This is a genomic window from Massilia sp. Root418, from assembly GCF_001425265.1.
In the GTDB taxonomy this organism is placed as follows: domain Bacteria; phylum Pseudomonadota; class Gammaproteobacteria; order Burkholderiales; family Burkholderiaceae_D; genus Rugamonas.
In genome coordinates, this window is the sequence record NZ_LMEC01000025.1 from 171,234 (window position 1) to 227,884 (window position 56,651).

At 67.7% G+C, this 56,651-nt stretch carries 48 protein-coding genes (2 of these 48 cut by a window edge); 17 read left to right on the plus strand and 31 right to left on the minus strand.

The genetic code is table 11. The annotated features are described in order from the left end of the window. Positions 1 to 246, minus strand: partial view of a CHASE domain-containing protein gene (locus ASC94_RS27545; RefSeq protein ID WP_056403946.1) — the beginning only. It extends 2,820 nt beyond the left edge of the window; 246 of the gene's 3,066 nt are visible here — the first part of the coding sequence; it begins with the start codon at positions 244 to 246; its stop codon lies off the left edge, out of view. A gap of 247 nt (positions 247 to 493) precedes the next feature. On the opposite strand from ASC94_RS27545, the gene ASC94_RS27550 reads away from it, so the two are divergent. Next, positions 494 to 1,102 (plus strand): PEP-CTERM sorting domain-containing protein, encoded by a 609-nt coding sequence (locus ASC94_RS27550; RefSeq protein WP_056403948.1) that lies wholly within the window; start codon positions 494 to 496, stop codon positions 1,100 to 1,102. Positions 1,103 to 1,133: 31 nt separating this feature from the next. On the opposite strand, the gene queC is transcribed toward ASC94_RS27550, so the two are convergent. Further along, entirely contained in the window at positions 1,134 to 1,862 is a 729-nt protein-coding gene (queC, locus tag ASC94_RS27555) for a 7-cyano-7-deazaguanine synthase QueC (protein WP_056403950.1), read from the minus strand. 126 nt (positions 1,863 to 1,988) lie between these two features. Between queC and ASC94_RS27560 the strand changes: the two genes are divergently transcribed. Continuing rightward, positions 1,989 to 3,776, plus strand: a complete 1,788-nt coding sequence (locus ASC94_RS27560) for an autotransporter assembly complex family protein (protein ID WP_056403953.1) — start codon at positions 1,989 to 1,991, stop codon at positions 3,774 to 3,776. Beyond that, positions 3,776 to 8,341: a translocation/assembly module TamB domain-containing protein gene (locus ASC94_RS27565; RefSeq protein ID WP_056403956.1), complete on the plus strand. Its 4,566-nt coding sequence runs from the start codon at positions 3,776 to 3,778 to the stop codon at positions 8,339 to 8,341. Before ASC94_RS27560 ends, ASC94_RS27565 begins: the two co-directional genes overlap by 1 nt. Positions 8,342 to 8,358: 17 nt before the next feature. On the opposite strand, the gene ASC94_RS33325 is transcribed toward ASC94_RS27565, so the two are convergent. Continuing rightward, complete coding sequence (locus ASC94_RS33325) at positions 8,359 to 8,505, minus strand: hypothetical protein (RefSeq protein WP_200955838.1); 147 nt, start codon at positions 8,503 to 8,505, stop codon at positions 8,359 to 8,361. Positions 8,506 to 8,566: 61 nt separating this feature from the next. Continuing rightward, a complete protein-coding gene (locus tag ASC94_RS27570; protein ID WP_056403960.1) occupies positions 8,567 to 11,050 on the minus strand; it encodes a S9 family peptidase in 2,484 nt (827 codons plus the stop codon). Between the two features lie 155 nt (positions 11,051 to 11,205). Here ASC94_RS27570 and ASC94_RS27575 point away from each other — a divergent pair, with 155 nt between their 5' ends. Next, positions 11,206 to 11,733: a hypothetical protein gene (locus ASC94_RS27575; protein WP_229417432.1), complete on the plus strand. Its 528-nt coding sequence runs from the start codon at positions 11,206 to 11,208 to the stop codon at positions 11,731 to 11,733. A 1-nt stretch (position 11,734) separates the two neighbouring features. On the opposite strand, the gene ASC94_RS27580 is transcribed toward ASC94_RS27575, so the two are convergent. From ASC94_RS27580 to ASC94_RS27615, 8 genes are all read right to left on the minus strand, one after another. Then, positions 11,735 to 13,219 carry a TIGR01777 family oxidoreductase gene (locus tag ASC94_RS27580; protein ID WP_056403968.1) on the minus strand — a complete coding sequence of 495 codons (1,485 nt, stop codon included), beginning with the start codon at positions 13,217 to 13,219 and terminating at the stop codon, positions 11,735 to 11,737. Continuing rightward, complete coding sequence (locus ASC94_RS27585) at positions 13,216 to 13,854, minus strand: DUF4166 domain-containing protein (RefSeq protein ID WP_056403970.1); 639 nt, start codon at positions 13,852 to 13,854, stop codon at positions 13,216 to 13,218. Before ASC94_RS27585 ends, ASC94_RS27580 begins: the two co-directional genes overlap by 4 nt. Before the next feature lie 2 nt (positions 13,855 to 13,856). After that, positions 13,857 to 14,396 (minus strand): GbsR/MarR family transcriptional regulator, encoded by a 540-nt coding sequence (locus ASC94_RS27590; RefSeq protein ID WP_056403972.1) that lies wholly within the window; start codon positions 14,394 to 14,396, stop codon positions 13,857 to 13,859. 136 nt (positions 14,397 to 14,532) lie between these two features. After that, the gene (locus ASC94_RS27595; RefSeq protein ID WP_056403974.1) at positions 14,533 to 17,358 is read right to left on the minus strand and encodes an ATP-binding protein; all 2,826 of its coding nucleotides are present in this window, start codon (positions 17,356 to 17,358) and stop codon (positions 14,533 to 14,535) included. Between the two features lie 3 nt (positions 17,359 to 17,361). Next, complete coding sequence (locus ASC94_RS27600) at positions 17,362 to 18,141, minus strand: hypothetical protein (protein ID WP_056403976.1); 780 nt, start codon at positions 18,139 to 18,141, stop codon at positions 17,362 to 17,364. Beyond that, entirely contained in the window at positions 18,134 to 19,504 is a 1,371-nt protein-coding gene (locus ASC94_RS27605; protein WP_157201617.1) for a hypothetical protein, read from the minus strand. The genes ASC94_RS27600 and ASC94_RS27605 overlap by 8 nt, the downstream gene beginning before the upstream one ends. A gap of 98 nt (positions 19,505 to 19,602) precedes the next feature. Then, positions 19,603 to 20,394, minus strand: coding sequence for a DUF3108 domain-containing protein (locus ASC94_RS27610; RefSeq protein WP_056403980.1), 792 nt, complete (start codon positions 20,392 to 20,394; stop codon positions 19,603 to 19,605). Between the two features lie 2 nt (positions 20,395 to 20,396). Continuing rightward, a complete protein-coding gene (locus tag ASC94_RS27615; protein ID WP_056403982.1) occupies positions 20,397 to 21,608 on the minus strand; it encodes a DUF3108 domain-containing protein in 1,212 nt (403 codons plus the stop codon). Between the two features lie 90 nt (positions 21,609 to 21,698). Here ASC94_RS27615 and ASC94_RS27620 point away from each other — a divergent pair, with 90 nt between their 5' ends. After that, on the plus strand, positions 21,699 to 22,517 hold the full coding sequence (locus ASC94_RS27620; protein ID WP_082616890.1) for a PhaM family polyhydroxyalkanoate granule multifunctional regulatory protein: 819 nt from the start codon (positions 21,699 to 21,701) through the stop codon (positions 22,515 to 22,517). Between the two features lie 49 nt (positions 22,518 to 22,566). Here the strand turns inward: ASC94_RS27620 and ASC94_RS27625 are convergent, their stop codons facing one another. The 6 genes from ASC94_RS27625 to ASC94_RS27650 all read right to left on the minus strand — a co-directional run bounded on the left by ASC94_RS27625 (position 22,567) and on the right by ASC94_RS27650 (position 30,106). Further along, positions 22,567 to 24,513, minus strand: a complete 1,947-nt coding sequence (locus tag ASC94_RS27625; RefSeq protein ID WP_056403986.1) for a S9 family peptidase — start codon at positions 24,511 to 24,513, stop codon at positions 22,567 to 22,569. Between the two features lie 88 nt (positions 24,514 to 24,601). Next, positions 24,602 to 24,817: a hypothetical protein gene (locus ASC94_RS27630; RefSeq protein ID WP_056403987.1), complete on the minus strand. Its 216-nt coding sequence runs from the start codon at positions 24,815 to 24,817 to the stop codon at positions 24,602 to 24,604. 71 nt (positions 24,818 to 24,888) lie between these two features. Continuing rightward, entirely contained in the window at positions 24,889 to 26,640 is a 1,752-nt protein-coding gene (locus ASC94_RS27635) for a tetratricopeptide repeat-containing response regulator (protein WP_056403989.1), read from the minus strand. A gap of 11 nt (positions 26,641 to 26,651) precedes the next feature. Then, the gene (locus ASC94_RS27640) at positions 26,652 to 27,410 is read right to left on the minus strand and encodes a sensor histidine kinase KdpD (protein ID WP_056403991.1); all 759 of its coding nucleotides are present in this window, start codon (positions 27,408 to 27,410) and stop codon (positions 26,652 to 26,654) included. 39 nt (positions 27,411 to 27,449) lie between these two features. Next, complete coding sequence (gene mnmC / locus ASC94_RS27645; protein ID WP_082616891.1) at positions 27,450 to 29,546, minus strand: FAD-dependent 5-carboxymethylaminomethyl-2-thiouridine(34) oxidoreductase MnmC; 2,097 nt, start codon at positions 29,544 to 29,546, stop codon at positions 27,450 to 27,452. Further along, complete coding sequence (locus ASC94_RS27650) at positions 29,531 to 30,106, minus strand: DNA-3-methyladenine glycosylase I (RefSeq protein ID WP_056403993.1); 576 nt, start codon at positions 30,104 to 30,106, stop codon at positions 29,531 to 29,533. Before ASC94_RS27650 ends, mnmC begins: the two co-directional genes overlap by 16 nt. Positions 30,107 to 30,158: 52 nt before the next feature. Here ASC94_RS27650 and ASC94_RS27655 point away from each other — a divergent pair, with 52 nt between their 5' ends. Continuing rightward, a complete protein-coding gene (locus tag ASC94_RS27655; RefSeq protein WP_056403996.1) occupies positions 30,159 to 30,620 on the plus strand; it encodes an OsmC family protein in 462 nt (153 codons plus the stop codon). Between the two features lie 220 nt (positions 30,621 to 30,840). Here ASC94_RS27655 and ASC94_RS27660 read toward each other — a convergent pair whose 3' ends face one another. The 3 genes from ASC94_RS27660 to ASC94_RS27670 all read right to left on the minus strand — a co-directional run bounded on the left by ASC94_RS27660 (position 30,841) and on the right by ASC94_RS27670 (position 35,524). After that, a complete protein-coding gene (locus ASC94_RS27660) occupies positions 30,841 to 33,660 on the minus strand; it encodes a diguanylate cyclase (RefSeq protein ID WP_056403998.1) in 2,820 nt (939 codons plus the stop codon). A 72-nt stretch (positions 33,661 to 33,732) separates the two neighbouring features. Continuing rightward, positions 33,733 to 34,704 (minus strand): AEC family transporter, encoded by a 972-nt coding sequence (locus ASC94_RS27665; protein ID WP_056403999.1) that lies wholly within the window; start codon positions 34,702 to 34,704, stop codon positions 33,733 to 33,735. Between the two features lie 136 nt (positions 34,705 to 34,840). Beyond that, positions 34,841 to 35,524: a DUF4142 domain-containing protein gene (locus ASC94_RS27670; protein ID WP_082616892.1), complete on the minus strand. Its 684-nt coding sequence runs from the start codon at positions 35,522 to 35,524 to the stop codon at positions 34,841 to 34,843. A gap of 116 nt (positions 35,525 to 35,640) precedes the next feature. Between ASC94_RS27670 and ASC94_RS27675 the strand changes: the two genes are divergently transcribed. Genes ASC94_RS27675 through ASC94_RS27685 form a run of 3 tightly spaced genes read left to right on the plus strand, consistent with a single transcriptional unit; the run spans position 35,641 to position 37,399 of the window. After that, complete coding sequence (locus ASC94_RS27675; RefSeq protein WP_056404001.1) at positions 35,641 to 35,997, plus strand: hypothetical protein; 357 nt, start codon at positions 35,641 to 35,643, stop codon at positions 35,995 to 35,997. Between the two features lie 12 nt (positions 35,998 to 36,009). After that, the gene (locus ASC94_RS27680; protein WP_056404003.1) at positions 36,010 to 36,516 is read left to right on the plus strand and encodes an RNA polymerase sigma factor; all 507 of its coding nucleotides are present in this window, start codon (positions 36,010 to 36,012) and stop codon (positions 36,514 to 36,516) included. A 22-nt stretch (positions 36,517 to 36,538) separates the two neighbouring features. Then, a complete protein-coding gene (locus ASC94_RS27685; protein WP_056404005.1) occupies positions 36,539 to 37,399 on the plus strand; it encodes an anti-sigma factor in 861 nt (286 codons plus the stop codon). A gap of 44 nt (positions 37,400 to 37,443) precedes the next feature. Here ASC94_RS27685 and ASC94_RS27690 read toward each other — a convergent pair whose 3' ends face one another. Then, on the minus strand, positions 37,444 to 37,941 hold the full coding sequence (locus tag ASC94_RS27690; RefSeq protein ID WP_056404007.1) for a helix-turn-helix domain-containing protein: 498 nt from the start codon (positions 37,939 to 37,941) through the stop codon (positions 37,444 to 37,446). Between the two features lie 326 nt (positions 37,942 to 38,267). Between ASC94_RS27690 and ASC94_RS27695 the strand changes: the two genes are divergently transcribed. Beyond that, complete coding sequence (locus ASC94_RS27695; protein ID WP_056404010.1) at positions 38,268 to 39,089, plus strand: response regulator; 822 nt, start codon at positions 38,268 to 38,270, stop codon at positions 39,087 to 39,089. On the opposite strand, the gene ASC94_RS27700 is transcribed toward ASC94_RS27695, so the two are convergent. The 3 genes from ASC94_RS27700 to ASC94_RS27710 form a co-directional block, all read right to left on the minus strand. Beyond that, a complete protein-coding gene (locus ASC94_RS27700; RefSeq protein WP_056404013.1) occupies positions 39,077 to 41,665 on the minus strand; it encodes a TonB-dependent siderophore receptor in 2,589 nt (862 codons plus the stop codon). The genes ASC94_RS27695 and ASC94_RS27700 overlap by 13 nt on opposite strands. A gap of 305 nt (positions 41,666 to 41,970) precedes the next feature. Then, positions 41,971 to 42,828, minus strand: coding sequence for an oxidoreductase (locus tag ASC94_RS27705; protein ID WP_056404350.1), 858 nt, complete (start codon positions 42,826 to 42,828; stop codon positions 41,971 to 41,973). Positions 42,829 to 42,901: 73 nt separating this feature from the next. Continuing rightward, complete coding sequence (locus tag ASC94_RS27710; protein WP_056404014.1) at positions 42,902 to 43,531, minus strand: TetR/AcrR family transcriptional regulator; 630 nt, start codon at positions 43,529 to 43,531, stop codon at positions 42,902 to 42,904. Between the two features lie 125 nt (positions 43,532 to 43,656). Here ASC94_RS27710 and ASC94_RS27715 point away from each other — a divergent pair, with 125 nt between their 5' ends. Then, complete coding sequence (locus ASC94_RS27715; RefSeq protein WP_056404016.1) at positions 43,657 to 43,875, plus strand: hypothetical protein; 219 nt, start codon at positions 43,657 to 43,659, stop codon at positions 43,873 to 43,875. Positions 43,876 to 43,911: 36 nt separating this feature from the next. Here the strand turns inward: ASC94_RS27715 and pnuC are convergent, their stop codons facing one another. Together pnuC and ASC94_RS27725 are read right to left on the minus strand one after the other, a co-directional pair. Continuing rightward, positions 43,912 to 44,481 carry a nicotinamide riboside transporter PnuC gene (gene pnuC, locus ASC94_RS27720; RefSeq protein WP_082616893.1) on the minus strand — a complete coding sequence of 190 codons (570 nt, stop codon included), beginning with the start codon at positions 44,479 to 44,481 and terminating at the stop codon, positions 43,912 to 43,914. An 8-nt stretch (positions 44,482 to 44,489) separates the two neighbouring features. Then, a complete protein-coding gene (locus ASC94_RS27725; RefSeq protein ID WP_056404018.1) occupies positions 44,490 to 45,722 on the minus strand; it encodes a M48 family metallopeptidase in 1,233 nt (410 codons plus the stop codon). Between the two features lie 185 nt (positions 45,723 to 45,907). Here ASC94_RS27725 and ASC94_RS27730 point away from each other — a divergent pair, with 185 nt between their 5' ends. The 4 genes from ASC94_RS27730 (at position 45,908) to ASC94_RS27745 (ending at position 52,191) form a co-directional block, all read left to right on the plus strand. After that, the gene (locus ASC94_RS27730; protein ID WP_056404020.1) at positions 45,908 to 46,954 is read left to right on the plus strand and encodes a hypothetical protein; all 1,047 of its coding nucleotides are present in this window, start codon (positions 45,908 to 45,910) and stop codon (positions 46,952 to 46,954) included. Between the two features lie 67 nt (positions 46,955 to 47,021). Next, positions 47,022 to 50,426 (plus strand): AAA family ATPase, encoded by a 3,405-nt coding sequence (locus ASC94_RS27735; protein ID WP_082616894.1) that lies wholly within the window; start codon positions 47,022 to 47,024, stop codon positions 50,424 to 50,426. A gap of 116 nt (positions 50,427 to 50,542) precedes the next feature. Further along, on the plus strand, positions 50,543 to 50,920 hold the full coding sequence (locus ASC94_RS27740) for a BlaI/MecI/CopY family transcriptional regulator (protein WP_056404030.1): 378 nt from the start codon (positions 50,543 to 50,545) through the stop codon (positions 50,918 to 50,920). Then, on the plus strand, positions 50,917 to 52,191 hold the full coding sequence (locus tag ASC94_RS27745; RefSeq protein ID WP_056404032.1) for a M56 family metallopeptidase: 1,275 nt from the start codon (positions 50,917 to 50,919) through the stop codon (positions 52,189 to 52,191). The genes ASC94_RS27740 and ASC94_RS27745 overlap by 4 nt, the downstream gene beginning before the upstream one ends. Here ASC94_RS27745 and ASC94_RS32135 read toward each other — a convergent pair. The 3 genes from ASC94_RS32135 to ASC94_RS27750 all read right to left on the minus strand — a co-directional run bounded on the left by ASC94_RS32135 (position 52,188) and on the right by ASC94_RS27750 (position 54,316). After that, complete coding sequence (locus ASC94_RS32135) at positions 52,188 to 52,475, minus strand: HigA family addiction module antitoxin (protein WP_082616895.1); 288 nt, start codon at positions 52,473 to 52,475, stop codon at positions 52,188 to 52,190. The two genes, ASC94_RS27745 and ASC94_RS32135, sit on opposite strands and share 4 nt — an antisense overlap. A gap of 13 nt (positions 52,476 to 52,488) precedes the next feature. Further along, positions 52,489 to 52,767, minus strand: a complete 279-nt coding sequence (locus ASC94_RS32140; protein WP_082616896.1) for a type II toxin-antitoxin system RelE/ParE family toxin — start codon at positions 52,765 to 52,767, stop codon at positions 52,489 to 52,491. Between the two features lie 85 nt (positions 52,768 to 52,852). Then, the gene (locus ASC94_RS27750) at positions 52,853 to 54,316 is read right to left on the minus strand and encodes a tetratricopeptide repeat protein (RefSeq protein WP_162251461.1); all 1,464 of its coding nucleotides are present in this window, start codon (positions 54,314 to 54,316) and stop codon (positions 52,853 to 52,855) included. Positions 54,317 to 54,469: 153 nt separating this feature from the next. Between ASC94_RS27750 and ASC94_RS27755 the strand changes: the two genes are divergently transcribed. After that, positions 54,470 to 55,876, plus strand: a complete 1,407-nt coding sequence (locus tag ASC94_RS27755; RefSeq protein ID WP_056404038.1) for an SDR family oxidoreductase — start codon at positions 54,470 to 54,472, stop codon at positions 55,874 to 55,876. A gap of 12 nt (positions 55,877 to 55,888) precedes the next feature. Continuing rightward, positions 55,889 to 56,353, plus strand: a complete 465-nt coding sequence (locus ASC94_RS27760; RefSeq protein WP_056404040.1) for a DUF2269 domain-containing protein — start codon at positions 55,889 to 55,891, stop codon at positions 56,351 to 56,353. 7 nt (positions 56,354 to 56,360) lie between these two features. Here ASC94_RS27760 and ASC94_RS27765 read toward each other — a convergent pair whose 3' ends face one another. Further along, positions 56,361 to 56,651, minus strand: the 3' portion of a protein-coding gene (locus ASC94_RS27765) for a hypothetical protein (protein WP_200955846.1). Its footprint extends 1,353 nt past the window's final position; the window shows 291 of its 1,644 coding nt (coding positions 1,354–1,644); its start codon lies off the right edge, out of view; the stop codon is at positions 56,361 to 56,363.

Below are 56,651 nucleotides of genomic sequence, written 5' to 3' on the forward strand. Positions count from 1 at the left end.
CAGGCCCTGCACGCCGTACAGCACCTGCTCGTAGGTTTGCATGCGCTGCGCGATGCTGTTGACCAGTTCACGCACGCGGAAGTCGAAATCGGCCTGCAGGTCCTGGGCCGCGTCGGCGCTGGCGTTGCGCCACAGCCACCAGGTCGAGCCCAGGCACACGCCCAGCACCACGCCGGCCACAATGGCCGGGCTCAGCAAGTCCTGCAGCATCCGGCGGGGATGGGGCCGGGAGTCGGTCAGGTCCATGGTTTTCCGGGGAAAACAGCGGTGGGACGGGAATGGCTATGCTCAGATAGTACGTTACCGGCACCGGCCCGCGCAACGGCATGTGGTGGATTTGAGGCAACAGACCTGTCGAAATTCTTTACACTTGCTGCGGGGCGCCGGGTGCTCGTGTCGCTAAGTCATTGATAGTCATCACTATTTCCCAACAGGCACGAAGATTGCTTATAAATAATTATAGTTTCTTATAATCACTTACTAGGTCGCCCACATGTCCCTGCTCAAATCCGCTGTTGCCGCCGCCGTCCTGGCCATTTCCGCCCAGGCCGGCGCCACCGTCATCGATTTCAACGGCCAGGCCCAGGGCTACTACACGGGCGCCTACGGCGCCGTGCTGGCCAATACCCTGACGCTCAGCACCGATGGCGGCGCACTCTTCATGGGACCCGGCTACGGCGGCGGCGATTCCAGTTCCTATGCCTACAACGGTACCGACTTTTTGATGGGATACAGCAACCTGACGTTCACGCGCGTCGGCAGCGCCACGTTTTCCCTGCAAAGCCTGGACCTGAAGGACTGGGGCGGCGGCATTACCTCGACCACCGTGACGGGCTATTTCGCCAACGGCGGCAGCATCGTGCGCCAGATCAGCCTGGACAGCACCGCCAACTACAGCAAACAAGTCGGCAACGACTTCACCAAGTATGCGCTGAGCGGCTTCACCGGCCTGAGTTCCTTCAGCATCCTCAGCAACGGCTACTGGCTGGCGGTGGACAACATCACCATCAACGCCGCCGCCGTGCCGGAACCGGGCACGCTGGCCGTGTTCGGCCTGGGCCTGGCCGGCCTGGCGGCCATGCGCCGCCGCAAGCAGAAGTAATGCGTGCCCGCGCTGCTGCCGCGCCGCAGCGCTACGCCACGGCGCCGCCGCTGCCGCCGGCGCCCTCTGCATACTGCCGGTAGCCGCGCGCGCGCAGCGCGCAGGCCGGGCAGGTGCCGCAGCCGTAGCCCCAGTCGTGCAGCGCGCCGCGCTCGCCCAGGTAGCAGGTGTGCGTGGCCGAGCGGATCAGGTCCACCAGCGCCGCGCCGCCCAGCTGCTCGGCCAGGGTCCAGGTCTGCGCCTTGTCCAGCCACATGAGCGGCGTTTCCAGCTTGACGCGGGTATCCATGCCCAGGTTCAGCGCAACTTGCAGCGCCTTCATGGTGTCGTCGCGGCAGTCCGGGTAGCCCGAGAAATCCGTCTCGCACATGCCGCCCACCAGCACGTTCAGGCCGCGCCGGTATGCCAGCGTGGCGGCCACCGTCATGAACATCAGGTTGCGGCCCGGCACAAAGGTGTTGGGCAAGCCGTTCTCCTGCATCACAATCTCGATATCCTCCGTCATGGCCGTCTGCGACAGCGCCGAGATCAGCGACAGGTCGACCATGTGGTCCTCGCCCAGGCGCTGCGCCCACTCCGGCTTGTGCGCGCGCAGCGCCGCCAGCACCTGCGGACGCACCGTCAGCTCGATGGCGTGGCGCTGGCCGTAGTCAAAGCCGATGGTTTCCACCCTGCCGTAGCGTTCCAGCGCCCAGGCCAGGCACGTGGTGGAATCCTGGCCGCCGCTGAACAGCACCAGCGCCGCATCTGTCTTGATCATTTTGTTGCCTTCAATAAATCTTAGTAGTACGCCATCTTTCGGGACTATCCGGTAACATGCGGGGTAGCTTCCCTATTAAAAAAACCGGCGGGACCTCGAATTTTGGCACAACTCATCACAAAAGCAATGGGCAAGCGTGCCTGGGCCGCCTTGTTATTGGCTTGCGCCCTGCCTTGCGCGGCACTGGCGCAAGGCCTGCAGTACAACGTCCGGGTAAATGCGCCGGACCAGCTGGAGGACCTGCTGACCGACAACCTGGACCTGCTGCGCTTTCGCGGCAATCCGCGCATCGACCGCGAACAGCTGCAGCGCATGGCGCGCAGCGCGCCCGAACAGGCAAAAACCCTGCTGGCCACGGCCGGCTACTACTCGCCGCTGGTGAGCACCCGCATCGAGGGCCTGCGCGACGGCGAAGGCGGCACGCCCACCGTGGTGGTGGACGTGCAGCCCGGCGAGCCGGTGCGCGTGGGCAGCGTGGAGATCGTGCTGCAGGGCTTTGCCGGCAGCGGCGAGACGCCGTTCGACAAGGCCGCGCTGCAGGCGGCCTGGCCGCTGTCCGAGGGCGAGATCTTCCGCCAGGATGCCTGGGAACAGGCCAAGCGCGCCCTGCTGCGCCAGGTGGTGCAGACCCGCTACCCGCGCGCCCAGCTGGCCGACAGCCTGGCCACCGTCGATCCGGACCAGCATACCGCCGCGCTGCGCGTGGTGCTCGACAGCGGTCCCGAACTGCGTTTCGGCGCGCTGCGCGTCGAAGGCTTGCGGCGCTACCCGGCCTCCATCGTGGCCAACCTGAACCAGATAAAGCCGGGCGACTACTACAGCGAGGCGGCGCTGCAGGCCTACCAGTCGCGCCTGCAGGACACCGGCTACTTCGCCAGCGTGGAAGTGACCGCCGACCTGAGCGCCGTCCTTGACGAGCAGCTCGACGCGGCGGCCGGCAAGCGCGCCGACGCCATGGCGCCGCTGCCGCTGCTGGTGCGCGTGGTGGAGAACAAGCGCCGCAACGTCAGCGCCGGCCTGGGTTATAGCACCAACACCGGCAACCGGGCCCAGCTCAACTACGACGACCTGGCCATCTTCGGCCTGAAGATGAAGAGCGCGCTGACCCTGGAAACCAAGAAGCAGACCGCACGCGGCGACTTCTACTTCCCGGTGACGCCGGACGGCTACAGCGACAGCTTCGGCGGCGCCTACGAGCGCAGCGACATCGAAGGCGAGGAAACCACAGTGTTCACGGTATCGGCCAAGCGTGCCTGGGGCACGCCGCTGCTGGAGCGCAGCCTGGGCGTGGAACTGCTGACCGAACAGAAAACCGTGGCCGGCCAACCCAATGTGCGCAGCACCAGCCTGCCACTGACCTATTCCGTCACGCGCAGGAAGCTGGACAACCTGCTGTTCCCCACCAAGGGCCATGTGCTGAACTGGCAGATCGGCGGCGCGCTGCTGCCGCTGCTCACCGACGAACCCTTCATCCGCGCCAGCACCAAGGCCATGTGGTACATCCCCTTCGGGGCCAAGAGCACGGTGATACTGCGCGGCGAACTGGGCGCGCTGGCGTCCAAGCAGAAGGACGGCGTGCCGGCCATCTACCAGTTCCGCGCCGGCGGCGACCAGTCCGTGCGCGGCTACGCCTACCAGGAGCTGGGCGTGCGCAAGGGCGATGCCACCGTGGGCGGACGCTACCTCGCCACCGGCAGCGCCGAGTACCAGTACTGGTTCAAGCCATCCTGGGGCGCCGCCGTGTTCTACGACGCGGGCAACGCCTCCGACTCCTTCTCAGGGCTGCATCCGAAGTCCGGCTACGGCGTGGGCGCACGCTGGAAAAGCCCGGTCGGCCCGATCAACGTCGATGTCGCCTACGGCCACGCCGTGAAAAAGGCGCGTCTGCACTTCTCACTGGGGTTCACGTTCTGATGGCTGAAATAACTGCTCCCGATTCCGGTCCCGGCGGCGCTGACGGTGCGGGCACCCCGCCCGGGGGCGCCAGGCCGCCGCGCCGCTGGCTGCGCCGCACGCTGATCGGCCTGGGCGCGCTGTTCGTGCTGCTGGCCGGCCTGGTCTGGCTGCTGGGCCGCGAGTCCACCCTGCAGCAGATCGTGCAGCGGGTGGCCAGCGCCAGCGGCGGGCAGATCACCGCAACCGGCGTCACCGGTTCGCTGTATGGCCGCATGCATATCGACCGCATCGTGCACCGCACGCCGGAAAGCGTGCTGACGGCGGACGACATCACCATCGACTGGTCGCCGCTGCAGTACTTCAGCGAAGGCATCGCCATCAGCGAGCTGCACGTCGCCAGCGCCGTGTCGCAAACGCTGAAACAGGGCGAGCCGGCCAAGCTGCCCGAAACGCTGGCGCCGCCCTTCCGCCTCAGCGTGGCCGACGCCCGGCTCGACAAACTCACGCTGCTGGGCGCCGCCGGCACCGGGGCCGGCACCGTCATCAGCGCCATCCGCCTCAAGCTGGAAGGCGACAGCAAGGCCTGGCGCGTGCGCGGCGCCAGCGCCATGACGCCCATCGGCCGCGCGGCGCTGGACGGCAGCATCGGCGCGCAGCGCCCCTTCGCGCTGGACGCCAAGGCCAGCCTGACCCAGACCACCGGCATCCCGGCCGGCGCCAAACCGGCCCAGCTTGCACTGGCGGCCGGCGGCAGCCTGGCGCTGGTGGAACTGGCCGCGCAAGGCACGTCGAGCAACGCCAATGGCGACGCGAAATTAACCCTGGCCCCATTTGATCCCATCATCCTGCGCACGGCCGACATCAACGGGCGCGGCATCAATCCGGCGCTGTTCAATCCGGCCTGGCCGCAGGCCGACCTGAGCATGCAGGTGCAGGCCAGGATCGCGCCCAACCAGGCGGTGAGCGGCAAGCTGTCGGTGCTGAACCAGGGCGCATCCGGGCCGCTCGACCAGCACCGCATTCCGCTGCATGCCGTCAGCGGCCTGCTGGGCGGCACGCTCACCGCCACCACCATCGACCAGGTGCTGGTGGACCTCGGCGCGGCCGGCAAGTTCACCGGCGGCGGCCGCGTGCAGCGGCTGGACATCGATGGCGGCGTGGATGCCGCCACCTTCCAGCTGCATACCGACCGCCTGGACCTGCGCGCCATCCACGGCGCCATCAACAGTACAAAAATCGCCGGCGACATCGCCCTGGGCAGCACCGGCAAAACGCAAACGCTGACCGTCAGCCTGGCGCAAGCCGGCCTGCACCTGGAAGCACAGGCCACGCTGGCCGACGCCCTGCTGCGCCTCAAGCAGGCCCGCCTCAGCGTGGGTAAGGGCAGCATCAACGTCAACGGTGAAGCCAGCCTGAAAGACCAGCAAGCGTTCAAGGCCGGCGCCACCCTGGCGCGCTTCGATCCGTCCGCGCTGGGCGCGCTGCCGGCGGCGGACCTGAACGGCGAGATCAACGCGGCCGGCAAGCTGGCGCCGGCATGGCAGGTGGCGGCGGACTTCAAGCTGGCCGGCAGCCGTTTGCTGGGCCAGCCGCTGTCCGGCGCCGGCAAGCTGCAGGCGGATGCGGCGCGCCTGAGCGGCGTGGACGCCAGGCTGGCGCTGGGCCAGAACACGCTGGACGTCAAGGGCGGCTTCGGCGCGCCGGGCGAGCGCCTGGCGTGGCGCGTGGATGCGCGCCAGCTGTCCGCGGTGGACAGCAGCCTGCTGGGCGCCCTGGCCGCCAGCGGCGTGGCCACCGGTACCTATGCCGCGCCGCGCAGCAGCTTCGACGCGGACGCCAAAGGCCTCGGCCTGGTGCAGGGCCAGGGCCAGGGCGGCGCCAGGCGCCCCGCGCCGGACAGCGCGCTGCACGCGGCCGGCGAAGTCTGGCTGGCCGGGAAGAACGCCGAGCTGAAAGTGTCGGGCAGCGCGCAGCGCTTCAACCCGGCCGCGTTCGGCCCCTACACGGCCGGCAGCATCAATGCGGATTTCAGCGGCAGCGGCAGGCTGGCCGCCGACTGGCGCGCCGCGCTGGACCTGAAGCTGCAGCCGTCCACGCTGTCCGGCGCGGCGCTGTCGGGCTACGCCAGATTGGCGGCCGACCGCAGCCGCATCGACAATGCCGACATCGATTTGCACCTCGGCGCCAACAGCCTGCAAGCGAAGGGCGGCTTCGGCAACGCGCGCGACCGGCTGGACTGGAAGCTGGACGCGCCGCAGCTCAACACCCTGGGCGCGGGCTTCGGTGGCGTGCTGCGCGGCAGCGGCACGCTGACCGGCACCATGGCGCAGCCCGCGCTGAGCTTCAGCATGGATGGCGCCAGCCTGCGCCTGTTCACGGCGCACCAGATCAAGAGCATCAAGGCCAGCGCCAGCATCGGCACCGGCGCGGGCGGCGCCGATCCACTCACCAGCGAGGTGGAACTGGCGGGCTATGTGTCGCCCGGCCTCACCATCGACAAGGCGCGCTTCCAGTCCAGCGGCACCCGCGCCGCGCACACCCTGCAGCTCAGCGCCAGCAATCCGCAATTCGACGCGCTGGTCAAGGTCCACGGCGGCAGCAGCGGCGCCGGCTCCGGCGGCAGCATTGCCGACGACAGCGTCTGGACCGGCACCATCGACACGCTGCAGAACAAGGGCCGCTACGCCCTCGCCCTGCAGGCGCCAGCAACGCTACGCATCGCCGGCGCGGCGGGCGGCGGCGCGGCCAGCCTGGCCAGGCCCGAGCAGCTGTCGCTGTCGAGCGCCGTGATCAAGCTCCCGGACGGCAGCATCCGCATCGACTCGCTGGAGAAGAACGGGCCGCGCTGGCGCAGCAAGGGATCCGCTGCCGGCGTGCCGGCCAGCTACCTGGCGCAGCTGTCGGAGCTGTGGCGAGACAACGTGGTGAGCGATCTCACGCTGGGCGCCGCGTGGGCGCTGGACCTGCAAGCGGCACCCGCAGCGGCGCTGCCCGCTGCCGCAGCGAGCAGGCCCGCCCCGGCCGCCGGCACGGCTCCAGCGCCGGCCGCGGCGCCGGGCATCGCCAGCATTGAAGGCATGCTGCGCGTCTACCGCGAAGCCGGCGACATCACCGTCACCAGCGGCGACAAGCCCATCGCCCTCGGCCTGCGCCAGTTCGAATTGCGCGCCGACGTGGCCGGCGGCGCCCTGCGCACCCAGCTCAATCTGGACGGCACGCGCGCCGGCCAGGCCCGCATCGACGCCACCGCCCAGCTGCAGAACGGCCACGTCGCCAACAGCAGCCCGCTGGCCATGACCGGCAGCGTCAACATGCCCTCCATCGCCTGGCTGGCGCCGCTGTCCGGCGTGTTCGGGCTGGAGCTGGACGGCGCCCTGAAAGTGTCCGCCACCGGCAGCGGCACCATTGCCGACCCCGTGCTGAACGGCGACATCAACGGCGACAAGCTGGTGGTCAACTGGGCCGAGCAGGGCATCAAGCTGCGCAACGGCCAGCTGCAAGCACGGCTGGCGGGCGACCAGCTCAACCTGCAGAAGCTATCCTTCGACGGCGAACAAGGCCGCGCCCAGGCCGACGGCTGGGTCAAGCTGGCCAACGCGGAGGCCACCATGCAGCTCAAGCTGGTGGCCGACAAGCTGCTGGTGCTGGCCCGCCCCGACCGCACCCTGGCCGTGACCGGCCAGGCCACGCTGGTGCGCGACCAGAAGCACTTCCAGCTGGACGGCAAAGTGCAAGCCGACCGCGCCCGCATCGAGCTCGGTTCGGAAAACAGCCCCACCATCAGCGACGACGTGGTGGTGCTGGGACGCGGCAAGCCGCCCGGCAAGGTGGCGGCGGTGCAGTCCATGCCGCTCAACGTGGACCTGGAAGCGGACCTCGGCAAGGACTTCCACCTGAAAGGCAAGGGCCTGGACGCCGACCTGGCCGGCACCGTCCGCCTGCGCATTGCAGACCGCCGCCCACCGCGCGTGACCGGCAGCATCCGCGTGGACAACGGCACCTACCGCGCCTACGGCCAGAATCTCAGCATTGAACGCGGCGTGCTCAATTTCACCGGCGCCTACGACAACCCCGGCCTCAACATCCTGGCAGTACGCAAGCGTCCCGAAGGCGAGCAGCTGAGCGAGACCAACGTGGAAGCCGGCGTGGAAGTGCGCGGCACCGCGCTGGCGCCGCAGGCCAAACTGGTGTCCACGCCCTCGGTGCCGGACAGCGACAAGCTGTCCTGGCTGGTGCTCGGCCACGGCATCGCGGACGCCGGCGGCAATGAAATGGCGCTGCTGGGCACCGCGGCCGGGGCGCTCTTCGGCGGCAGCGGCGGCGGCATCGCCAGCAAGCTGGGACTGGACGAACTGGGCGTGGGCCAGGCGGCCGGCAGCTCGCAGGCCAAGGGGCTGGAGAATACGGTGGTCACGGTCGGCAAGCGGCTGTCGTCGCGCGCCTACCTCAGCTTCGAGCAGGGCGCGGGCACGGCCACCAGCCTGGTCAAGCTGCGCTACAAGCTCAATCCGCGCATCACGCTGCAGTTCCAGACCGGCACCAACAACGCGCTCGACGTGCTGTACACCTGGGCCTTCGACTAGCGGCTCAGGGCTGAGGATTAGCTGGGATTGTGGTCCGGCACCGGATCGTCCTGCGGCACGGGCGGATTCGGGTGGTGGGGATGGAACGGCACGGGTTCCGGCATCGGGTCATCCACCGGAGCCGGGTCGGGTGCGCGGTGGGCTTGGATGAAATCTGGGGCCATGGTTCACTCCGAGGTAAACAATGGCCCCATTCTACGCCCCCTCGCGGGGGCGCTCCGTTCCTTACGGCTTGGCTGACTTCACATATTTGTCCAGCCAGCTGTTGGTTTCATACAGCATGTGCATGATGGACTCGCGCGCGCGGTAGGCGTGCGATTCGTTCGGCAGCATCACCAGGCGCGCCGTACCGCCCAGGCCCTTCACCGCCTGGAACATGCGCTCGCTCTGGATCGGGAAAGTGCCGGGATTGTTGTCGTCGGCGCCGTGTATCATCAGCAGCGCGTCCTTGATCTTGTCCGCGTTGTTAAACGGCGACATGGCCTGGTACACATCCTGCGCCTTCCAGAACGGCCGGTCTTCGGACTGGAAGCCGAACGGCGTGAGCGTGCGGTTGTAGGCACCGCTGCGCGCGATGCCGGCCTTGAACAGGCGCGTGTGCGCCAGCAGGTTGCCGGTCATGAAGGCGCCGTAGGAATGGCCGCCGATGGCGATGCGGTGGCGCTCGGCCACGCCGCGCCGCACCACCTCGTCCACCGCCGCTTCCGCGTCCGCCACCAGCTGCGGCAGATAGGTGTCGTTCGGTTCCTGCTCGCCCTGGCCCACGATGGGGAAGGAAGGATTGTCCAGCACCGCGTAGCCCATGGCCAGGAAGGCCGCCGGGCCCCAGTAGCTCACGGCGTTGAACTTGTACGGCGAACCGGTGGTCTGGCTGGCCGCTTCGGCCGACTTGAACTCCTGCGGGTAGGCCCACATCAGCATCGGCAGCGGGCCGTCGCGCTTGGCGTCGTACTTGGGCGGCAGCAGCAGCGTCGCGGTCAGGTCCACGCCATCCTTGCGCTTGTAGCGGATCTGCTCTTTCTGCACGTCCTTCAACTGCGGCAGCGGATGCGGGAAATGCGTCAGCGCGGTCAGCTGGGCGTCGCCCTGCTGCGCCAGGTTGCGCACGTAGTAGTTCGGGCGCTCGGTCGGCGATTCGCGCGTGGACAGCAGCTTGCTGCCGTCTTCGTCCAGCACCGCCACCACGTTCTCGTAGTATGGCGCGGCGCTCTGGAACAGGCGCTCCTTCTTCTTGGTCGACAGGTTCAGGCGGTCGATGAAGGGGCGGTCGCCTTCCGGCGAGGCGCCCGGGCCGTCCAGCAGGATGGCGTTGTCGGCGCTGATCAGCAGGCGCGGCAAGCCGGCCGCGTCGGCGCGCATCACCGGCGAGCCGGGCGCGTTGTAGCGGTCCTCTGCGGAGCCGGCGTAGATCAGCTCAGGCGCGGCGTCCGGCTGGTCCGGCGCGATCTTCCACTGCTTCACGGCGCGCGTCTTGTACCAGCGCTCGTTGAGCAGGGCCACGTCGCCGCGGCCCCAGGCGATGCCCGCGTAGCGCGAACCCAGCTTGGCCAGCACAGTGGGCTGGGCCGTGAACGGCGCCGCTTGCGTGTAGACGATGTCGCGGACCTCGGCCGCCCTGGCCGGGTCGCCGCCGTCCTGGGCTTCGGCCCACACCAGCGTGGCCGGTGCATCGACGCGCCAGTTGATGTTGCGCTGGCCCGGCGGCACGGCGTCGTTCCCCGGCGGCAGGCCTTCGCGCAGCGGCAGCGTGGCCACGGTGTGCAGCAGCTTGCCGTCCAGCTCACGCACTTCCACGTGCTCGCCGAAACTCGACACCGGCACGATGTAGGAGTACGGGCGGGCGATGCTGGACGTGAGCAGGTATTTGCCGCCCGGCGCCAGCGCGGCGCGCGAATACTGGCCCGGCTTGCCGATCAGGCGCGTCTTGCCCGACAGGTCCACCAGCGCCAGCTGGGAGGTGATGTAGTGTTCGAAAAGCTTGGCGTCATCCTCGTTCTTCAGCAGGTCCGGGTAGGTGCGGATCAGGCGCGTGCCGGCGCCGGGCTGGCTGTCCTGGGTGGCGGGGCCGGCGGGAATGCCGGCGGCCTGCGGCGCCGGGCCCTGGCCGGCGGGGCGCAGCTGCACCAGCAGGCCCTTGCCGTCCGGCTGCCACTGGAAGCCGCGGCTGAACACCACCGACAGCGGCTGCGACGCCAGCTTCTTCGCGCTGCGGGCGGCCACGTCCACCAGCCACAGCTCCACGCCGGCGCCCTTGCCGGCGTTTTTGCCCGCGCCGTTGCCCGCCTCGTCGCCGTAGGCAGTATGCGTGAAGGCCAGGTAGCGCTGGTCCGGCGACCACGCCAGGTCGGTCACGCGCAGGTTCTTCGGCAGGCCGGCGATGCTGCTTTCCTTCTGGGTGCCGATGTCGAGCAGGGTCAGGCCGGTGCCGAAGGAGAAGCGGCTGGCGGCATAGGTGCGCGGATTGACGCGCAGGCCGGCCAGCTTCAGTTCCGGCTGCGCCACTTCGGCGATGCCGGGCAGCGCGGGCTGGGCCACCAGCACGGCCAGGTTGCGTTTCGGGCTGAGGTTCAGTACCGGCGCGCGCGGTGCGTCGACAATGGCTTGCAGCGGCGCGGGAGGCAGCGCGTAGCCGCCGGTTTGGGCGCCGGCCAGCGGCGAGGCAGCCATCAGGCCGAGGGCCAGCGGCAGCAGGGAATTACGTACGGTCATTGTTATCTCGTGGATAAGTCAGAGGACCAAACATATTGCTTACTGAAAACTTGAAAGTCAATCAGCGGCATGTATCGATTTGTCGCACAGGTGGGTGGCGCGCGGCCCTTGCTTTACAATCGAGCTTTTGCGCGCCGAGAAGAACCGATATGGAAATGACCACGATAGCCCTGCTTGTCCTGATCCCGCTGCTGGTATGGCGCATCTATTCGCGCATCAAAAGCATGCTGAAACGGCAGGAATCGCTGGTCTGGCGGCACTGGCTGTCCGCCGTGGCCTTCCCGGTGCTGCTGGCGTGGCTGGCGCTGTCCATGCTGGACAACGTGCTGGGCCTGTCCTGCCTGGCGGCGGGCGCCCTGGGCGGCGCCTGGCTGGGCGTGTTCGGCCTGAAGGGCACGCGCTTCGAAAGCATCGGCAAGCGCTATTTCTTCACCCCGAACCTGCGCATCGGCATCACCGTGTTCATGCTGTTCGCCGCGCGCATGCTGTACCGCGGCCTGGAGCTGTACATGATCAGCCGGGTCGAGACGCCCAACCTGATGTCGCAGACCGAATTCGTGCAAAGCCCGGCCACCACGGTGGTACTGGGCCTGGTGGCGGGCTACTGCGCCGCCTTCTCGATCGGCATGATACGCTGGCGCCGCACGCAGCAGCCGCTGCCCGGGCCGGAAGAGCTGAACTGATCTACTTTGCCAGCAGCGCGGCCAGCGCGCCGCGCAGCGCCGGATAGCGGAACTGGAAGCCTTCCTCCAGCAGCCGCACCGGCGCCACCGTTTGCCCCTCCAGCAGCAAATCCGCCTGTTCCCCCAGCAGCAGCCGCACCGGCCAGCCCGGTGCCGGCACGAAGCACGGCCTGCCCAGCAGCGACGCTGCGGTGCGGCTGAATGCGGCCTGCGACACCTGCTCCGGCGCCGTGAAGTTGTAGGCTTCCCGCAGCGCGCCGCCTTCCGCATTGGTGCGCCACAGATGCGCCAGCGCGCGCAGCAGATCGTCCACGTGTATCCACGACATGCGCTGCCTGCCGCCGCCCATCGGCCCGCCCACGCCCAGCTTGATCGGCAACAGCATCGGCGCAAGCGCGCCCTGCTCCCCCAGCACCATGCCGAAGCGCATGCACGCCACCTGCACGCCGTGCGCCTGCGCCGCCTGGGCGGCCGCCTCCCACTCCTGGCACAGCTGCGACATGAACACCGGCTGCGGCGGCGCGTGCTCCGCCAGCGGCGTGGTATCGCCCATGGCCTGCACGCCGTAGTAGCCGATGGCCGACGCCGACAGCATCAGGCGCGGCTTGTGCTCCGCCTTCCCGATCCACGCCACCACGCGCCCGGTCAGCGCCACCCGGCTGCGCCGCAGCGCCGCCTTGCGCGCCGCCGTCCAGCGCCAGCCCAGGATGCGCGCCCCCGCCAGGTTGATCACCACGTCGATGCGTTCCGACGGCGCCAGCGCGTCCATGCTGTCCACGCAGCGCACGGCGCCGTTGAACAGCCAGGCCGCCTGCTTCGGCGAGCGCGTGAGCACCGTGACCCGCTGCCCGTCCCTGAGCAGCGCGGCCACCAGGCGCTGGCCGATAAAGCCGGTGGCGCCGGTCACCAGCACGCTTTCCTTGCGCGCCCCGAAGACAAGCGCGCCGGCGCCATCGCCATCGGCGCGCGCGGCCGCGCGTTCCGCCCTGCCCAGCGCGGCGGCGGCCAGCGCATCGCGCACGCCGGACAGGCCCACGCCCACGCCGCACGCGGCCAGGAACACGCTCAGCCAGCCGTGCGTTTGCCACACCAGCGCGGTGGGCTGCGCCAGCCATGCCGGCGTATTGAGCGCCAGCAGCGCGATGAAGGCGCCGCCGTTCATCGCCAGCACGGTGTGCGTGACGCGCTCGGTGGCCGGCAGCAGGCGCGTCCTGTCCTCCACCACGAAGTCCCACAGCGTGAGCACGATCTCCACGCCGAACACCGCCAGCAGCGCCAGCGCCCACATGCCGTGCCACGCCCAGGCCGACAGGCCAAGAAACAGCACGCTGTAGATCAGCGCCCGCACGGCGTGGATACCCAGCTCCCGGCGCGCGGACGCGCGCTGCGGCAGCGCTTCGGTCAGCTCGTGGTGGTACAGCGTATCGAACGCGCCCAGCGCGCCCTGCGCGGCCATCAATTGCAGCGCCAGTTTGTGCGTGCTCATGCCGCCTCCCTTGTTGGTTCACGTTCCTGGAATACGCCAGCCTGCACAAAGGCGGTGCCGAACAGCGCATGGCGGATCTCGATGCGGATATCGAACTGGTTGGGCGCGTTGTTGCGGTGGCAGAGGAAAGTCTTGCCGGGCGTGAGCAGGGCGGGCAGCGGCATGCGCCAGCCCAGCACGTCCCAGAAATAGCCGTCGCTGGTGAAGTGCAGGTTGCCGTCCTCCACCCGCAGCAGCAGCTTCATGCCCAGCCCCATGCCGACGTACTCCAGCACCTCGCCCTGCTCGCTCTCGGCCATGTAGGAAGTGAACTGGATCGGCTTGCGCCCGCGCAGGCTGTAGATGCGCTGCTTGTAGATGTTGCGGCTGCCGTGCTTCGAATAGACCTGGATATCGACCGGCACGTCGGTGTCGCTGAACGGGATCAGTGCGCCCTGGATCAGCGGCCGCGTGAGATGGCCCAGCAGCTTGCCGAAGCGCGAAGCGCGCAGCTCACCCAGGCGGCCGTGGTACAGCAAAGGCTTGCCCGGTTCGGGATTCTTGTCAAAGCGGCGCTGGATATCGGGGTGCAGCTTGCTCCACTCGGCGCCCAGGACGCGCTTGAATAACTCGCCTTCGGATGGATGGGCCGCCATGGCTACTTGTCCTTCCCGTCCGGGCCGAGGAAGCGCGCCACGGTGCCGCCCATCTTCAGGAAACGCAGCATGGTGGCGGGCGGCAGGTTCTTGTAGTCGTTATAGGTCGTGCCCAGCATCTCCATGAACTCCAGCACGCTGTTCATGCGCTCCCTGGTGGCATCCTCCAGCGCCGCGTCCTGCTCGGCCTCGATGGCGCACTCGCGCAGCACGGACAGCGTGGGATCGATCTCGCGCCGCTTGCGCTCCTCGATGATGACGCGGAAGATCTCCCACACGTCCTGCAGCGCCAGGAAATGGTCGCGCCGGTCGCCCATCACATGGCTCACGCGGATCAGGCCCCAGCTCTGCAGCTCCTTCAGGCTGTTGCTCACGTTCGAGCGCGCCACGTTCAGGGTTTCCGCGATGTCCTCGGCGGTCTGCGGCGTGTTCGCCAGGAACAGCAGCGCATGGATCTGCGCCACCGTCCTGTTCACACCCCAGCGCGTGCCCATCTCGCCCCAGTGGAGGATGTATTTCTGCATGGTCGGCGTCAGCTGCATGGCGATTCCTTTATTTCTGTTGTTACAGAAATTAAAGACGATCCAGCCACGAAAGTCAACTCAATTCCACAGAACGCTGCACTCCCAGCTTCGGGCGGGCAAAAAAAAAGCGGACCAGGAAGGTCCGCCGGGAGGGTCACGCTGCGGCCTTGTCGGGCGTGCGGCGCTGCAGCACGAAGATGGGCTGGGCCCATTGCGTATCCTTTTTCTTTTTGCTGGTGATCAGCGTCAGCTCGGATGGATCATAGACGTCGGTGTTGTGGGTCAGCGGCGTCGTCATCAGGTACTGGGCTTCGGTATTCTTCAGGAATTCGCCGACCAGCTGGATATTGCGGATGTCCAGGTGGGCGAACGGTTCGTCGATGAACACGAAGCCGCCCGAGCCGTCTTCGGACTTGAGCAGGCCTATCAGCAGCACCAGCGATTTCATCACCTGCTGGCCGCCGGACGCTTCGCCGTCGTTCATGCCGATCGGCCCTTTGCCGTCGAACTTGAAGCGCACGTGCAGGCCGGCTTGCGACAGCGCCAGGTCGTCGTTCTCCAGCTTGACCGGGTCGGTGTGCACCTCGATGTTGGCCAGCTCGCCCAGCTCCTTGATGTTCTTGCTGTACGTCTTGATCGTGTAGCGCAGCCGCTCCATGTAGGCGCCGCGCGCATTGGTGGTTGCCTCGATGGCGCGGTTGTTCTGGTAGCGCCGCTCTTCCGTCTCGCTCGCGCGGTTCTTCAGTTGCTCGCTCAGGCGCGCATACTGGTCGATCACGGTCGCGTCCAGCTCCCAGTCGCCGCGCGACAGGCTCGCTTCCAGGCTGTGGATGCGCAGGATGGTCTGGTGCGCGTTGACGTACTCGGCCACCAGGCGCTGGCGGCGCGCGGGACGGCGCCAGTTGTACGGCATGTGGCGCCACTGGCGGCGCAGCGCCAGCAGGTTCTTGGCATGCTCGGCGCGCTGCTCGATCACGCGCTTGTGGTTCAGGCGCAGGCCGGCTTCGGATTCCGACAAATTGAAGCGCGCGTTCTGCCACGTGGTGTCGGCGCGGGTACGCGCGATGGTCGCGTTCTTGATCAGGCCTTGCAGCTCGCCCAGGCGCGAACCGACCTCGGTGCGCTCGGCTTTCAGCGGCACGGCGGCGCGCGCCGCTTCGTCGAACTCTTCCTGGCGCGCGCTCAGCTCCTTGGCCGCGTCCACGCCGGCCAGGCGGGCTTTCAGTGCGCTCACTTCGGAGGCCAGCTTGCTGATGGCGAGCGTGAAGGTATCTTCCTGCGCTTCCAGCGCCGGCAGGTTCTTCAGGATCGCTTCCATGCGCTGCGACTTGCCGGCCGCGCCGAAGCGGTAGCGCGAGGCTTCCACGAACAGCGAACGGCCGCCGCGGCGCTCTTTATGGTACGCCTCGGGCGTGATCCATTCCTCGATATGGCTCTGGCGCGCGCCCTCCTCCACCGAGTCCACGCGGGTGATGCGCATCAGCTGTTCGATCAGCCAGCCCGGCGCCTTGTCGGAGAACTTCACCACCGACATCAGGCTGTCGCCCTTGGTGCTTGGCGCGGTGATCAGGTCCGGCACGATGAAGTGGCGGTAGCGTTCCTTCTCGGCCAGGCGGTAGGCGGCTGCGGCGTCGCTGGCCTTATCCAGCAGCACCACGGAGGCGTAGCCGCCCAGCACACCCTCCACCGCGCCCTGCCATTTCGGATCCGTCACTTCGACGATGTCCGACAGCATGGCGTGGCCGATCTTGGCGTCGTTCAGCGCGCGGCGCATGGCGCGCACGTTGTCCGGCTCCGGCATGGCGGTCTTGCCCTGCAGCGCGGAGATGGTCGCCTTGTCCTGCGCGATGCGCGACATGATCGCGTCGCGGCCCTGCTTCTGGCGCGCCAGCTCGGCTTCCTTCTGCTCCAGCTGCTCGCTCACGGCGGCGATGTCCGCGCCCGAGTCGGCGGCCAGCTTCTGCAGGCGGGCCTTCTGTTCCAGCAGGCTGTCCAGCGGTTTGAGCTTGGCGTTGATGGAATTGAGGCGGCTTTGCAGCGCGGTCGATTCCTGTTCCAGCACGGTCTCGTGCTGCTGCGCTTCGGTAAACGCCTGCGCCTGCGCGGCCACGTGGGCGCGCTTGTCGGACAGCTGCTGGTCGGCCAGCATCAGCGGCTTGCGCGCTTCGCGCAGCTGGCGCGTGATATTGGACTGCTTCTCGCGCGCTTCGTGGTACTCCAGCGTCGGCAGCACTTCCTCCTGCAGCTCGCGGCGTTCCTTGGTCAGCCCTTCCCACTGGTGGTAATTGGCCACGCGCAGGCGCAGGCCTTCCAGGTTGGTCTTGGAGCCTTCCAGTTCGGCCTCGAATCGTTTCAGCTCGATTTCCGTGTCGCGCTGGTGGCGCTTGGCTTCGTCGTAGGCGTCCAGCACTTCCTTGTCGCCGAACACCTGGAACACCAGGTCCAGCAACTGGCGCGGCGCGTATTCGCACAGCTTGTCGGTTTCGCCCTGCTCCAGCGCCAGCACTTTCGCCATGGCCGGCGACAGGCCGGCGTTGGCCAGGCGCTTGCGGTAGTTTTCCACGCCGAGGAAGTCGTTGGCCTCGGTCACTTCCTCGATCTGCACATTGCCCGGACGCATCAGGTACTGGCGCTTCCAGTCGCCGCCGTTCTTCTGGATCTGGCAGAACAGCGTCACCTCATCTTCCGAGAAGAAGCCGGAGCTGCGGAACGGACGGTTCGACAGCTGCTTGCCCATGGCCTTGTTGTCCACCACGGCGCGCAGCCAGGAGGTTTGCTGTCCGGCGTGGCGCGCGTAGTGCTTGTAGGTGCGGCCCATCGAGCAATCGAGGCCGAACAGGGTGCGCAGCGCGTCCAGCAAAGTGGTCTTGCCGGAGCCATTCTGGCCCGCGATGGTGATGATCTTGGCATCCAGCGGAATGTTCTTGATGCGCTGCCAGTAATCCCAATGGACCAGTTCTAGCGATTTGATATGAAACATGGCTTAGTCTCGGTTCGGGGTGTCGGAAGGGGCGTCGGCGGCTGCATCGGCGGCGGCATCGGCCGCGTCGGCGGCAGCGGCGGCGATGGCGGCGTTTTCAGCGGCGGCGGAGGCGGCCGCCTCGGCCAGCGCGGCGCGCGGAATGTGCACCACCTGCGCCGGGGCGCGCTTGAACACTTCCGACAGCGCGCCGTTGATGATGCGCTCTTTCAGCAGGTCGGTATCCATCAGCAAATCCAGCAGCGGGCCTTCGACGATGATGTCGCCGCGCCGCTCGATGAAGCCCAGCTTGCCCAGGATGCCCAGGTTCATGTCCATGCGGGTCTTCTTGCCCAGCTTGTCGCCGAAGTCGGCCAGCAGGGCCTTGTAGGGGATGCCGATGGAGGTGTCTTCCGCGCGCGGCAGCGGCTTGTCGATGCCGAACATGTCGTCCTGGTCATCCTCGGCGTGGGTGTGGGTTTCCTGGCGCTCGCGCTTGGGCAGGATGATCTGCGCCCACAGCACCACCAGCAAGGCCACGCCGTCGCGCGCCAGGCCGAAGTTGTTGTTCTGCCAGACGTCGCGCGCGCCGAAGATCTTCGGCTCGATGGTGCGCGACAGCGCCAGCGTCACATGGTCGGCATACACGTTGTCGAGCAGCTTCATGCCGCAGTTGGCCAGGCGCAGGTCCACTTCGGCGCGGAACAATTCGTCCGACAGCACGCGCTTGACCAGGCGATCGTCGCGGCGCAGCGTCTGGTGCGTCAGCAGGCGCGCGATCAGGATCTGGGAATCGTCATTCATCTTGGGTTCCCTTGTCCAGGTTTAAATCGAGGTTCAGAGAGAGCGAGGCGATACTCATGGCGGCCACCTCGGGGTCGGGCAGCTGCACCATGTCGTCGGTCGGCTCGAAGGAGATCGGCAGGCGCGCCAGGTTGCCGGTGGCGCCCTGCAGGCTCGCTTCCGACTGGTCGCCCAGCAGCGGCAGCATCGAGGCGCGGTACGACGCCACGGCGAAGCTGGCCGGCAGCAGCGATTCGTGCACCGGCTTCGCCCGCGGCGCGCCGTCGGCGCCGTTCGGGAAGCTGGCGGGGGCGGCGAAATCGGACAGGCGCGCCAGCCAGTCATCCAGCTCGCGCTGCATGGCGGGGGTGTCGTTGACGGTGGTAGGCGCGTCCTGCCCGCTCGGCAGGCCGCCTGGCGCCGTGTTCCCGGCGCGTTCGGACAGCAATTCGGTTTCAGCCACGTCGATCATCTCGGCAGGGGTAATAAACAGGGGCACCACGGGCTGGTCGATGGCATCTTCGGCCAGCTGGGCCAGGTCTTCATGGGCCAGTAGCCAGCGCTTGATGTCGGTGGTGGACAGGCCGGACTGGCCCAGGTGCACCCGCTGGCGTTCAATCTGGTTCAGCGCGCGCGAGAACATGCCCTGCATGTTCAGCAGCGCGCTCTGGGCACGGCCGATGGCCTGCGCCGCGCGGTGCGTGGCCGCGTCGGCGTTGGCGTCGGAGGTGATGGCGCGCAGGATCTCGGAGCCCTTCTCCACCCAGTCGCAGGCCATGTGCCACTTCTCCTGCGAGGCGCGCAGGCGGAATTCGGAACCGGAGGCGATGGCGTCGCGGAATTCCTCGGTCAGGTCCACCAGGCGGCCCAGCAGGTGCTGCAGCTGCTCCACGGTGACGCCGCCCACGGCCTGGGCGCCGGCCACCTGGGACAGCAGGAAGCCCATCTCGGCTTCGTCTTCGTTCTGGTTCAGGTTCAGCAGGCTGTCGATGGCCGACAGCACGTTGCGCGCCATGGGCGTGACGCGGTACACGGCCTGCTGCGCGTCCCAGGCCAGCAGCTGGTTGGTGCGCAGGCGCATCAGCACCGTTTCCAGGCTTTCCGGCAGCAGGTAGGCCAGGCGGGTGTTGATGTCGGCCCGCGAGAAGGTCGACGATGCGGTGTCGGACGCCAGTTCGCGCAGCACCAGCAGGCGCACTGCCACGCCCTCGAAGCCGCCGTGGAACAGGGCCGTGAAGACTTGCAGCAGGGGCTGGGCGCGTTTCAGGTGGAAAACCTGCTCGATCTCGTCCACCGCCACGTGCGGCTGGAAGTGCGCCTGCAGGGCGTCCTGCGTTGCCTGGTCGTTGGGGTTTGCGTCTGCGGCCAGGGCCGCATTTGCCATTATGTCTATCATTCTGCTCCGGGTTGCCATTTTGTACACGCCGCGCAGGCAATGCTCGCGGGGGGCGTCAGTATAGCAGTTCGGCGGGCCCGGCCCGGCTACTTGCGCGTCACCTTGTCCAGCAGCTGGTCCACCGTGTCGCCGTCGTCGTCGAACAGAATGCGCACCGGATACCAGTCGAGCGAGGGGGCCAGCCACAGGTCCACCTGCTGGCCCTGGTCGCCCTTGGGCGGGCTTTTGGTGAAGTGCACCGCCTCCAGCTCGCCCGCGCCGGTCTGCACCGGCTCGCGGCGCACCACCTTGAATACCCACGGCTCGGCGTCGCGCCGGCCGGCCACGAAGAAGGCCCATTCGGAGCCGGGCGTGAACTTGTCCGGCGCGCTGCGGGCGATGGCGGCCAGCTGCCACGGCGCGCTGGTGCGGTCCTGCTCGCCGCCCTTGATGGGATAGCTCTCGTCACCCTTGTTGAAGGTGATGGTCTTGGCGTCGCGGTTGAAGGTGGCCGTGGTGGCCTCCTTGCGGAAGCGCTTTTCATGGAAGGTGGACGGTGCCAGGCCGTAGCTGTCCACCGCGCCTTCGCTGCGGTTTTCCAGGATCTTGCCGAAAATGCCAGCATGGCTTTCGGTGGCGATGCTGTACTTGCCGTCGCCCTGGCGCCACTGCACCAGCGCGTCGCCGTTGATGGCCAGGCCCTTCTGGCGCGCCTTGATGGTGTAGCTCAGGTCCGCCGAGGGCGGCAGGCTGAAGGCGCGCTTGCTGCTTGGGTGCTCGGCGGCGGCCAGGGCGGCACCCTGGGCCGCTGCGGCGGCCTGCGGCAGTGCTGCGGCGGCGGCGGCGGCGGCGGCGGCGGCGGCCGAGGCCAGGAGGATACGGATGACTGTGTTGCGCATATTTACTTTCCAGCGTTGCCGCTCAGGGTGATCTTGGTGATGGTCTGCGTGGTCAGCGCGCCATTCGCCTCGGTATTACGGATCTGCACCGGGAACCAGTTCATGCCCGGCGCCAGCCAGATGTCCAGCCGCGCCGAATAGGAACCCGGCTTGGGCGGGCGCGCCAGGTGCCACGTGACGATGCGGCCCAGCTGCGTGTCCAGCTCTTCTTCGCCCACCAGCAGGAAGCGGTAGATGCTGGCGTCCTTCTCGTCGCCCACCAGGATGTCGATCTCGCTGCCGAACTGGTTCACGTCGGCGCGGCCGATGGCGCCCAGCTGGAACGGCACCGTGGCCTTGTCCTGCGCGCCGGCCAGCAACGGGTAGCTGCGCTCGCTGGCCGAGAAGGTGATGCGGCCGTCGTTGCGCACGAAGTGGGTGGCGGTCTGCGCGCGGCCGCGCCGCTTTTCGGTGAACTTCAGCGGCGCGATGCCGGCGTCGTCGATCTCGCCTTCGCTGCCCAGCGCCAGCAGGTTCACGCGCGTGACCAGCATACTGATGCCCGCCTCCATGCCCACCTTGTACCTGCTGCCGTCGGTCTGCCACGACATGTGCGCCACGCCGCTCCACTTGGTGCCGTTGGCGTCGGTGCGCTTGAGTTCCATCTCGAATTCGGCCGACGGCGGCAGGTCTACCTTGTAGCGGCGGGTAGACTGCGGGACCGGCTGCTCGGCGGCCAGCTTATCGCTGGCGCCCGGCGTGGCCGGTGCGGCGCCTGGCGCGGACGCCGGCGGCGATTGTACGGCAGCCGGCGCGGGAGCGGCGCCCGGCTGCGCCAGCTCGGGCTGCGCAGCCAGCGCCGGCCCGATGCCGGCCAGCGGATCGGACAGCGCGCCGCTGTCCTGCGGCGCCGGCTCCGCCACCACCGACTGCTGCGGCTGCGGCGCCGGGCGCAGCGTCCTGCGCGCCGGCCGGGCAGGCGGCTTGACGGACGGCTTGGCTGCGGCCGGGTCCAGCGGCTTGAGTTCGGGCGGCGGCGCGCTGGACGCGGTGCGCTGCGGCAGCGCCAGGCGCAATTGCGCCTGCATGACGGACGGCGCGGGCTTGACCGCTGTGCTCTGCTGCGGGCCGAGGCGTGAACCCAGCCAGTTGATCGTCACGAAGTGCAGGGCCGCGGTGGCCGCGCACAAGGCGAGTACGCGGCGGCGCCGGGAAAGGAGGGAAACAATCGTCATAACGGTAGTTTAACGCGGGTCAAGCCTGGTTCGCTGACAGGCATAGTCAAATCTGCTACGCTAACCTACCATCCCTATAGGAGACCTGCCATGCCCATGCCTCAAATGCCTAACATTCCGGGCGCCGCTGTGATGACGGACACGCTCGATTTCGTGAAGAACCTGTGGGGCAGCATGGGCGTGGTGCCGGGGATTGCAGCGCCCACGCTGTCGGTCGATGAGCTGGACAAGAAGATCAACGATTTGCGCGCCGTGGAGGCGTGGCTGAACCTCAATTCCAGCATGGTGCGCGGCAGTATCCAGGCGCTGGAAGTGCAGCGCAATACCATCGCCACCTTGAAATCCATGGGCAAGACCCTGGCGGACGCGGTACAGCAGCAGCAGCCGGCTGCGGGCAAGGAGAAGTCGCTATTCGAGTCGATACCGTATGCGTCGGCGTTCTTCCAGCATGCGGCCGACGCGCTGGCGCCCGGCGCGGCGGGCGCGGCACCGGCCGATCCGTTCAAGCCGGCGGCTGCGGCCACCGCTGCGCCGACCGAGGCGCCGGCCGCCAAGCCGACTGCGGCGCCGATGTCGGACGCCGAGGCGGCTGCCGCGGCAGCGGCGCCCATGGTGAACGCGGCGGCGTGGTGGAATTTGCTGCAGGAGCAGTTCAAGCAGGCGGTGAGCACGGCCATGACCACGGACGCGGGCGCCGGTGCGGCGGCTGGCAATCCGCCGGCCAAGGCGGACAAGGGGAATTTGCCGGAGGCGGAGGACAAGGCGGCCAATGGGAAGAAGGCCAATGGTGACGGCAACGGCAATGGCGGGGCGGAGGGCGGAGGCAACGGCGGCAAGAACGGCGCCGCGGCCGCCGCGCGCAAGGCGCCGATCAAGCGCGCCAGCGGCGCCAAGGCGGGCAAGGAGTAGGCGGCGCCTGGCGGGTTACGGCCGAGGCGCAGCCTCGGCCTGATCCGCCCTACGGTTTGGACTGCGCGACGCCGGCTTTGCCGGCAGCGGCGCCGGGCTTCAGGTATTTGTCGAGGAATTCCAGCATCTTGGCGTTGGCCACGATCTGGTTTTTCTTTTTGCTGAAGCCGTGGCCTTCATCGTCGAACACCACGTATTCGACCGGCACGTTGTTCTTCTTCACCGCTTCCACGATCTCGTCGCTTTCAGGCTTGATCACGCGCGGATCGTTCTTGCCCTGGATGACCATCAGCGGACGGCGGATTTCACCGGCGTGGAACAGCGGCGACGTCGCCACCAGGAATTCCTTGTCCTTCACCGGATCGCCCACTTCCTGGTACAGCGCCTTGCGCTGCGATTCCCAGTACGGCGGGATCGATTCCAGCGTACGCACCCAGTTGCTCACGCCGAAGATGTCGATGCCGACCTTGAACGCTTCCGGCCGGAAAGCCAGCGCCGCCAGCGTCATGTAGCCGCCGTAGCTGCCGCCCATGATGCCGATGCGGTCCGGGTCGATATTGCCCAGACTGGCCAGGTAGGTCTTCGCTTCCACGCAGTCCCACAGCGGCTCGCGGCCATGCTTGCCGTCGTCGGCGGTGTTGAAGGTCTTGCCGTAGCCGGAACTGCCGCGGTTGTTAATCCCCAGCACGGCATAGCCGTGGTTGGCCAGGTATTGCATCAGCGCGTTATAGCCGCGCCGCGTCTGCCCGCCGGGGCCGCCGTGCACGAAGATCACCGCCGGGGCTTTCGCGCCGGGCGCCAGGCCCTTCGGCTTGTAGTAGATGGAGGGGATCTCCATGCCGTCGAAGGACTTGAAGCGCACCACTTCGGCTTCCACCAGGTCGTCCGGGTTGATTTCCTTGTTCAGGCTTTGCGTCAGCTGCCTGGTCTTCCTGGACGCCATGTCGTAGACGAACAGATTGCTCGGCGCGCGGTCGCCGTTCAGGTAGAAGGCCATCAGCTTGCCGCTCGGCGAGAAGGTCACGCCGCGCATTTCCCCGCCCGGCAGCTTGGGCAGCGCCACCGGTTTCTCGTCCGGGCCCTCCACCACGCGCACCACCTGGCTGCCGTCGTGGTCCACCACGGTGGTGCGGAAGCGGCCGTCGCGCGAATAGCCCGAGCCGAACACGTCCCAGTCCGCCTTCTCGTGCACGGCGATGGCGCCGGTGGCCAGGTCGTAGGTGCGCAGGGTGTTGAATTCGCCGCCCTCATTGGAGGTGAAGAACAGGCGCTTCGAGGCCGGATCGAAGGTGGCGGGGTTGTAGCTGGCCGTGCCCTGGTGTGGCGTGATGTGTTTCAGTTCCTTCTTTTGCAGATCGTACAGGTAGATGTCGCTATCGGACGTGGTGTTCGGCTTGGACAGCGCAATCCAGCGCTCGTCTCGGCTCAACTCGCTCGGCGTCATGCCGTTCTCGTTCTTGTAGAGCATGGTGCGCTCGTAGCTCTTCGCGTCGTAGCGGTACAGGTCGAAAAACTTCGGGTCGCGCTCGTTGGTGAGCGCGTAGAAGGCGCTGCCGTCCGTGGCCCAGCCGCCGAAGATGGCCTTGAGCTTGTCGCCCGGGGTCAGGTCCTTCTCGCTGCCGTCCAGCTCGCGCACGTAAAGGTGGTTCTGCTCATTGCCGCCCTTGTCGCGCGTAAACAGGATGCGGTCGTCGTTGCGGAAATAGCCCACCGCGTAGGTGCTGTCGGTGGTGGACTTGGTCAGCGCCACCGGCTTGCCGCCGCCCACCGGCTGCGTGTAGACGTTGGGGATGCCGCTCTCATTGCTGGTGAACAGGATGTTCTTTTCATCGTTGCTGAACGAGGCGCCCGAAATGGACGTGGTCGCCATGAACTGCTCGATGGTGTACTGCTTGGGGGCGCGGGGAGCCGGTTTCGGCGCCGCCATCGCGCCGGGAAGAGCTTGCAACATCAGGGCCAGCACGGTGAGGCGCGCGGCAGTTTTCAAACGACGCATGTTCGCTCCTGTCAGGATGGTCTGCCGTCCCGATTGACGGCAGCGTTCACCAGTGTTGCAAGAACGAACTACGTTGTCAAATCATAAATTACGACAGCTTCTGGATGCGGATGGCGTCGATCAAGCCATCGTCCTGCCTCTGTATTTTGACGATCTTGATCAAGCCTTCGTCGGCCAGGGCCTTGGCGCCGTCGTGCGCCGACTGGAACGATTCCAGCGTGTCGCCCTTGACTGGCACCGGCCGTATCCAGGCTGCGGCGCCGACTTTCATTTTTTCGTAGACCTCTTTGGCGATGTCGCGCATAGGTTCTCTCCTCGTTGTGTTTTTAGTGTAATCATTGAACTGCCAGGAAACAAGTTGCCAATACGCTACAGCTACTCGTCCTGCTCTGCTTGGTCTTCTTCCAGCCCTTCCGCTTCCCCCTCTGCCGCCGCCTCCCCTTCCGATGATGCCGGCGCCTGCTGCCGCACCGGCATCAGCAAGGCCAGCTGTTCGATCAGCTGCGCGAAGCGCTGCTGGCCGGGCGCCACCCGGTCCACGTGCATCAGCACGCCGTTTGCCTCGTCCATGAGCTGCTGGCTGAAGCCGTTCTGCTGCATGTGCGAAATCAGGATCTGCGCCGAGTTGAACAGGATGCGCATATTATTCGGCAGCGCCTGGCGCGCCGCGCGCATCCACGCCACCGCCTCGCCCAGCTTGCCGGTCTTCCACAGCAGCACGCCCTTGTTCATGGTGTCCGCCGCTTCCTTGCGCGACGCCTGGATCAGGGCCGCGCCCTCCTCGCTCATGCGCGCCTTGTCGAAGATCTTCTGCACTTCCTCCAGCAGCAGCGTGTTGTCGTGGTTGTTGCGGATTACGTAGCACAGCAGCTCGGCCGGCGCGTCCTTCACGCCGACGGCGAACAGCAGCGTCGCCATTTCTATGCAGGTGTCCGTGTCCGGGCGTTCCGGGTCTTCGTTCAGCATGGCTTCCAGCTCGTCGCCGGACTTGCGCGCGCGGCGGTAGTCGCCGCTCTCGTGGTACACCAGGCCCTCGGTGATCTTGGCGCGCAGCTGCACCTGGTCGCCGGTGAACTCGCGCTGCGCGGTCGCCAGCACCTGCAGCGCTTCCTTGGGATCATTCTTCTGGCCGCACACGCGCGCCAGGCCGAAGTAGGCATCCACCGTTTTCATGATCGAGTATTCGCCGATCGCGATGCACTTGCGGAAGGCGCGCTCGGCCAGCGGGATATTGCCCAGCTTGAGCGCCGCGTTGCCCAGGTTGCGCTGGCGCGGCACCGAGTTGGGAGACAGCTTGGCCGCCTTCTCCAGCACGTCGCACGACTCCTCCAGCTTGCCCATCAGCTGGAAGGCCGTGGCCAGCTGGTCGTAGGCGTCGATGTAGAAACGGTTTTCGGCGATCACGCCCTGGAACATCTGGCGCGCCGCTTCGTGGTCGCCATTGCCCATGCGGATTTTGGCCAGGCCGGTGCGGGCCCAGTTGTAGTCGCGGTCTTCCAGCACCAGCTCGTAGACCGCGCGCGCCTTCTCCGGCTCGCCCGCTTTCAGCAGCAGCGCCGCTTTCATGCGCAGCAGGTCCACCTCGTGCAGCTTGTTGTGGACGATCTGCTCGTCGCACAGGCGCGCCGCGCGCAGGTAATCCTTTTCCACAAAGGCCTGGTCGATTTCGCGGAAGATCTGCTTCTTCTGCCACACGCGGTTCAGGCGCGTCAGCAGCACACCTTCGGTGATGGGCTTGATGATGTAGGCGTCCGGCTGGTGCTCGGCGGCGCCCATAACCGACTCCACGCTCTTCTCGGCCGACACCATCAGCCACACGCTGGACGGCGTCATCAGATTGCGGATGCGCACTTCCTCCAGCACCTGCTGGCCGTTCTTGCCTTCGCCCAGGTTGAAGTCGCACAGCACCACGTCGTAGTGCGTCTTGGCCAGCATGATCATGGCTTCGCCGCCGCTGGCGGCCTGGTCGATATGCTTGGCGCCCAGGTTGCGCAGCGACTCGCGCAGCAACTGGCGGATGCCGACGAAATCGTCGACGATCAGGTACTGCTTGTCGGTCCAGTCGATGGCGGCGATGGCGGCGGTAATGTTGGCTGGCACGGTGGGGGCGACGGTAGGGAAAGACATCTGGCCTCCGCTCACGGCAAACGCAGCACGAAGCAGCCGCCGCCCAGGGTGGCGCCGCTCAGTGCGTTACTGCTCACTGCGTTACTGCTCAGTGCATTGCCATTCTCCAGCCGCACGCTGCCGCTGCGCTGGCGGTGCTTGTGCATCTTCGCCACTTCGCAAGCGAAGTACAAGCCCAGGCCGCTGCTGTTGGTGAGGAAGTTTACGCCGCTGGTGTTGCCGCTCATGGCGGAGGCGCCCGCGTCGATCAGCGCCTGCGGGAAGCCGGCGCCGTTGTCTTCCACGCGCAGTTCCAGGTAGCCGTCGCGCTCGGCGATGGCAAGGCGGATGGTGTCGCTGGTGTAGCGCACCGCGTTGTTGACGGCGTGCACCAGCATGCCGATCACCAGGTCCTCGTCGTAGGTCCAGATCAGGTCCGCCGGGAAGTCCGTCTGCAGCGTGATGCGGCGGGACGCCAGCAGCACCTTGGCCTGCGAGCTGACCTGCTGCACCAGGTCGGCCACCTGCTGCGGGTGCGGATCGAAGGGATAGGTAGGCTTGCCCACTTCCTTGTACAGCGCCAGCAGCTGCATCAGGTTGTCGTTCAGGCGCTTGGTCTGGTACAGCATCTGGGCCAGGCTGGGATAAGCGGGATGGTTCGCGTCGTTCTCGTCGGCATTGCCCAGCAGATTCTCCAGCGTGCCGTTGAGGACGCTGATTGAATTCTTCATGTCATGGGCCGTTGAAGCCAGGAACAGGAACAGCTCGGGCGAGCCCGCTTGATCTTCCATAGATGAGGCCTCCACGCGGCAATTATTTCTGAATAGCGATTATACCTGCCCGCCACGGCGGGATTTCAGCAGAAAGCGCGCGGGATCCAGCGCGGCGGCCAGGCTGGCCTCCAGCGGCAGCGGTTCGTGCTCCAGTTGGGCGGCCAGCAATTCGGCTGCCAGCGGGGCCCAGATCAGGCCGCGCGAGGCGTAGCCCAGCAGGCCGTACAGCCCGGCGTGGCGGGGCACGTCGCGCAAGCGCTCCATGCGCAGGGTGGCGCCGTGATCGGGCAACGCGCCCACCAGCGGCAGCCGGTCCGGCGCCATACAGCGGAAGCCGACCCGGCCCGCCAGCGGCGGATCGTGGGCCAGCACGCCGGGCAGGATGTCGCGTGCGCGAGACAGATTTTCCTGCTGGCTAGCGTCACGCAAGGCGGAACCGGTGTCGCTGTCATAGGTGGCGCCGACGCTGACGATGCCATGCACCGGCGGCGTCAGGTAAGCCTCGCGGCACACCACCAGGGGCAGCAGGGGGAAATCCTGCTCCTGCAGATGCGTGACCTGGCCGCGCATGGTGTATAGCGGCAGGCAGGCGGTTTGCGCCATGGCCAGCGCGCCGGCGCCGTTGGCGAGAATGACGTGGGGCGCTTCGGCCAGCACGGTGCCGTCACCGGCATGGACTTGCCACAGCCCGCCGCTGCGCGCCAGCTGCAGCGCTTCCGCGTTGAAGATGCGGATCAGGCGCGCGCCGCAGGCGTGCAGCATGGCGCGGCAGATGGAGGCGGGATTGGCCCAGCCGCCCTGGCTGAATAGCCAGCCGCCGTCCGGCGTGGGCGCGCCCAGCAGGGCACTGGCCTCGTGTGCATCGACCCAGCGCACGAACTCGGGCGGATACTTCCAGGCGGCCGCGACTTCCTTTTGCAGCAGCGCATGGTTGGCGTCGCGCGCCAACTGCAGCACGCCGCACTGCGCGCCGGCGATGGCAGGCGCGGGCGCACCGGCAGCCGCACCGGCACCCGCACCCGCACCAGTCCCCGCACCGGGACCGGCAGCGGCACCGGGACCGGCAGCGGCACCGTCATCTGCATCGGCATCGGCATCGGTATCGGCATCGGCGGCGGCCAGGCTGGCGTCGGGGTTCAGCCCGCCGAAGCGCTGCCAGTGGCGCATGGCGTACAGGTAGGCCGCGCGGCTCAGGCGGGTAGGAATGTTGTCGTCCTTGGACAGCAGCGGCATGAAGATGCCCGAGCGGTTGCCGGATGCCTCCTGTGCAGGCTGGCCGTGGCGCTCGATCAGCGTCACCTGCCAGCCGCGCGCGGCAAGGCGCTCGCACACCGATGCCCCTGCCACGCCTGCGCCGATCACCACCGCCCGCCGCACCGGCTCCGGCGCGCGCGGCGGCTGCGGCTTCCTGCTGGTGAAGGCAGCCCGCACCGCGATGACGGGCTCCGCAACACCGCCGGGGCCTGACCCCGAGTGCGGCAGAGCTTGCCATTCGAAGCCGGCGGAGCGCAAGGCTTTGAGGGCGGCGTCGTCGGCGCCGTGCAGTTCCAGGGTGGCGCCCGGGAGCGCGAGCTTGCCCAGCGCGCGCATGGCGGCGATGGGCGCGGGCAGGTAAAAGGCGTCCACCCGGGCATCGATCTGCGGCAGCATGGTGTCCAGGTCGCCCACGGCGAGGTCAAGCACCACGCGGCCGCCGTCGAATTCAAGGCGGTGCAAGCCGGGCACGTTGACCGGCCAGCCGCCGCGCAGCTCGGACGCGACGTCCTGCGCGGCAGGCAGCGCGGGCAGCAACGCCACGTAGTGCAGGATGGCGGCTTGCTCAGCCACCCGCGCGGCCGGCGCGGATGCGGACGGCGGTGCGGCGGTGTCGGCGGTGTCGGCGGTGTCGGCGGTGTCGGCGGTCTCGGCGGTCTCGGCGGCGGGCGCGGACGCGGGTGCCAGTGCGGCGGCCTCGGTGGCCTTGGCGGCGGCCGGCGCAAGCGCGGTGCCTGCGCCGCTACGCCATGCGCTCAGCGTGGCGAGGAAGTGCTCGCCGCCGCCGAATCCTGTGGTCAGCAGCACGTGGCGTGCCCGGGCACAGGCTGGGCCGGAGCCGGAGCCGGAGCCGGCGCCGGCGCCGGGGCTGGGGCCGGGACCGGTCACGGCTGGCAGCATTCTGCGTGACGGAAGCAGGCCTGGTCGTGGTCGTTGACCATGCCGATGCCCTGCATGTAGGCGTACACGATAGTCGAGCCGACGAACTTGAAGCCGCGCTTGGCCAGGTCTTTCGAAATGCGGTCGGACAGCGCGGTCTTGGCCGGCCGGTCGCCTTGCTTCAGCACGGTATTCACGATGGGCTTGCCGTCCACATAGGCCCACAGGAAGCGGTCCAGGCTACTGCCCTCTTCCACCAGCCGCAGATAGGCTTGCGCATTGCCGATGGCGGCCGCCACCTTGAGCTTGTTGCGCACGATGCCGGGATTGGCCAGCAGCTCGGCCACCTTGTCCGGCCCGTAGGCGGCGATCTTGCGCGCGTCCCAGTTGTCGAACGCGGCGCGGTAGCTTTCGCGCTTGTTCAGGATGGTTTCCCAGCTCAGTCCCGCCTGCGCGCCTTCCAGGTTGAGCATCTCGAACAGGCGCAGTTCGTCGTGGCAAGGCAGGCCCCACTCTTCGTCATGGTAGGCGATGTATTTGGGGTTGGCGGGATTGGCCCAGCTGCAGCGGTGTAGGTTCATGGGCGCAGTTTACATTAAGATGTCGGCTCCGATCCATGACGAGGGGACAGCCATGCAATTCGAAGCAAAACTGGAGTGGCAGCGCAACGGGGAAAACTTCCTCGACCAGCGCTACAGCCGCGCCCACGAATGGATCTTCGACGGCGGCCTGCGCGTGCCCGCCTCGTCGTCGCCGCTGTCGGTGCCGCTGCCGATGTCGAACGCGGACAATGTGGACCCCGAGGAAGCGCTGATCGCCGCCGCCTCCAGCTGCCACATGCTGTTCTTCCTGTCGATTGCGGCCAGGCGCGGCCACGTGGTGGAGAGCTATGCCGACCACGCGGTCGGCCTGCTGGAAAAGGACGCGCGCGGCCGCATGGCCATGACCAGCATCACGCTGCGTCCCGCCATCGTGTTCGCCGGCAGCGACTGGCCGGACGAGGACGAGCTGGCCGCCATCCACCACGAGGCGCACGAGAAGTGCTATATCGCCAATTCGCTGCGCGCGGAGATCACGATCGAGGATCCGGTGTAACGGCGGGTTACGGCGCTGCGCGCCTAACCCGCCCTACGTGCCTGTGCGTAGCGGCCCTGGGAGCAACTTGGTAACGGCGGCTTACGAGCCGCCCGCCCAACCCGCCCCTCACCGGCCCGGGAGCACCATGATAACGGCGGTTTACGGCACTGCGCGCCTGACGCGCCCCGTGCGGCCCGCGAGACCCGTAGGGCGGGTTAGCGCAGCGTAACCCGCCGGATCAGGCCAGGTCGCTGGACAAGCCCACGCGGCGCCGCTCCCCGCCCAGGTTGGGCGGCTGCGCCAGATTGGTAACGATCTTCACCTGCCCGCTGGCCACGGTCTGCTCCAGCTGCTTCATCATGCGCTGGAACAGGTTCTCCGGCTGCGTGGCCGGCGTGCTGTAGAGCGCGGCCCACGCATCACGGCCCGAGTGCTTGGCGATGTACAAGCCCATGTCGGCCAGCTCCACCACCTGCGACCAGGTCAGCAAACGCGGCTGCGACGGCAGGAAGGGGAAGCATGCGTAGCCGATCGAGCAGGTCTTGCGCAGCGGGCTGCCGTCCGGCAGGCGGAACTCGCGCAGCGCCACTGCACTGCGGATGCGCTCAGCCACCACCTTGGCTTCCTCGCGGTCGGTGGCGCGCGCCAGCACCAGGAATTCCTCGCCGCCCCAGCGTATCAAATAGTCGGACTCGCGGAACACCTCGCGCAGGCGCTCCTGCATTTGCACCAGCACCGCGTCCCCGGCCGCATGGCCGTAGCGGTCGTTCACTTCCTTGAAGTGGTCCAGGTCCACCATGAAGAACACCAGGTCCTTGTCCATGCAGGCCAGCCGCTCATGGCCCGCGCCGTCCGGACAGTCGTACTGGCGCAGCGCCATGGCCACGTCCGCGTCCACGTGCTGCAGGAAGAAGCGGCGGTTGCGCAGGCCGGTCAGCTGGTCCGTCAGGCTGACCTCCTCCAGCGCCTTGTAGGCGCGCTCCAGCTCCACGTTTTTTTCCAGCAGCTGCGCCTGGGTGGCGGCCACCTGCCGGTAGGCGCTGGCGTTGTCGAGCGCAATGGCGCCGTAGGCGCACAGGGTGCGGAAAATCAGCCGCTCGCGCTCACCGTAGGCCCGCGCGTGCAGCGACTGCACCGTCATCACGCCCAGCACGCGCTCCCCCACCGCCAGCGGCGCGAACAGCAGGCTCAGCGTCGGCAAGGTGCCGGGAATCAGGTAGGGCGTGGCGCCGTCCTCGTCGATCTCGATCAGGATCTCGCGCCGCTCGCGCACGCTGCGCACCGAGTTCGCGTTGGGGTCCGACAGGGCGAAGCGCGAGGCCGGCAGCTCCTGCCCCGCTTCGATGCCGAAGGCGCAGCGCAGGTGCTCGCCGTCCGGCTCCAGCATGAAGATGGAGAAGTGGGTGGCGTCCAGCAGGCCGTGCACGTGGCGGTCCAGCGCGCGGAACACGGCCTCCGCGTCCAGGTGGGCAGTGATCTCCTGGCCGATGGCGCTCAGGTGGGCCAGGGTGGCGTTGGTCTGCTGCAGCACTTCGGCGCGCTGGGCCTCGGCCGCCGCCAGCTGGCGGTGGTGCTCGCCCTCGGTCTGCGCGCGTTCGGTCTGGTGCTGCACCTGCATGGCGATGGCGCGGTTGGTGGCGTCCTGGCTGTGGGTGCGGTCGCGCGCGGCGTTGGCCTGCACCGCGATCTGGTAGGCGCGCGCGTGGTCGCCGGTGGCGGCGTATTCGCGCGCGGCGGCGTCCAGCAGCGCGGCCGGAACCGCGTAGCCGGCAATGGTAGCGGCCAGGTTCATGGCCAGCTGCAGGTAATGCAGCACGGCGTTCGGCGCCGACATCCCCAGCGGCTGCGGCAAGGGATGGCGCGCGTGGATCTGCGCCAGCACGCGCAGCGCGGCGATCTGGTTGTAGACGTCGCCCTGCTCGCTGGCCAGCGACAGCGCCGACAGCGCCACCGAGAGCGCATCCTGCGGCCGGTCCAGCTGCGACAGCGCATGCGCCTGGCCGCGCCGCGCGCCGCTCTTGAAGTCGCTCTGGCCCAGCGAGTCGCCGCGCTGTTCCAGCAGGGTGAAGCTGCGCAGCGCGCCGGGCGCATCGCCCAGGTCCAGCGCCAGGTCGCCCTGGTATTCCAGCGACACGGCGTAGGCGCGCGAGCCGCACAAGGGTTCCAGCAGGCCGATGGCTTCCCGCAGCAGTTCCCGCGCCGCTTCGCGCTGGCCCAGCTGGCGCAGGGTTTCGGCAGTCTGCATCAGGCAGGAGCCGATGCTCATCGGCCAGCCGGTGGGACGCGCCAGCGCCAGGCCGCGCTGCATCCATTCCAGCGCCGCGTCGTGCGCGTTCAGGCTGGTGAAGCCGTTGCCGATGTTGGTGGCGATGATGGTGGCGCGGCGCACCTGGCCGGTGGCGATGGCCGCCTCGAACGCCACCATCAGGCGGCTCACGGCGCGCCCGAAGTCGGCCGCCTGGAAGGTGGCGATGCCGTCGAAGTCGCTGATCCAGCCGGACACCGCCGGATGGATGCCGGGGGCGAACGCGGCGTCGGGCGGGAAGCGCTGGCCCCAGCGCTGGGTGGCTTCCTGCAGGCTGTGGAACACGCTGAAGATGGCGGCCGCGGCATCGATGATGTCGGCGCGCATCAAGTCGCCGCCGGCGCGTGCGTCAGCCGAGGCGATGGCCAGTTCGGCGTCGCAGGCGGCGGAATCGCCGCGGTCGGTGGCGATCCAGGCCAGCAGCCAGTGCGCGTCGGCACAGCCCAGCATGTCGCCCAGCCGCTCGAAGGCGTGCAGCGCTTGCGTGGCCAGGTCCTGGCCGGCATCCAGCTGGCCGTGCAGCCAGCGCGCTTCGGCCTCGACCAGCTGGAAGCGCGCGGCCAGCGCGGCGGCCTGCCCGGGCTGGGCCGCCGCCAGCATCGGCATGGCCTCGGCCACCAGCGCACGGGCGCGCCCGACGTCGCGCTGACGCAGATGCCAGGCCAGCTCCGCCAGGCACAGCAGGCGCTCGTCCTCTTGCAAGGAAGGTAACTCCGCATCCCGGCGCGCCACTTCTTCATCGAGCGCAAACATGTCCACTACATCGTGTCCTTCTCTACCATATTGCCGCAACGCACTATGCGCAATGCCGCATTATTCCACAGTTCAGCGCAGCACAGCGACGGCCGCCGAAAATGTCAAAAAAGACAAGCTAGTTGAAACCAGGATAATGCGCGCAATGCGGCCGGTGTTGGCGCCGAAGCGCTCTGACAGCAGCGCCACGTTGCTGGCACTGGGCAGGCAGGCCACCAGCACGATGACGGTTAGCGCGGCCGGGTCCAGCGGCAGGCCCAGCGCGATGGCGGCGTGGCCGGCGCCGGCCACCAGCAGCGGGTGCAGCAGCAGCTTCATCAGCGCCAGCGGCAGATGGTCGGCACCACCGGCGCCCCCGCCGCCCCCGGGGCGCGCTGCGTCCGCCGCGCGCGCGTTCAGCTGCGAGCGCGCCAGCACGCCGCCGATGGTAAATAGCGCCACCGGGGACGCCGCGTCCGCCAGCAGACCGACCGTTTGCAGCACCGGCTTGGGCAAGGCCAGCCCGGCCGCCGAACTGAGCCCGCCCAGCGCGATGGCCCAGGGCATGGGGTTGCCGGCCACGCCGCGCAGCGCCCTGCCCAGCGCCGCGCGCCCGGCGCCGCTGCCCATGCGCGACAAGGCGATGCACAGCGAACTGGTGATGATCATGTCCACCACGATGGCCACGATGGCCGGCCCCGACGAGCGCGGCCCCAGCAGTGCCAGCAGCAGCGGCACGCCCATGAAGCCGGTATTCGGGAAGGCTGTCACCAGCGCGCCGAAGGCGGCGTCGTTCCAGCCGGCGCGGCGCACGGTGGCCGCCATGGCGATGCCCACCATGACCAGCGCACAGAGCAGGTAGACGCTGAACACACCCACGTCCAGCAACTGGGCAACCGGCGTGGCCGAACCGAAGCGGTACAGCATGCACGGCAGCGCGAAGTACAGCACGAAACTGTTCAAGCCGGGAATGGCCAGCTGCGGCAGCATGCCGCGGCGCACGGCCAGGTAGCCGCACAGCACCAGTGCAAAGAAAGGAAAAGTGACGGAAAGAATGGCAAGCATGGGCAGCCATTGTACCCATGCTTGCCGACGCGCAGCGGCGTTATTTCAGCGGCCCGCCGCCCGCTTCCTGGCGCCTGATTTCACGCCTGATTTCACGCCCGATTTCACGCCTGATCTTCACGCCTGATCTCGCGGCTTACTTGATCGGCGCCGGCGGCTGGGTGGTCGGATTCTGCTTGTTTTCAGGGTTGTCGGTGTTGCCGCTGGCCTTGTCGGGCATGGCGCGCGAACGCTTGGCGCCGCTATCCGCCTTGGCGTCGCCGCCGCTGCCGGTGGCCCCCTCGGCGCCGCTGCTGCCGCTGGCGGTGCCGCCGCCCTTGATGCTGGCGTTGAGCTGCGTCACGTGCGTCAGGTGCTGCGCCACGGTGGGCTCCAGCTTGGCGGCCAGCGCCTTCACGTCGGCATCCTTGGCGTTGGACTGCACTTTCTGCACCAGGGCGTGGGTCTTCTTATGGTCCGACACGCCGGCCTGGCTCAGATAGGTGCGGTCGAACGCGTCGCCCGACAGATTGTTGAGCTTGCTAGCCATGGCCTTGTGCTTGGCGTCCGGCTCGCTCGGCAAGGTCACGCCCTTGCTCTGCGCCACGCTCTGCACCTCCTGCAGCCCCTTGGTGTGGTCGTCGATCATTTGCTGCGCAAAGGCCTTCACTTCGGTATTCTGGGACTTTTGCAGCGCAATCTTGCCTGCTTCGATTTCCGCCATATTGCCTTGCGCCAGCTGCAGCAGCATCTGCTGGTCCGACTTGGCCAGGTTCTGCGCCTGCGCCGACAGTGCGCCCAGCAGGGCTGCGGTCATCAATGCCAGTTTTGCCTTGTTCATGGGGATCTCCTATCCTTGAAGGTGTGGAGAAAAAATTTTACGCGGGATGGAATAAACGGGCCGCAGCTTACGTATACGCAATTGTTGCACCCATTCACCCCAACCAGGAGACAACCATGAAAACCACCATCGCCCTCGCCGCCCTACTATTCGCCGGCGCGGCCGCCCACGCCCAGGACCTGAAAAAGGACGGCGGCGTGCTCGTTACCGGCACCGGCATGACCGTCTACACCTTCGACAAGGACGTGGCCGGCAGCGGCAAAAGCGCGTGCAGCGGGCCATGCATCCAGAACTGGCCGGCCGTGGCCGCGCCGGAAAAAGTGGCCGAACCCTACTCGGTGGTCACGCGCGAAGACGGCAGCAGGCAGTTGGCCTACAAGGGCAAGCCGCTGTACACCTTCGTCAAGGACGCGAAGGCGGGCGACCGCAGCGGCGACAACGTCAAGGACGTATGGCACGTCGTGAAGGATTAAGCGGAACCCGCCATGCAAGACGACAGCGCCAGCCTCACCGCCTGCATTCCCCGCCTGCGCCGCTACGCGCGGGCGCTGCTGGGCGACCGCGCCAGCGCCGACGACCTGGTGCAGGACACCATGGAACGCGGCTGGGACAAGCTGCCGTCGTGGCGGCGCGGCGGCGACATGCGGGCGTGGCTGTTCGGCATCATGCACAACCTGCACGTGGACCGGCTGCGCCAGCCGGCGCTGGACACGGTGGCGCTGAGTGAAGAGCTGCACGGCTCGCTCAGCGCGCCCCCGCCCGGCGACCGGCTGGAAGTGCGCGACATGCAGGCCGCGCTGCAGCTGCTTCCCGCCGAGCAGCGCGAGGTGCTGCTGCTGGTGGCGCTGGAAGACCTGAGCTACGAGGAAGCCGCCGCTGTCCTGAACATTCCGCCCGGCACCGTGATGTCGCGCCTGTCGCGCGCGCGCGAGCGGCTGCGCCTGCTGATGCTGGGCCAGGCGCCGGTCTCCACCTTGAAAGTCGTGAAATGAAGGCCGTAGGAAAGATGCTGCCATGATTCCCGTCACCGAAGCGGAACTGCAGGCCTGGGTTGACGGCCGCCTGGCGCAGGAACGCCGCGCCGACATCGACCACTACCTGGCGCACCACCCGCAGGAGGCGGCGCGCCTGCGCGCCTACCGGCAGCAGAACGTGGCCCTGCGCGCGCTGTACGGCCCGGTGCTGGACGAAGCCATCCCGCGCGCCATGCTGCGCCCGCGCGGCTGGCAGCGCTACGGCTGGCCGCTGCGGCGCTACGCCGCCAGCGTGGCGCTGATGGTGTCGAGCGCGGCGCTGGGCTGGGTGGCGCACGGCAGCTTCAGCGGCACGGCCGGCGCGCCGGCAGCGGCCGACGCCAGCGGTGCGGCCTCCGCTCCCCTTGCGGACAACGCGCAGCGCCGCGGCGCCGCGCCCAACGGGCCGGAAGCGGCTCTGGCCGGCACCCCGGCCGGCCTGGCGCACCGCGCCGCACTGGCGCACCGCGTGTACGCGCCCGAAGTCCGGCATCCGGTGGAGGTGGGCGCGGACCAGCAGGAACACCTGGTGGCCTGGCTGTCGAAACGCCTGGGCACGCCGCTGCGGCCGCCCCGGCTGGCGCCGCTGGGCTACGAACTGGTGGGCGGCAGGCTATTGCCGGGCGACAACGGACCGGTGGCGCAATTCATGTACACCGATGCCAGCGGCCAGCGGCTCACGCTGTATGTATCCTCTGGCCAGGCGGGCAACCGCGACAGCGGCTTCCGCTACGCCAAGGACGGCGCGCTGAGCGTGTTTTACTGGATAGACGGGAGCTATGGCTACGCGCTCTCGGGCGCGCTGGGGAAGGCTGAGCTGTCGCAGATCGCGAATGCGGTCTATGAACAGCTGCAGCCGTAAAGCGGAGGGATGGCTTGCCTGTTGCAAGCCATGGTTCCCAGCCGTTATTGCACGCCGCGGCGGCCCATGTCGTCGAGGCGCATGCGCATCAACTCGTTGGCGGCAGGGCCCGGCGCGAACATATAGTCCTCGTCGTTGATGGCCAGGCCGGTGCGCGCGTCGACCAGCACCTGGTCGGCCGGCTTGCCGGTTTCGCGGCTCACCACCAGCAGGCTGGCGCCTTCCGGTGCCAGGTGGTCGTTGCCCCAGGCCACGAAGGCCAGCAGCACGGGTTTGAAATCGCGGCCGGCCTTGGTCAGCACGTACTCGTAGCGCGGTGGACGCGCGCTATACTGGCGGCGCTCCATCAGCCCGCCCTCGACCAGGCCTGCCAGGCGGCGGGTCAGCATGTTGGGCGCGATTTTCAGGCTTTTTTCGAACTCGTCAAAACGCGTCAGGCCGTAGAAGGCGTCGCGCAGGATGAGGATGCTCCACCATTCGCCTACTTTACCCAGGCTGCGGGCGATAGGGCATGGCATACGGCCAAAGTCAGTGTGTTTCATTTGCAACTCCTTCGATCAAGATTAGTCTGAATAGTAAAAGACAGAATCAGCAGCCAACTGGCCAGCAGAAACCTTCGCTAACTTGCATCTTGGGTGCTGCATGCACCTTCTTTTTCCATGAACAAAAAGTGAACTTAGCGAAACTAAGTTTTTGTGCCGTAATTAGATTGCATCGGCTCAACACTCGATTCCATTATTGTCGATCCTGAGAAACTACGCTTTTGCTAGACGCGACAGATCTTTTGAGCGCGGAGAAATCTATTAAATAAATTTAAAAGATAGGCATAATACGCAACAGCGGTAGCGCCAACTTCACCCATCCGACCATGTATTTGACCAGTGACGCCAACGTACGCAGCATCCTGATCGTGGACGATTCCGCGTTCGAACAGCGCATGCTGGTCGATCTGCTGAGCGAACTGCCCTACCGCGTCTCGGTGGCGTTCAACGGCATGCAGGGCTACCAGCTTGCGCTGGCCAACCAGCCGGACCTGATCCTGCTGGACGTGCGCATGCCCAATATGGACGGCTACACCTGCTGCCGCCTGCTCAAGGCCAATCCGGCCACCTACGACATCCCGGTGATCTTCCTGAGCGGCGCCGACGCGGCCGAAGACCGCATCATGGGCCTGTCGATCGGCGGCGTGGATTACGTGTCCAAGCCGTTCACGCCGGGTGAACTGGCGGCGCGCATCCACGTGCACCTGAACCTGATGCGGCGCACGCCGGGCGCGGCGCCGCCCGAGCCGGAAGTGGCCGACCAGCCGCCCGCGCCGCCGCCCAATCCGGACGCGGTGATCGTCAACGCCGCCAAGCGGCTGATATCCGACAACCTGGCAGCCCTGCCCACCCTGGCCGAGATAGCGCGCAGCGTGGGCACCTACCGCGAAAAACTGTCGCAGCTGTTCCGCGAGCAGACCGGCATGACCGTGTTCGCCTTCATCCGCGAAGAACGCATCGCGCGCGGCGTGCAGCTGCTGCGCGAGACCGATATCGATGTCCAGGACATTGCGCTGCTGATCGGTTTTAACAACGCCGGCAACTTCGCCACCGCCTTCCGCGAGCGCATGGGCGTCACGCCCAGCGCTTTCCGGCAAGGCCAGGGTCAAGGCCAAGGCCAAGGCCAGGACCAGGATCAGAACCTGTAGTTCACCTTGACCGCCGCGGTGCGGCCGCGCGGGTCGGCCTGGGTGAAGTCGAAGAAAGCGGTCGAGGAATCCCAGGACGGACGCTTGTCGCTGAGGTTCTGCACGATGAAGCTTAGTGTCGCCGCCGGCGTCACCTTCCATGCCAGGTTCACATCCACTGTACCCACCGGTTTCACGCGCTCGCTCGCTTGCGCACCCGCGCGGGCGGTCTGGTCGTAGCCGTCCACATAATTCCATGTCAGCGTGCCGGCCACGGCGCCCTGCTCCCAGGTGGCGCTGGTGACGCCGCGCCATGCCGGGATGGAACCGAAGTAGTTGTTGCCGGCACCGTTGGTGAGCGGCTCGCCCACCGCCAGCGGCGCCTCGAACTTGAACACATGGCTCAGTTGCGCATTCAGCGCCAGCTTGCCCCACTGCCCCAGGCCCACGCGGTGGCGCAGGTCGATGTCGATGCCCGACACCAGGCGGTCGCCCTGGTTGGCGTACTGGCGGTACAGGGTCTGGATGCGGCCCTGCGCATCGCGCACCACTTTTTCCGGCGCGCTCTTTTCATTGGCGATGATGTTCTCCGCGCTCTCGGTATCGATCACGCCCTTGGTGCGGATGCGGTAGTAGTCGACGCCGATACTGCTGTCCGCATTGGGCGCGATGACGAAGCCTAGATTGAGATTGCCCGAGCGCTCGGGGCGCAGCTCCGCGTTGGCGATGGTGAGATTGGTGACGCCGCGCGCCTGGGTCGGCGTGACCGGGTCGCGCGGGTCGATCACGCTGCCGTAGCTGACCGAGGTGGAGTTGGTGATCTCCGGCAGCGAGGGCGCGCGGAAGCCGCGCGACGCGGTGCCGCGCAGCAGCAGCCACTGGGCCGCCTGGTAGCGCACGCTGGCCTTGGGCGAGAAGGCCGAGCCGAAATCGCTGTAGCGGTCGGCGCGTCCGGCCAGGTTCACGTTCAGGTCCTTCACGACCGGCACATTGAACTCGGCGAACAGCGCGGCCACGTCGCGCCGGCCCTGGATGATGTTGATGGCCGGGCGCAGTTCGGTGCCGCTCAACACGGCGCTGGAGGTCTGCGAATCCATCTCTTCGCGGCGCCATTGCGCGCCCAAGGCGAAGCCCAGCGGACCGGCCGGCAGCTCCGCCAGTTCCCTGGACGCGTTGAAGTCCAGCGTGGTCAAGGTCGATTCGGCCGGGCGCAGGGTGGACAGGCGCAGCCGCTTGCGCACCGCCTCGCTGTTCCTCGACTGGTCGGCGAAGTTGTAGCTGCCCTCGGCCAGCACCTTCTCAAATTCGTAGCGGTTGACGAAGTTGTTCACGGTCTCTTCCAGCTTGCTGCCGGAGCGGCCCACGGACGCATCGTACTCCCAGCCGGCCACGGCGCCTTTCACGCCGGCCAGCGCGCGGAAGAAGTCCACGCTATCGCGCTTGGTGCGTGCACCCAGGTCGAACAAGGTGGCGGTGAACGGCAGCGGCGCGGCGCCCGGATTGTTCGGATGGCCCACCGGCAGCACCACGCTGATGTTGTCCAGTTGCTGCCTGGCGTTGTTCCACGCGCGCAGGCCACTGCCCACGGTGAGCGGGGCGCCGAAGGTCTGGTCGGCGCGCGAGTGGCCGTACAGCAGGTCGGCGTAAGCCTCGGTGCTGTCGTTCAGCTGGAGCGTGCCGCGCAGCGAGGCGTGGATGCGGCTGATGCCGGGAATGAGCGTCTTGAACTGCGCGTTGTTGTATGCCTGCACCGAGCCGCTCTTGCCGGGCGTGATGGCACCGTAGGGCTGCAGCTGCAGCGGGCCTTGCTGGCCGCCCAGGAAACGGGTGGGATCGTTGTTCAGGTAATTGGCCGGCACCCAGGCCAGCGCGCCGTTGGCGTTGCCGCGAAAATCGCTGCCGGCCATCCATGCCACCTGGTCCTGCTGCAGCTTGTCGCGCTGCTGCGCGTCCAGCGAGAACACCACGCTGTAGCCGTCCTTCGCCAGGCTGCCGAAGCCGGTCTGCAGCGCCGCGCTCTTTTCCGACTGGCCGGTGCCCTCGGTCGCGCTGCCGTACTGCGCGCTCAGTTCCGTGCCCTTGAATTCCTTGTACAGGATGATGTTGACCACACCGGCCACCGCATCCGAACCGTACACGGACGAGGCGCCGTCCTTCAGCACCTCGATGCGCTGCACCGCCGCCATCGGCAGGCTGTTCAGGTCCACGAACACTTCCTGCAGGTCCTGCGCCGTGGCGTAGGGGCTGACGCGCTTGCCGTTCACCAGGATCAGGGTGTTCTTCTGGCCGATGCCGCGCAGCGACAAGCCCGCCGTGCCGGCCGAGAAGCTGCCGGTGTACTGCTCGTTGTAGCTGTTGCCGCTGTTGGCGGAGATGGCGCGGATCACGTCGGCGATGCTGGCCTTGCCGCTGGCGGCGATCTCCCTGGCGCTGATGACCTGCACGGCGCTGGCGCCCTCCTTCTGCGTGGTGCGGATATTGGAGCCGGTGACGATCACGCGCTCCAGCTCCTGCGCGGCGGCGAGAGAGGGGAAGGCGGCGGCGAGGGCAAGCGAAATGGCCAGCGGGGCGAATGGCGTGGATGATTGGGCGAACATGGTTTCCTCTTGGGTGGGAATGGAACAACGGCCCCGGCCCGCGTCGGACCAGGGTGAGCGCAGCCATCCCGGCCTGGTGGGGCCGGAAGGGATGCAGCAAGGGCTTGGGTTGGTTTAGTGCAGCTAAGTGCGGATCAGCGCGCCGCGCATGCACTGCGCCATGCAGAGCATGTACAGCACGTGGCGGCTAGGAACGACGGACAGCGGAATGGGACGGAACATAAACAAACATCAATCGCAGTGGTGCGGGAGTCAGCACTATAGCGGCGCGGTTTGCAGGACGGAACGAATTAAAACTGCATAGCTTATTCAACCGGGACATAAGCCGCGCCGCTGCGCGGACGCAGCGGCGGCTGCGAGTCCAGCCGCAAGTCCTTGCGCACGCCGGCTTCGACCAGCGCAGCGGGCGCGTAGCGGCGCAGGAAGCGCAGGCGGCCGGCCAGCGCGCCGGACGTGTAGCGCACCTTGGGCGAGGCCGCCAGGGCCACCCGCAGCACGGTGTCCGCCACCACGCCGGGACCGTCCGCGCCTTCCAGCGCCTCCTTGACGCGGCGGTCCAGGCCCGCGCGCAGCGCGCTGTACTCGTCCATCGCCAGATCGGGCTGCAGCTGGTTGGCGTCGAACGGCGACTTGATGTAGGCCGGCGCCACCAGCGATACGCGGATGCCCTGCGTGCGCAGTTCCTGGTCCAGCGCCTCCGAATAGCCTTCCATGGCGTGCTTGCTGGCCGAGTACAGCGCCATGTAGGGCATGGGCACGAAGCCCAGCACCGAGCTGATGTTGATGATGCGCCCGCCGCCGCGCTGGCGCATGTGCGGCACCACCGCGCGCACCATGCGCACCATGCCGAAGAAGTTGGTGTCGAAGATGGACTGCGCCAGCTGGATCGAGCTTTCCTCCGCAGCGGCGGGCGCCACGCCGAAACCGGCATTGTTCACCAGCAGGTCGATGCGCCCTTCCCGCAGCAGCACCTGGTTCACGGCGGCCGCGACCGATTCGTCGCTGGTCACGTCCAGCGAGAGCATCTCGACACCGCCCGCCTGCCCCTGCCCGCCTCGGCGGCTGGTGCCGTACACCTTGTAGCCCGCCTTGGCCAGTTGCGCGGCGGTAGCTGCGCCGATGCCCGATGAGGCCCCGGTCACGATGGCGATCTTGCTGTTCATAATGCGCTCCCATATGACGATCGTCATATTCATGGTTAAAAAAATACCCGGCATGGATGCTGCCGGGCCGGTCTTACTTTGCTGGCTGCTCCACTTCCGAAAAATGCCGCAGCGCCGCGTCGCGCAGCGCGTCCGACAGCTTGGGATCGTCCACCGCGCGCGCCATCATCAGGGCGCCTATCATCGTACTGACCATCACCATGGCTTCCCGGTGCGCTTCCGGCGTGCCCCATCCGGGCAGCTGGCGCGCCACCAGGTCTATCATTTCCTTGATGTGGCGCGTGGCCGCGTGCCGCACTTCCGGCGCCTGGCGGTGCATCTCCGAGCCCAGCGCGGATACCGGGCAGCCGAATTCCACCGCCTCCACGTGCTGCTGCGACAGGTAGGCCTGCATCAGCGCCTGCAGCGACCTGCCCGGACCGGCGGCGGCGGCAATCTGGGCCGACGTGCGCACCGCTTCGGCCCCGGCGCGGTCGGCCGCCTCGGCCAGCAAGGCGTCGCGCGAGGCGAAGTGCGCGTAAAAGCCGCCGTGCGTCAGGCCGGCTTCCTTCATGATGTCAGCCACACCCGTGCCGGCATAGCCGCTGCGCCGGATGGCGCGCGACGCCACCTCGACGATGCGCTCGTGCGTCGCTTCCTTGCGGCTGAGGGCCGCGCGCGGCGCGCCGGCCTGGGACGATTTGCTCTTCATGATGCCCATCATATACCAAAACAGGCGGGCCTGCCCGGCGCCCGCGCGTTTTGGCGGCAGGGCAACACAGTGCCACCGCTAGCCATTGCGCGCTAATATGAAAATCACACCATCAAGTCCAAGCCACGGAGGTGAGCATGAACACCGGGAACGACCAGGAACGCTTGCAGCCAGCCGAGCCCGCGCCCCGCTCGGAAGGCCTGCTGCCGGCCGGCGAGGAGGAAGCGGCCGAGGATGAAGTCGCCGAGGAAGTCAGCCTGGATCAGCAGTCCGGGAAGGCGCGGCGTGTCGGCCATCCGCCGGCCGACGGCCCCGGCAAGCCGGCCGACGCGCTGGCTGAAACGCTGAAACGCTGAAACGCTGAATCGTTGATTCGTTGATTCGTTGATTCGCTAGGCAGCCGGCAGCGCGCGCATCTGGCTGCGCCACCAGCGCCAGGAAATCAGCGCGTTGATGAAATAGGCCGCGTACAGCAGCGCCGTCAGGTACAGGCCCCGGCTGGTGTACAGCGGCACCGACACGGCGTTCACCAGCAGCCACACGGGCCAGGTTTCCACGCGGCGCGCCATCAGCAGCAGCTGGGCGATGATGCTGAAGGCCAGCACGGCAGAATCCACAAAGGGTGCGTAGGCGGCAGTGTAGTGGTGCAGCATCAGGCCGTAGCCCACGGTGCCGGCCAGGCCGGCCGCCCCCATCCAGGCCAGCGTGCTGCTGCGCGCGGAGGTGATGGGCAGCGCCTTGCCGCCGCCGCCGCGCGCCCACTCGTACCAGCCGATCAGGCAGGTGACGATGAAGAACAGCTGCAGCGCCACGTCGGCAAACAGCTGCACGCCGTAGAACAGCGCGCCGAACAGCGCGCAGCCGACAATACCGGTCCACCATGAATGGATGTTGTTGCGGCCGGCCAGCACGATGGACAGCGCCATCACCGCATTGGCGGCAAGTTCGAGATTTGTGGTCAAACGCAGTCCTATTGATGGTCAAACGCGGTGCTGGCGGGTGGCTTGCCCTGGCATCCCGGCGGCAGCAGCCGGGCCGGAATGTCCTCGCCTGCACAGCGCCAGGCGACGCGCTTATTCTCTGCCAGGGCCGGCGTGAAGGCAATAGCCTTGCCGCGCAGGGAAAAATCGGCAGGATAAATGCGCACCACGCCGCTCTCGCCGTCGATGCGCACGTCCACCACGGCCAGGCCGGGGTCGGCCAGCGCGAAGCCCGCCTCGCGCAGGGTGAGCGGGGTGCGGCCGTTGGCATAATAGTAGCGGTCCACCGCTGCGGTGGCATCCTGGCCCACGCGCACCGCGCGCAGCAGCTGGCTGCGCACGCTGTATTCGTCCAGCCTGGGCCAGGCCAGCGCGGCGGCGCCGGCCAGCAGCGCCAGCGCCAGCAAGCCGCCGGCGGCGCCCGCCACGCCCAGGCGCGGCACCAGCAGGGCCGCCAGCCAGGCCAGCCGGTGGCGCGCGGCCGGCGCCGCTTCCGCGCCCGTGGCCAGCGCGCGCAGCGCCGCCATGCGCTTGACCAGCCAGGGCTGGCCGCTCACCAGTTCATGGAAGGACATCCAGAAGCCGGACGCCTGGCGCGCCTGCGCCGCGTAGTCGCCCAGATTGAGCTGGCGCCAGCGGCGGCCGCCGGCCGCCAGCGCAGCCAGTCCGCTCTGCGCGCTGCGCAGGTCGTCGCAGGCGTGCAGGCCGTGGCGGTCGCAGGTGTAGGCGCAGGCGCGCGCGTAGGCCGCGCCCAGCAGCGGCAGCACGGCGGCCGGCAGCAGCAGCGGCAGCCAGCGCTGGTGGCGCCGCGTGATGTGGCCGATCTCGTGCCCGATGTAGAAATTGATGGCGTCCGGCCGGTCTTCCAGCGCATCGAGCACGCTCGATTGCAGCACGATGTAGCGCCGTCCCAGCAGCATGGCGGTCAGCACGCTGCGCCGGCGCAGCACATAGGCTTCCGGGATGCAGTCCAGCCCCAGCCGGTGGCAGCACACGTCGATGCGCGCTTTCAGGTCGGGAAACTGGCGGTAGCTGATCTGCACGCCGGTCCCTTTTAAATAAGCGGCCAGCGCCGATTGCACAAATACCGTGAGGGCAAAAATCAAAACGAGATATATCAGCGCCGCACCCAGCGTGGCAAGCGCCAGGCCGCACCAGATCAGCAGCGACGCCGCCAGCAGCGCCCTGAGCAGCGTGCACTCATGTTTATATACCAGTTCCAATTTGCCATCCCCATTTCCGTGCGGCATTCTAAATTAGTTTTCAAAAAAATAAAGCTTTATAAGAAATTTAAATACCCTGGAATACATCCGGAGATCGCGCTGATACCGAACTGAGACTGCGCTGACCTGTTGCGCCCGGCGCCGCCGCCGCATACTGGCGCCATCCCCGTCCACCGAGTTTTGCCATGCTGCTGCACCTTTCCGACACCGCCACCGACGCCATCGCCAGCCCGCCCTGCCCCACCCATGGCGGCCGCCGCTTCCACACCTTCCTGCCCATGAACCAGATCCTGCAGGTAGGCGACAGCATCGTGTCGGCAAACGGCCTGTTCTTCGCCACCCTGCTGGGCGACGGCACGCTGCGGGTCTACCGCGGCATGGATGCCGACGATGAACAGGGCCTGCTGTGGAGCAGCCGCAAGGCAGGCGGCTACGGCCGCTATTTCGCGCTGGTGCAGAGCGATGGCAACTTCTGCGTCTACCAGGGCGCCGACCTGGCGCATAACTGCGGCTGGCACTGGGGCACGCAGGCCACCGGGCAGGGCCAGGAGTTCTACGCGGCCCTGCAGGACGACGGCAACTTCTCGGTACGCGCCGGCATGGGGCCCGACGACAGCCGGGGCGTGCTGTGGGCGTCCACGGTCACCGACCGGGTGCTCAGCATCGAGGACGTGCTGCACATCGAATACGACTTTGGCGCCGCCTGCGTGCTGCGCACCAGCCCGGCCAGCCAGTACAGCGAAACGGTCACCAACCACGGCAGCGAACCGTCGGTGCACGCGCTGCAAGGCGCCGTTGCCGTCACTGAAACGTCTTCCTGGACCAACTCCCCGCCCGCCTCCCTGGGGCCGGACGTGGAGTATTTCTACACGGTGCCGGCGGTGTCCGGCGACGAGTTCGTGATGTCGGACAGCGCCGTGTTCTACCTGGCCAACTGCGCCGCCACCCGCATGACCGACTGGGCCTTCGACACCCCGTACACCGTGGCGCCGCATACCTCCATGCGCGCGGCCATCGCGCTGACCTACTCCACCGTGTCGGTGCCCTACGTGCTGGTGGGCCAGCTGCGCTTCGAATCGGGCGCCCGTGTTGTAGGCGCGATACGTGGAAACTACTTAGGCACCAATGCCCACAGCCTCACCGCCAGCTTCACCCCGCACGACCCCACGCCCAATCACAGCAAGCGGATTTTGCGTCCTTTGCGGCCGATGGCCGGCATGATCGCACACTGACATTACCAAGAGGCAACACCTAGCGGACGCGCTGCGGCGCGTACCGCAATGCTATAGTGGCAGAGTCATGAGTCTGGATCTGCCCTCTTACCAACCCGCCGAATCACCGCCGCCACAAGACGGACGCGTGCTGCTTGACGCCACCCTGCTGAAACGCCTGCGCAAAACGCGCGGGCTGAGCCAGGAAGCGCTGGCGGACTTGTGCTTTCAGCAGCAGTTATGCGTGTCCATCGCGTCCATCAAGCGCGCGGAAACCGGCAAGATCGTGCTCTACCGCACCGCGCGCCACCTGGCCCAGGTGTTTGGCGTGGCGCTGGAAGAGCTGGCCACGGAGCTGGCCGGCGCCGCCATCCCGGCCGCTGTGGATTCCGCCCTGGCCCCCCCGGCCCCGTCCATGCCCCCGCCTTCCGCGCCAGCCGGCGGCAGACCGGCCATAAGCGCCGCCATCGGCGCAGCCATCGCCGCCGTGCCGGACGACGTGCTGCGCCACGTGGTGATGCTGGACATCGAACTGGCGACCCCGCAAACCGAAGGCAGCGCCGCCGTGCATGAACTGGCCTATGTGGTGCAGCAGTTCGGCGGCCGCTTAGCGCAGGTGGACGGCTGCCGGGTCTCCGCCGTGTTCGGCCTGCCGCAAGCCTTCCGCAGCGACGCCGAACGCGCCATGCGCTGCGCGCTGGAGCTGAACCGCCACCTGCTGACCCACGGCGGCCGCGCCATGGCCATGCGCCTGGCGCGCTGGGAACGCGGCGCCGCCGCTGCCGCCGCCTTCGCCCATCCCGCCCCTGAACTGCGCCACGAGAGCGCCACGCACGCGGCGGCGGGCGTGATCCCCTTCCGCCTGCCGCTGTACGTGGAACGCAAGCTGCTGCCGCTGCTCGGCCACCGCTTCCTGTTCGAGCCGGATCCGGCGGACGGGCCGCGCCATCCCGGCTACCTGGCCTTCAGCAAGCCGGCCGCCAGCGACGCCAGCCAGCTGCCGCCGCTGATCGGCCGCTATGCCGAAACGCGCCAGTTCAAGGCGCTGGTGGAGAGCGTTGAAGAAAGCCAGTGCGGCCACATCATCTACCTGCGCGCCATGGCGGGCGTGGGCAAGAGCAGGCTGGCGCAGGAATTTGCCGACATCGCGCGCCAGCACGGCATGCGCTGCCACCGCGCCGAAGTGCAGGACCTGGGCGCGGACGCCGGCTGGCGCGCGCCGCTGGAGCAGCTGGCGCGCAGCCTGCTGGGCCTGGGCTCGCCGCTGGCGCAGGCTAACGCGCAAGCCATCGCCGACACCGTGGCGCGGCTCTACCTGCCGCCCGATTCGGCGCTGTTCTACCATGTGCTGGCCGGCGTGGCGCTCACGCCCGAACAGCACGCGCTGTATTCGGCCATGAGCCCCGAGGTGCGCGACCAGGGCTGGACGCAGGCGCTGCAGACGCTGCTGCTGCGCCTGGCGATGACCGAGCCGCAGCTGGTGGCGCTGGAAGACGTGCACTGGGGCGACCCCTATCTGTTTGAAGCGCTCGGCCCCCTGCTGGCCCTGTCGCGCGAAGCGCCGGTGCTGTGGGTGATCACCTCGCGCGTGGAAAACGACCCGCTCGAATCGGCGCTGCGCCAGCAGCTGGACGACCTGGGCCTGTCCCTGTTCGACCTGGCGCCGATGTCGCCGCGCGAAGCGGCCGTGCTGGCCGACCAGTTCAGCGACGTGGACCCGGCCTACCGCGCGCGCTGCGTGGAGCGCGCACAGGGCAACCCGCTGTTCCTGACCCAGCTGCTGGCCAGTCCCGGCCAGCACCTGCCGGACAGCCTGCGCCACCTGATCCAGGCGCGCCTGGACGGCCTGCCTTCCGAGCACGCGCAGGCGCTGCGCATGGCCGCCGTGCTGGGCCACCGTTTCGGCCTGGCGCTGCTGCGCGCCGCCCTCGGCCAGCCGGACTACCAGCCGCAGGCGGCCGGCCGCGACAGCCTGCTGCGCGCGGTGGCAGGGTCCGGCGGCGACTACTGCTTCGTGCACGACCTGGTCATGCACTGCATCTACGACGCCATCGACCCTGCACAGCAACGCCGCCTGCACCTGCAGGCTGCCGAAGCCTGGCGCGGGCGGGACGCGGTGCAGTGCGCCCACCACCTGTACCGCGCCGCCGACCCGGGCGCGCTGGAGATGATGCTGTCGGCCATCCGCGCCAAGCTGGAGCAGCACCAGTTCGAAGCGGCGCTGGACCTGACCGCAGCCTGCAACACGGCCGATTCCACCAGTTTCAGCAGCTTCCCGCTCGCGCTGCTGCGCGCGCACGCCAGCGCCGGCATGGGCCACATGGGCAACGCGCGCCGCTACTACCAGCACGCGATGATGCTGGCCGGCCGGCCGCAGGACAAGATCGAAGCGGTGGTGGGCCTGGCCGCCACGCTGAACGTGCTGGAAGAGCTGGAAGAGGAAGAGCGCCTGCTGGACGAGACGGTGCCGCTGGCCCTGGAGATCGGTGCCGAAGCGGCGCTGGGCAAGCTGCTTTACCTGAAGGGCAATATCTACTTCCCGCGCGGAAACTACAACGAATGCCGCCGCCTGCACGAGGATGCGGCGCGCTACGCCCAGGCCAGCGACATGCGCGAAACCCAGGCGCGCGCGCTGAGCGGCGTGGGCGACTCGTACTACGCACAGGGCCGCATGCGCAAGGCGTACGAACTGTTCGAGCAATGCCTGGCCATGTGCGAACAGGACCGCTATGTGCAGATCGAAGCATCCAACCGCGCGGCGCTCGGCTCCACCCGCATCTACCTGGGCGACGCCGCCGGCGCCGTGCGCGACGCACAGGCCTCGGCCGCCATCGCCCGCAAGGTGGGCAACCGCCGCGCCGAAACCTTTGCGCGCATGACCGCCGGCTGGGCCCTGGTGGCCGACGGCCTGCTGGACCAGGCAAGCGAAGAAGTGGAAAGCGGACTGGAACTGGCGCGCTCGCTGGGCAGCTCGCGCTTCGAAACCTTCCTGATGGAGAGCCAGGCCCGCATCACCTGGCTGCGCGGCGACCGCGCGCTGGCCGAGCGCCAGATCCTGGTGGCGGCGCAGCAGATGGAGCGCCTGCACCTGCACAACTTCATCGGTCCATGGGTGCTCGGCACGCTGGCCCTGTTCTCGCAGGACGCCGCGGTGCGCAAGCGCGCCCTGCTGCAAGGCGCCGCGCACCTCACGCGCGACTGCCTGGCGCACAACGCCTACCGCTTCCACCTGAGCGCCGCCGAAGTGTCGCTGCTTGACGGCGACACCGTGGCCGCCGAATTCTACGCCGGCCAGCTGGCCGCCTACGCCGCGCAGGAACCGTGCAGCTGGATCGAGCACCACACCGCCCTGATCCACGCTTACGCCGAGTGGCTGCGCGCCCCGTCCGAAACCCTGCGCGCCCGCCTTGCACTGCTGCACGCGCAATCCGCGCAATACGGCTACACCCATGCCGCACCGCGCCTGCACCTGGCGCTGCAAGCGCTGGCTTAATCCTGTCTATACACTGTTGTCTACTTTACGCATCACTGCTTCGATTCTCTGGAGATAAAAGTATACATCTTTGTCTAGACAGACTAATCTACATCTAACGCGAACAAAGAACCGTCATGAGCCAGCCGCTGCCCAAGCCCACCACTGCCGAACTCGAACTGCTGCAAGCCCTCTGGCCGCTCGGCGCGGCCACCGTGAAGCAAGTGCACGAAGCCATGCTGGCGGAGCGCCCCGAGCTGGCCTACGGCACCGTGCTGCGGCTGATGCAGATCATGCACGGCAAGGGCCTGCTGATCCGCGACGAGAGCCAGCGCTCGCACACCTACGCCCCCGCCCAGGCCAAGGACGCGATGCAGACCAATCTGCTGCAGGACCTGCTGCAGCGCGCCTTCTCCGGCTCCGCCAAGGCGCTGATGCTGGCCGCACTGCGCAACGGCATCTCGAAGAAAGAGCGCGAAGAAATCGAACAGCTGCTGAAGGAGGACAAGCAATGAGCGCCGCCATCAACGCCCTCGCCTGGACGCTGCTGCACTTCATCTGGCAAGGCGCGGTGATCGGCATGGGCGCCGCGCTCACACTGGCCCTGATGCGGCGCGCCACGCCCGGGCAGCGCTACATGGTGGCCTGCACCGCGCTGGCGCTGTGCCTGGGCTGGCCGGCGCTGGAACTGGCGCAGCGCCTGTCCGCCGCCGATGCCGGCGGGGCAGCGCTGCGGCTGCCCGGCCTCGTCGCAGCAGAAGGCATGGACGACGCCTCCCTGCTGCCCCAGCAGCTGCTGCAGGTGCTGCAGGTACTCGCTGCCCACGCCCGGACGCTGGTGGTCTTCTGGGCTGCCTGCGTAACGGCGCTCAGCCTGCGCGCCGCCGCCGGCATCCTCTGGATCAGCCGCAGCGCGCGCCACGGCGGCACGGACACCGCTTGGCAGGAGCGCCTGTCGCAACTGGCGCGGCGTTTCGGCATCCGCCGCGCGGTGCGCCTGCGCGTGACGGCATCGCTGGCCAGTCCCGTCACGGCGGGCTGGTGGCGCCCGGTGGTGCTGGTGCCTGCGGCGCTGCTGGCGCGCATGCCGCCCGAGCTGCTTGAAGCACTGCTGGCCCACGAACTGGCGCACGTGCGCCGCCACGACTACCTGATCAACCTGCTGCAGAACGCCGTCGAGACGCTGCTGTTCTTCCACCCTGCCGTGTGGTGGATTTCCAGCCGCATCCGCACCGAACGCGAACTGATCGCAGACCACATTGCAGCAAGCACGCTAGGCGAACCGCGGCGTCTGGCGCTTGCTCTTTCCGAACTGGAGCGGCTCCAGTTCTCAACCCAGCACCTGGCTATCGCAGCCAACGGAGGAGATCTAATGGTACGCATCAAACACCTGGTACAACCCCGAGCCCGCAGCACCGGCTGGAAAGCTGTTATTCCAGCCCTGGTCCTTGCCGCCGCCGGCATCGGCGTGCTGGCCAACGCCAGCGCCGGCAGCAAGGCTGCCCCGCAAGACACGCACGCCGTGATGGTGTTCGACCACTGCAAGAAGCCGGACTGGCCCGCAGGTTCGAAGGCAGCCAAGGAACAGGGCACGGTCACGCTGGAATTCGGCGTGAGCGCCGACGGCAAGGTTACCGGCTCGTCCGTGAAAAAATCCAGCGGCTACGCCGCGCTGGACGAAGCGGCCCGTGAAGGCCTGAAGCAGTGCGCCTTCAAGCCCGCCATCAAAGGCGGCAAGCCGATCTCCTCGAACATGCAGATGCAGTACGTCTGGGTGCCCGACTAAGGAAACGCGGCAAATTTTTTTATAGGCGGCTGAGGCTTTCGCGCCGCATGCCATAAATCGTACTCAGCCTGAACAGCCAACCACATGCGAGCGGTGCTAATGCCCGCTCGCTCCAACCTGACTGCAAGGTCGGGGCTGATCGGCGCCCGTCCATGCATGATGCGCGACAGCGTTTCCCGCGCAATGCCGAGGCGGCGAGCGAACTCCGTGCACGTCATATCGAGCGCAGGCAGTACATCACGCAACAAGACGCTTCCCGGATGCGGGGGATTATGGAGGGGCATAATATTTCCGCCTTCAGTGATAGTCCAAATAATCCAGAATCTCAACGCCTGCGCTAGTGAACTGAAATACCAAGCGCCAGTTTCCGCTAACAGTAAGTGACCAATGGCCTCGATACCTGCCCTGCAAGCGATGCAAGCGCCAACCAGGCAGACCTAGTTCATCAACTGCAACTGCCCGATCCAGAAAGAGCAACATGCCTCCCAGGCGAGCCGCGTGGGCAGGGTTAATGCCACTGGTTGAGCCGGTCTCAAAAAAACGCTTCAGCCCTTTATGCCTGAAACTGATTATCACATGTATTGTGATGTATCACATCACACTCCGCAAAAAAGCAAAGCACTACTGTGTCGCGACAATCAGCTTCTCATGTTGAGGCCTATCAAGACAACTTGGCGAGCACGGCGACCAGTCCGGCGATATCCCGGCCGTCGTCCTTGCGCAGCACTTGTTCGGTCATGCTGCGTACCTCGAAGCCGTGGGCTTGCGCCAGCGCTTCCAGGTAGGACCGGGAGTGGGCGTAGCGGCCGGTGGGGCGCAGGCCGTAGTCGCCCGACTGCTGCGCTTCCACCGTGAAGGCGAAGGCGCCGCCCGCCGCCAGAACGCGGCGCGCGGCGCGGAACACGGGCTGCAAGTCGCCGAAGTAGACCAGCACGTCGGCCGCCAGCAGCAACCCGCACGGCGCTTCGCGCGCCTGCAGGTACTCGACGACGTCTGCGCAGGCCAGTTCGTCGTACAGCGCGCGGCGGCGGGCCTGCTCCAGCATCTGCGGCGACAGGTCGACACCCGCCAGGGTGCGCGCATAGGGCCGCAGCAGCGGGCCGCACAGGCCGGTGCCGCAGCCCAGGTCCAGCACATCGGTTTTTGCCGCCAGCGCACCCAGTTCGTCCAGCGCAGCCAGCAGCAGTTGCGGCGCGCGATATTGCAGCACGTTCTGCAGGTGGTTGTCGAAGTCATCGGCGTACTGGTCGAACAGCGCGGCGACGTACTGCGGCGGCGGCATGGCTGGCGCCTCCGCCTCGCCCAGCGCGGCCAGCTGGTAGGCCACCGAAGCGGCATCGGCGCCGCAGGCCTGCGCGTCGCGGTAGGCGGCGGCCGCCTCGCCCGGGCGTTCCAGCGCGCGCAAGGCGTTGGCGCGGTGCAGGTGGGCTTGCGCGCTGTCCGGCTGCAGGGCCAGCGCGTGCTGGTGGCAGTCCAGCGCCCCCTGGTAATCACCGCTGCGCTGCATCAGCGTGCCGTAGCTGGTCCACGCCTCGGCATAGGAGGGCCTGGCCTCGATCGCGTTGCGGTAAGCCTCGGCGGCTTCATCGCTGCGGCCCAGGCTTTGCAGCGTGACGGCGGCGCCGCAGTAGGACTCGGCCAGATTCGGATTGAGCGTGAGCGAGCGGCCGAAACTCTCCAGCGCCTCGGCGCGCCGCCCCAGCAGATGCAGTGCGATGCCTCGGTTGGCCAGCGCCTCGGGGTAGGCGGGCTGCTGCGCCAATGCCGCGTCGTAGCTGGCCAGCGCGTCGTCCAGGCGCCCCAGCTTGCGCAGGGCATTGCCGCGATTGGCCAGCGCCATGGGGTAGGCCGGCTGCAAGGCCAGCGCGCGCTCGTAGCTCGCCAGTGCGTCGGCCTGCCGCCCGGCGTCCTGCAGCGCCGCGCCCAGATTACAGTGGGCGATGGCCTTGCCCGCGTCGAGCGCGATGGCGCGGGCTATCAGTTCCACCGCCGCTTCCGGCGCCCCACCCTGCCGCGCCAGCACGCCCATCAGGTGCAGCGCATCGAAATTGTCCGGCTCGCGGCGCAGCACTTCGGCGTACAACGCCTCGGCCTGCGACAGGTCGCCGCGCTGGTGCAGCGCCACAGCTCGCTGCAGTAATTGGCTGGTGTGTTGGCTTGGTGACGGCATGGCGGCTTTGGAACGGACGAAAACAGCACCTTACCAGAACGATCGCCCTGTTGACTTTGCGGCAGCCCGATTCTATTATTTCTGTAACGACAGAAATTTAGGAAAATTATGCGCATCCTGGTGCTCGGTGCTACTGGCCTGATCGGCCGCCACCTCCTTGCCGCCCTGCGTGCGGCGGGCCACGAGGCCATCGGTGCCAGCCGCCGCGCGCCCAAGTGGGCGGCAGCCCCAGGCACCGACGGCGGCCCGGCATGGCGCGAACTGGATTTCGGCGCGCTGACCGGCGCGGACGCCTGGCTGCCGCACCTGGACGGCATCGACGCGGTGGTGAACTGCGTCGGCATCCTGCGCGAGCGCAGTCCGGGCGACTATGAGCGCCTGCACCACCAAGCACCTGCCGCGCTGTTCGCCGCCTGCGCGCGCACCGGCATCAGGCCAGGGATCCGCGTCATCCATTTCTCGGCACTGGGCAGCACCGGCGATGCGCCGACCGCCTACTGGCGCAGCAAGGCAGCCGGGGAGCAGGCGCTGGCGCGGCACCCGGCATTGGACGCCACCATCGTGCGGCCTTCGCTGGTGTACGGCGCGGACGGCGCCAGCAGCAAGCTGTTCCTGGCGCTTGCCACGCTGCCCGCCGTCGCCCTCCCCGCGGCACACAGCTCGCGCGTGCAGCCGGTCCATATCGACGACCTGTGCGCGGCAGTGCTTGCCCTGCTGGAGCGGCCCGCCTCTGCGCCGCCGGTTCCCGAGCTGGCTGCGGTCGGCCCGTGCGCCATGAGCCTGGCCGCCTACCTGGCGTGCCTGGGCGGCGGCTTGGCCGCTGCCGCAACCGCGCCGAACGCGCAGCGTATGCAGCGCGTGCCGAGCATGTCAAGCGTGCCACGTGTGCCATGTGTGCCCAGTTCGCCCAGTACACCCTGCATGCCCTGTGTGCTCGATGTGCCCATGCCGCTGGCCCTGCTGGCCGCACGCGTGGCCGCGCTGCATCCCGCCAGCGCCGTGACGCCCGATACGCTGACCATGCTGGCCGCCAGCGCCAACGGCGGCAACACCGCCGGTCCCGAAGCCATGCGCGCGCTGCTGGACGGCCGCCCGCTGCGCGAGCCCGCCGGCTTTGCCACATCCGGGCAAAAGCCCGTTGCCGTGCTGGCCTGGGCCATGCCGCTGGCGGCCATGGTGATGGCTGCGCTGTGGCTGTGGACCGCCTATGTCTCCTGGTTCGCCTGGCCGCACACGGACAGCATCGCCTGGCTCACCGCCTGCGGCATCCCCGCCGCCTGGGGCGAGGCCACGCTGGCCGCAGCCAGCCTGCTCGACGCCGCCATCGGCTGCGCCCTGCTGCTGCGCCGGCGCCGCTGGCTATGGCCGCTGCAGGCGGCACTGGTGGGCGGCTACACGGTAGCCATGAGCTTCTGCCTGCCCGGATTCTGGCTGCATCCCTTCGGCCCCCTGAGCAAAAACCTGCCCATCCTGGTGCTGCTGCTGGCGATGTGGCGCCTCGAACAAAGACAGTAGAAGGAACATCATATGGAATACCTGGCAATCAAATGGCTGCACATCCTGTCCGCCACGCTGATGTTCGGCACCGGCTTCGGCACCGCTTTCTACATGTTCGCGGCCAACCGCAGCGGCAACGTGCAGGTGATCTCCGTGGTGACGCGCTGGGTAGCGCGCGCGGACTGGTGGTTCACCACGCCGTCCGTCATCATCCAGCCCCTGTCCGGCTTCTGGATGATCCACCTGGCCGGCTATCCGCTCACGTCATCCTGGATCATGTGGTCGCTGGCGCTGTACGCGCTGGCGGGCGCCTGCTGGCTGCCGGTGGTGTGGCTGCAGCTGAAGATGCGCGACATGGCAGCCCACGCCGCAGCGGCGGGCGAGGCGCTGCCCGCGCGCTACTGGCGCTACGAAAAGTGGTGGACCGCGCTCGGTTTCCCCGCGTTCGGCGGCCTGCTGGTGGTGTACTGGCTGATGGTGCACAAGCCACTGTAGTCCAGGCTCAGTTCTGCTCCGGACGCCATACCGCCACCAGCGCCTTCAGCTTGGTCCACAGCGGCAGGCGCTCGTCGGACAGCACGTCCAGGAAGTCCGACAGGCGCTTGGACTTGATCATGGTGTAGGCCGTGAGCACCGTGGTCACCAGGAAAACCGCGCCGAAGATCCACAGCCGCCGGCCCATCGGCGCATCCGCCTCGGCCAGCAGGTTCATGCCGAGGAAGCCTGTGGTCACGGTGCCGATCAGCCCGAAAATGGTGACCACCGTCAGGCGTACCACCGTGTTGGCCTGGCG

Bases quoted from the DNA above. Each gene is read 5' to 3' on its own strand.
- ASC94_RS27550 (WP_056403948.1), top strand. From the start codon at position 494: ATGTCCCTGCTCAAATCCGCTGTTGCCGCCGCCGTCCTGGCCATTTCC.
- queC (WP_056403950.1), bottom strand. From the start codon at position 1,862: ATGATCAAGACAGATGCGGCGCTGGTGCTGTTCAGCGGCGGCCAGGAT.
- ASC94_RS27560 (WP_056403953.1), top strand. From the start codon at position 1,989: ATGGGCAAGCGTGCCTGGGCCGCCTTGTTATTGGCTTGCGCCCTGCCT.
- ASC94_RS27565 (WP_056403956.1), top strand. From the start codon at position 3,776: ATGGCTGAAATAACTGCTCCCGATTCCGGTCCCGGCGGCGCTGACGGT.
- ASC94_RS33325 (WP_200955838.1), bottom strand. From the start codon at position 8,505: ATGGCCCCAGATTTCATCCAAGCCCACCGCGCACCCGACCCGGCTCCG.
- ASC94_RS27570 (WP_056403960.1), bottom strand. From the start codon at position 11,050: ATGACCGTACGTAATTCCCTGCTGCCGCTGGCCCTCGGCCTGATGGCT.
- ASC94_RS27575 (WP_229417432.1), top strand. From the start codon at position 11,206: ATGACCACGATAGCCCTGCTTGTCCTGATCCCGCTGCTGGTATGGCGC.
- ASC94_RS27580 (WP_056403968.1), bottom strand. From the start codon at position 13,219: ATGAGCACGCACAAACTGGCGCTGCAATTGATGGCCGCGCAGGGCGCG.
- ASC94_RS27585 (WP_056403970.1), bottom strand. From the start codon at position 13,854: ATGGCGGCCCATCCATCCGAAGGCGAGTTATTCAAGCGCGTCCTGGGC.
- ASC94_RS27590 (WP_056403972.1), bottom strand. From the start codon at position 14,396: ATGCAGCTGACGCCGACCATGCAGAAATACATCCTCCACTGGGGCGAG.
- ASC94_RS27595 (WP_056403974.1), bottom strand. From the start codon at position 17,358: ATGTTTCATATCAAATCGCTAGAACTGGTCCATTGGGATTACTGGCAG.
- ASC94_RS27600 (WP_056403976.1), bottom strand. From the start codon at position 18,141: ATGAATGACGATTCCCAGATCCTGATCGCGCGCCTGCTGACGCACCAG.
- ASC94_RS27605 (WP_157201617.1), bottom strand. From the start codon at position 19,504: ATGGCAAATGCGGCCCTGGCCGCAGACGCAAACCCCAACGACCAGGCA.
- ASC94_RS27610 (WP_056403980.1), bottom strand. From the start codon at position 20,394: ATGCGCAACACAGTCATCCGTATCCTCCTGGCCTCGGCCGCCGCCGCC.
- ASC94_RS27615 (WP_056403982.1), bottom strand. From the start codon at position 21,608: ATGACGATTGTTTCCCTCCTTTCCCGGCGCCGCCGCGTACTCGCCTTG.
- ASC94_RS27620 (WP_082616890.1), top strand. From the start codon at position 21,699: ATGCCCATGCCTCAAATGCCTAACATTCCGGGCGCCGCTGTGATGACG.
- ASC94_RS27625 (WP_056403986.1), bottom strand. From the start codon at position 24,513: ATGCGTCGTTTGAAAACTGCCGCGCGCCTCACCGTGCTGGCCCTGATG.
- ASC94_RS27630 (WP_056403987.1), bottom strand. From the start codon at position 24,817: ATGCGCGACATCGCCAAAGAGGTCTACGAAAAAATGAAAGTCGGCGCC.
- ASC94_RS27635 (WP_056403989.1), bottom strand. From the start codon at position 26,640: ATGTCTTTCCCTACCGTCGCCCCCACCGTGCCAGCCAACATTACCGCC.
- ASC94_RS27640 (WP_056403991.1), bottom strand. From the start codon at position 27,410: ATGGAAGATCAAGCGGGCTCGCCCGAGCTGTTCCTGTTCCTGGCTTCA.
- mnmC (WP_082616891.1), bottom strand. From the start codon at position 29,546: ATGCTGCCAGCCGTGACCGGTCCCGGCCCCAGCCCCGGCGCCGGCGCC.
- ASC94_RS27650 (WP_056403993.1), bottom strand. From the start codon at position 30,106: ATGAACCTACACCGCTGCAGCTGGGCCAATCCCGCCAACCCCAAATAC.
- ASC94_RS27655 (WP_056403996.1), top strand. From the start codon at position 30,159: ATGCAATTCGAAGCAAAACTGGAGTGGCAGCGCAACGGGGAAAACTTC.
- ASC94_RS27660 (WP_056403998.1), bottom strand. From the start codon at position 33,660: ATGTTTGCGCTCGATGAAGAAGTGGCGCGCCGGGATGCGGAGTTACCT.
- ASC94_RS27665 (WP_056403999.1), bottom strand. From the start codon at position 34,704: ATGCTTGCCATTCTTTCCGTCACTTTTCCTTTCTTTGCACTGGTGCTG.
- ASC94_RS27670 (WP_082616892.1), bottom strand. From the start codon at position 35,524: ATGAACAAGGCAAAACTGGCATTGATGACCGCAGCCCTGCTGGGCGCA.
- ASC94_RS27675 (WP_056404001.1), top strand. From the start codon at position 35,641: ATGAAAACCACCATCGCCCTCGCCGCCCTACTATTCGCCGGCGCGGCC.
- ASC94_RS27680 (WP_056404003.1), top strand. From the start codon at position 36,010: ATGCAAGACGACAGCGCCAGCCTCACCGCCTGCATTCCCCGCCTGCGC.
- ASC94_RS27685 (WP_056404005.1), top strand. From the start codon at position 36,539: ATGATTCCCGTCACCGAAGCGGAACTGCAGGCCTGGGTTGACGGCCGC.
- ASC94_RS27690 (WP_056404007.1), bottom strand. From the start codon at position 37,941: ATGAAACACACTGACTTTGGCCGTATGCCATGCCCTATCGCCCGCAGC.
- ASC94_RS27695 (WP_056404010.1), top strand. From the start codon at position 38,268: ATGTATTTGACCAGTGACGCCAACGTACGCAGCATCCTGATCGTGGAC.
- ASC94_RS27700 (WP_056404013.1), bottom strand. From the start codon at position 41,665: ATGTTCGCCCAATCATCCACGCCATTCGCCCCGCTGGCCATTTCGCTT.
- ASC94_RS27705 (WP_056404350.1), bottom strand. From the start codon at position 42,828: ATGAACAGCAAGATCGCCATCGTGACCGGGGCCTCATCGGGCATCGGC.
- ASC94_RS27710 (WP_056404014.1), bottom strand. From the start codon at position 43,531: ATGATGGGCATCATGAAGAGCAAATCGTCCCAGGCCGGCGCGCCGCGC.
- ASC94_RS27715 (WP_056404016.1), top strand. From the start codon at position 43,657: ATGAACACCGGGAACGACCAGGAACGCTTGCAGCCAGCCGAGCCCGCG.
- ASC94_RS27730 (WP_056404020.1), top strand. From the start codon at position 45,908: ATGCTGCTGCACCTTTCCGACACCGCCACCGACGCCATCGCCAGCCCG.
- ASC94_RS27735 (WP_082616894.1), top strand. From the start codon at position 47,022: ATGAGTCTGGATCTGCCCTCTTACCAACCCGCCGAATCACCGCCGCCA.
- ASC94_RS27740 (WP_056404030.1), top strand. From the start codon at position 50,543: ATGAGCCAGCCGCTGCCCAAGCCCACCACTGCCGAACTCGAACTGCTG.
- ASC94_RS27745 (WP_056404032.1), top strand. From the start codon at position 50,917: ATGAGCGCCGCCATCAACGCCCTCGCCTGGACGCTGCTGCACTTCATC.
- ASC94_RS32135 (WP_082616895.1), bottom strand. From the start codon at position 52,475: ATGCCCCTCCATAATCCCCCGCATCCGGGAAGCGTCTTGTTGCGTGAT.
- ASC94_RS27755 (WP_056404038.1), top strand. From the start codon at position 54,470: ATGCGCATCCTGGTGCTCGGTGCTACTGGCCTGATCGGCCGCCACCTC.
- ASC94_RS27760 (WP_056404040.1), top strand. From the start codon at position 55,889: ATGGAATACCTGGCAATCAAATGGCTGCACATCCTGTCCGCCACGCTG.